Below are 56,915 nucleotides of genomic sequence, written 5' to 3'. Positions count from 1 at the left end.
CTTCGTCGGAACACCCCTGGATGGACCCATCGTTCTCTGCTGTCATGGTGCCTGCGCCACAAGGTGTGGCTCCCGTCGAACATCCCGTTCTGATCCTCCGAAACTCAGGTGGAACAGGCAGACATTCAGGCGGCCGGCCGACATCCGCTTTCTAAGAGCACTCCCATAAAACGATCACGAAACGGCAACGCCCCGCATTCGGGGCGCAGAGAGCCGGTAGATTCGATTTCGGCACAACGCGGTGTCTTTGTACACACGCATCAGTGACACTTCGGTGAACGGAAGCGGTCGGCGCGGAAACGCACCTCCAAGATTCACTGCCGATCGGCTGTCATCCGCAAGTCACACAGTTCAACTCATGGGGGGTCGACTATGCGCACGAATGACAGGAGACGAAACGTGACCACCGCACCGCAGGTCGTGATTCTCGCGGCAGGTATGGGCAGCCGGCTCGGGCGTTCGCTCCCGAAGCCGCTGACGGAGCTCAGTGACGGCCGCACGATCATGCAGCAGCAGTTCGACAATATCCACGCCGCCTTCGGACCGAAGGTCAAGGTCACCATCGTTGTCGGCTACAAGCTCGAGCACATCGTCGAGGCCTTCCCGGACGCGTCCTTCGTCTACAACGAGCAGTACGACCAGACCAACACGTCGAAGAGCCTCATGCGTGCGCTCAAGTCGAGCAGTAACGGTGGCGTGCTCTGGATGAACGGCGACGTCGTCTTCGACCCGGGTGTGCTGGTGCGCGCTGCGGCCGCGATCGCTCGTGATCAGTCCTTCGTCACGGTGAACACCGCCAAGGTCTCCGACGAAGAGGTCAAGTACACCACCGGCGCCGAGGGCTACATCGAAAAGCTCTCGAAGACCGTCAAGGGCGGACTCGGCGAGGCCGTCGGCATCAACTACGTCTCCAGTCACGACAAGGCCGCACTGCTGCATCACCTGCAGCGCGTCGACGACCAGGACTACTTCGAGCGCGGCCTCGAGCTGGCCATCCAGCACGACGGAATGCTCGTGGAGCCCATCGACATCTCCGACCTGTACGCGGTCGAGATCGACTTCGCAGAAGACCTGGAGCGCGCGAACCTCTTCGTCTGAACCAACCGCTCCACAATGTGACGGATGCCGTCGGCCCGCTGGGTCGGCGGCATCCGTCTTCTGCTCAGCCGGTCATCGCTACGATCGTGGAGTGACGATCTCTGCCGCCGCGCGACCGACCGAGCGCATTCAGCGGTCGCCGGTCGGGCGCTACCGGCATTCACTGTGGTTGCTGACCAAGCGCGACCTGCACGTGCGCTACGCGACGAACGCGCTCGGTTACGTGTGGTCGATTCTCGACCCACTGCTCATGGCGGGCATCTACTTCCTCGTCTTCACCGTGATCTTCCACCGCGGTGGCATCACCGAGGAGCCGTACATCGTCTTCCTGCTCTCCGGGATGCTGCCGTGGACGTGGTTCAACGGGGCCGTCTCCGACTTCACCCGGGCGTACAGCCGAGACGCCAAGCTCATCCGTTCCGTAGCGATTCCGCGCACGATCTGGATCAACCGCATCGTGCTCAGCAAGGGCATCGAGTATCTCTTCTCGCTTCCCGTGCTGGCGTTCTTCGTCATCGTCACCGGGGCACAGGTGCACTGGCAGCTCGCGCTCATGCCCCTTGCGCTCCTCATCCAAGCTGTGCTGCTCATCGGCCTGGGGCTGCTGGTCGCCCCACTCGTGATGTTCTTCCGCGACCTCGAGCGCGTCGTCAGGCTGCTGCTACGTCTGCTCTTCTACGTCTCCGCCGTGCTCTATCCGGCGACCGCGGTGCCCAAAGACTTCCCGATCTTCAAGGTGTTCTCGGATCTGAATCCGCTGGTGGGCCTGTTCGGCATCTACCATTCGGCGTTCTTCCCGAACGACTTGCACTGGGACCTGGTGCTCAGTTCGGCGATCGGCAGCGTGATCTTTCTCATCATCGGCTGGCTGGTCTACTCCCGCACGATCCGCAGCGTGCTGAAGGAGATGTGATGACGACTTCGACCACCACCGGCACGATGATCGAGGCGACGGATGTCGGCATCCGCTTCAAGAGGAACCGTTCATCGCGTCGTAGCTTCAAGGATCTGTTCTCGTCGCGTCAGCGCCGGTCGAAGCCCGACGAGTTCTGGGCTCTGCGCAACGTGTCGTTCGCCGTGCCCGCGGGTGAGGCCGTCGGTGTTGTCGGACGCAACGGGCAGGGCAAGTCCACGCTGCTGAAGTTGGTGGCCGGCGTCATCCTGCCCGACGAGGGCACGGTCGAGGTGAAGGCGGGAACCGCCCCGCTCATCGAGATCACCGGCGGCTTCGTCGACGACCTGAGCGTGCGCGACAACGTCTACCTGACCGCAGGACTCCACGGCATGTCCAAGGCGGAAATCGACGAGCGATTCGACGACATCACCGGCTTCGCCGACATCGGCAACTTCCTGGACACGCCGTACAAGCACCTCTCCAGCGGCATGAAGGTGCGCATTGCGTTCGCAGTGATCACGCAGCTCGACGAGCCGATCCTCATCGTGGACGAGGTGCTCGCAGTGGGTGACCGCATGTTCCGGGAGAAGTGCTACAAGCGCATAGAGGAGATGCTCAGCCAGGGTCGGACGATGTTCTTCGTCTCGCACAACGAGAAGGAGATCCGTCGCTTCTGCACCCGCGGCCTCTATCTCAACGACCACGGGCTCGCGCTCGACTCCGACATCGATTCCGTTCTGGCGCGCTACAACAGCGATTACGGCGCCTGAGGCGTCCCAGTTCAGACCGGCTCTCTCCGTGCACAGAAGACCGGTCGAAGAGGGCATCCACAGCGGATGCCGGCTCGTCGGATGCCCCGCCTAGCCTCCCTGCATGACCACGACTCGACCCGACGAGCCCACCGAGGACTCGACCCTCGCGTACCCGGTTCCGTTCGCCTTCGACCGCAGCTCTCCCCCGCGCTATCGACTGCGCAACGCAAGTCTGGAGACACTGACCGGCGTGAGGTTCTCCCTCCTCGGTGCGGGCAGCATGCCCGTGCAGGCACCGATCACGCTCGAACCGGGCGCGGTCGCCGAGATCCCGATCTACGGGCAGGATCTCGCGCGGTCGACAGTTCTCGTCGTGCGATGGCACCGGGCCAACGGCGACGAGTACCTGTGGCGAGCGAGCTTCTGACGCGCGCTAACGCATCCGTTGGCGCGCCTCGAGCCATTCCTTGGCAGTGACGTTGTGCTGATGGCCCGGGTAGTCCGCCGTCGTCAGCCCCTGCAGCAACTCCCCCGGTTCGACTCCGAGCACGGTGGAGATTCGGATGATCGTCTCCATGTTCGGGTTCGCGCGACCGCGTTCGAGCTTGCCGTAATTGGTCGGGTGGATCTCCGCGAGGTGCGCCACCTCTTCCTGGCTCAGCGCCAGCCCGGTGCGGATGGCGCGCAGCCGCTTCCCGAAGACGCCAGCGGCGTTGGAGAACGGCTCGACCACGCCTTCTTGTCTACGAATCAGGCAGCGTTCGTATCCAGAGTGTTCGTGCCCTATTGGGTGAGGTTCGTAGAGAATCTAGCGAGCAGAGGCTCGCAGGACGAACTCGCCCGGCGACCGCTACGCTCCTTCGTCTTCGCGGAAGACCAGGGGGTTCGGGCTCTCCCAGCCACGAGCGGCCGCGACGCGCTCGGCCTCCTGATCCATCGCATCCTGCGGCTTTCCGGCGCGACGACGCGTCGCCCAGCGGAACGTCAGCGCACGAGCGGCAGCCAGGTCGCCGACATCTGTGCGTTCGGAAACGCGCACGCACATCGCGAACCAGCGCTCGGCGTCATCCAGCCTTCCGAAGTAGGCCAGCTCCTCACCCACCCGCTCGAGCACCGTCCACGGAAGCGCACTCGCATCCTCACGAACGAGAGCACGTGCTTCCTTCACAACGTCTGTCACCTCGTCACCTCGGTCGAGTGTGAGAAGCGCCGTCACGAGGTCGGGGACGGCATCGAATGAGTCGGGGTCGCCGCTGGCCTTTGCGGCGCGCGCCAGTTCGAGGGCCCGCGGCGCATCGCCCAGGGTCAAGGAGTGCTCCGCCGCGATGCAGAGCAGGTGAGCGCGCGTGATGCCATCCAGCTCGATGTCCGCGCTGTAGGTCCATTCGATCAGCGTCTCGATACGCTGCCGCAGCATGTCGTCGCGTGATTGACCCTTCGCGGGCCGGGAGACCTCGAGGGCGCGGACGTCGTCTTCGGTGATCGTGCGAGGCACCCGTCTCACTCCTCGTCGGACTCGAGCTCGGCCGCGTAGCGCTCGATGATGATCGCGGCCGCGTCGTCGAGGGTGTCGCGCGGCATCCCGAGCTCGGAGCGAACACGTGCTCGGCCGATCAGCATCGACTCGTACTGCGACTCCGAGCCCGCGACGTTGCCGCTGTCCATCGCGCGGATGCCCATCGAGTACCAGCGCTGCGCCTGCTTGAACTCATCGACGAGTTCGAAGAAACCACCCAGCACCAGGAACGTATTGAGCTGCCGCGGGGACTCCTTGCGCAAGGCGTCCGCGAGCTCGAGTGCGGCATCCGTCTGACCGCCCTGGTACAGCGCCTGCACGATCAGGGCACGCGGATCGACGTAGGCGGGACCGCCGTCGTCCCGGGCCGCCTCGTACATGCGCAGCGCCTCGGCGTGGTCGCCCGCATAGCCGAAGTCCTCGCCGGCCTCGATCAGCACGGCTGCGCGCGAGACGTCGTCTGCCAGGCGATAACGGTCGGTCTCCATCGCCCACGCACGCAAGGTCTCGGCGATGGAGCCGTCCGCTCGGTCGGCGCGGAGGCGCACGTCGTCGAAGTCGTTCTGCGTGATCAGGCGAGGCACCCGGCCAGCTTAGGAGAAACCACCCAAGGTGCAGTCCCGCGGTCGCCTATGCGGCGTGCGGAATAGGTCCCGTCCGTAGACTCGGAAGCATGGCTCGCTCCAAGAAGGTCAAGCCGTTCGTCGGCGTCACCGGCACGAGCACAGCTCGCGGTGTCGCCATCCCGACCCGGCTGAACCGCGGGGTCGACCGCTTTCTCGCCGTGCAGCGACCCGTCGTGCTGGCGCATCTGAGGAGCATCAGACGCAGGCATCCGGATGCCGCACCCGGCGAAGTCGCGTACATCCTGGGCCGGCGCTACCTTGCGGCCGTCACCACGAGTGGTGCAGCGGTAGGTACGACGGCCGTAATCCCGGCGGTCGGCACCGTCACGACGCTGGCGCTCTCGGCGGTCGAGACCGCGGCGTTCCTCGAGGCGACGGCGCTGTTCGCTCAGTCGATCGCCGAACTGCACGGCCTGCCTGTGGACGACCCGGAACGCGCCCGCGCGCTGGTGCTGGCTCTCATGCTCGGCAAAGAGGGATCCGACCTCGTGCGTCAGTGGGGCGTGGAGCTGACCCAGCGTGAGGTCACCCGCGAGGTGTACTGGCGGCAGGTGGTCTCCAGCAGCATCCCGCGCGTCGTCATCGGCCCGCTCGTGCAACGCCTTCAGTCCGCTGCGGCGAAGCGGCTTGCAACGAAGGGGACGGCGAGCATCCTCGGCAAAGCGCTTCCGTTCGGCATCGGCGCCGTCGTCGGCGGAGCGGGAAACCGCATCACGGGATCCCGGGTCGTGCGATCCGCGCACGTCGCGTTCGGGTCGCTGCCCGAGGTCTTTCCTGCGGCACTGGACGTTGCGGCGGCAGAGGAACCTGTCGACGGAGCCGAGCTGGTTGTCGTCGAGTAACGGCGGTTTCGGTACGCCCGCTTCGCAGCGCGCGACGCAATCGACTACTGCAGTTCAGACGACGGGCGGGCGCCCGGCCAGGGTCATGCGCCACACGGTGCGCCAGCGGATCGGGCGTCGTTCGCCGGGGTCGTCTCTCCAGCCCGCCGCCCAGCCGGCGAACCAGGGGCGCAGCGTCTTCGGGTTGCGGCCGCCACGCAGGAGTTGCACGCCCGTCCACGTCGCCACATACACGGGCGCGAGCACGGCAGGAAGGTTGCGCCTTGCGACCCACACCCGGTTGCGCGCGTTGCGCCAGTAGAAGTCCCTGTGCCGGGTCGTCGGCACGTTCGGATGCCGTGCCTCCAAGTCGCCCGCGTACCAGGCACGTTTGCCCTGGTCCCAGACACGCCACGCGAGCTCGATGCCCTCGTGGGCGTAGAAGAACGGCCCGGCCCAGCCGCCCACCGCCTCGAACACGCTGCGTGGCATCACGATCGCGCCCTCGACGAGCGAGAAGACAGCGCTCGGCCGTGCAGGATCCCCCTTCCGCATGCGCGGGACCCAGCGGCGCGGTGGGATCGAGTCGTCGATCGTGCGCACCCGCGGCTGCAGCACCCCGATCGTGCGGTCGGCACGGAAGCGGGCGATGGCATCGATAAGGAACGTCTCGGATTCGACGTATTCGTCGTCGTCCAGAAAGAACAGGAACTCCCCCGTCGTCTCCGGCACACCGGCATTGCGGCCGGCAGGGATGCCGAGGTTCTCGGGCAGCCCGAGCGCTTTCACCCGCGCCGGCAGGCCGGTCGGCCTCCAGCCGTTGCCCACGCAGACGATGTCGACCTCGACGTCGCGCTGTGCGAGAACGGATGCCAGTGCCTGCGCGAGTTCCCGCGGCCGTGTTCCCTGCGTGAGCACCACGACGCCGACCGTGGGCACGCCGGAGCTCATGACTTGAGCCGCTTCGAACTCATGATCGCCAGGAAGTGACCGATCAGCCCCAGGATCGCGAATGCGAGCAGTACGACGAGGTAGACACGTTCAGTGACCGGCGACCCGGTGAACAGGGCGATGATGGCGACGACGAACGTGAGCAGCGTCAGCTCGACGGAGTGGAACATCCGGTGGAATGGGAAGAACTTCACCGCGCGACGAGCCAAGGCGATGAGGCGGTGCTGCGGGGCGGCATCCGCTTCGGCATTGCCGAGCCGGGGCAGGCCGGCATAGGCACGTGCGACCCGGGTGAGATCGTTCAGCGCCTTGTTGAGCACGAGCACGAGGGCGAGCGCGAAGCCGAGCGTGGTCCACAGGTAGTCGTCCGGTGCCTCGAACGGCCACGCCGCGGCGCGCAGGCCGAGGACGATGGCGATGAACGTCTCCGTGGAGTAATGGCCGACGGCATCCAGGAAGTGCCCCGCCGGCGACGAACTGTTGCGCCATCTGGCGACCTCGCCGTCGCAGCAGTCGAACAGCATCTGCAGCTGGCCGAGCACGACGGCGATCAGTGCACCCCAGAAACCGGGGATGAGCAGGGCGGCCGCGGTGAGCCATCCGGTCAGGATCATGAAGCCCGTCACGCCGTTCGCGCTGATGCGGGTCTTCAAGAGCGTCCAGGTGAGATACGGCGAGATGTCGCGCAGGTAGAGGTGCGCCGTCCAGTGCTCGGCGTTGCGCCGCTGCCGCACCTCAGGCGGTTGCGTCACTTCGCGCAATTGGGCGATGGACGCCGGCCGGCGGTAGGAATCCGAAGCCGACACGCTACCTCCCGGATCGGCTGTGCAGGTCGTGCGACAGCTCGAAGAATCCGCCGATGAAACCGATGCCCCAGCTCAGGTGGATCGTCGGCACGACGATGACGAAACGCAGCATAGCGGGGGCCCCGTCTCGGGAGCCGATGGTGAACGAGGCTGCGAGAACGAACAGAAGATAGAGCACGGGAATGACGAAGGCCAGGGTCAGCCAGCCGAGCGGCGCTCCGATGATCAGACCGGCGATGCCCAGCAGGCCGACGATGACCGCTGCCGCGAGCAGGAGGACGAGCACGGGCGGCGCCAAGTAGCGCAATGAGTTCGCGGACGGGAAACGTCGCACGAGCTCGCCACGCCACATGCCGGTGGCGAAGAACTGGTTGACAAGCGAGCGGATGCTCGACCGCGGCTGATACGTCACCACAAGTCGCGGAGTGAACCAGACGGTGCCCCCGGCGGCTCGCAGGCGGCGGTTGAGCTCCCAGTCCTGGCCGCGACGCACGCCCTCGTCGAACAGACCCGCCGCCTCGAGGCGGTCACGCCGGAACGAGCCGAGATACGCGGTCTGCGCAGGGCCCTCCTTGCCGCCGACGTGGTGCTGCGTGCCGCCAAGGCCGGTCCGGGAACGGTAGGCACGGGCGACCGCCTTCTCGAAGGGGGTCGTGCCGCGGGCATCCATCAGTCCCCCGACGTTGTCGGCGCCTGTGAGCTGCAGCGTCTCGACGGCGATGCGGGTGTACTCGGGTGGCAGCAGCGAGTGCGCGTCGACACGCACCACGATCGGGTACGAGGATGCCCTGATCGCGGCGTTCAGTCCGGCGGAGGTGGACGCGACCGGGTTGGGCACGACGCGAACGTTCGGATGCTCGCGCGCGAGCTCGTCGAGCACGTCCTCGGTGCCGTCGGTGCTGGGTCCGACCGCGAGCGTGATGTCGTAGGGGCCCTGGTAGTCCTGAGCGAGAAGACGCTCCACCGCTGCGCGCACGTACGGCGCTTCGTTCAGCACCGGCATCACGTACGAGACACCTGGAAGTGCACCCGCCCTGTCGAGGGCGCTTTCGGCGCCTGAACTGCTGGCCTCGCCCATCACATCCGCTCGTCGAATCGTCGGCTCAGCCTATCAGCGCGATGAGAGCCGGCTCAGCGCCCTAGGGGGCAGAAACGATCGCGGGTTGAGTCCGATTGTTCGAACTCAACCCGCGGTGCCGTGCTCCGATTCAGTCGCTCGACAGCGTGCCCAGCGTGACGTCGACCTGCTTCGTCTGCCCGCCTCGGTCGTAGGTGAGCGTGGCCTTGCTGCCGCCGGCCAGTGCCCGAACCTGGGCCGTGAGATCGGTGGAGTCGGTGATCGGCTTGCCGTTGAAGTTGGTGACGATGTCACCGGCCTGCAGGCCCGCGTTCGCCGCCGCGCCGCCAGAGCTGACCGACTTGATCAGCGCACCCACCGTCGTCGCGTTCTTGTCCGACGTCGAGTCGGTGACCGTCGCGCCAAGCAGACCGCTCGTCGCTTTGCCGTTCTTGATGATGTCGTTCGCGACGCGCTGAGCCACGTTCGACGGGATGGCGAAGCCCACTCCGATGCTTCCGGACTGGCCGCTGGAGTCGCTCGACGAGTTCGCACTCGCGATCGCGACGTTGATGCCCATGACCTGGCCCTTGCCGTTGAGCAGGGGGCCGCCGGAGTTGCCCGGGTTGATCGCGGCATCCGTCTGGATGACAGGGAGCGAGATGGTGCTCTGTGCCGACGACTGGCCCTGGCTGTTGCCGTTCTGCCCGAAGTTCCAGAAGTTGAACGGGCTGTTGCCACCCTGGTCGTTCTGGTCCTGCTTGGGAGCCGCGGACGAGGCGATCGAGATGCTGCGGTTCAGCGAGCTGACGATGCCGTTGGTCACGGTGCCGGACAGGCCGAGCGGGGCGCCGATCGCGATGGTCTGGTCGCCGACGTTGACCTTGTCGGAGTTCGCGAACGTCACCGGCGTGAGGCCGCTGGCGTTCTGCAGCTTGATCACCGCGAGGTCGAGGATGGGATCGGTGCCGACCACCTTGGCCTGGTAGATCTTGCCGTCGTTCGTCGTCACGCTCACAGTCGGGTTGCCGGTGGACCCGTCGAGGGTCACCACGTGCGTATTCGTCAGGATGTAACCGTCGGAGCTGAGGATGACGCCCGACCCGGTGCCCGCTTCCTGGCCGCCCGTGACGTTGATCGTGACGACGCTCGGGCTGACCTTCGACGCCACCGCGGTGACGTTGGTGGCGGTCTGCGGGTCGTTCACCGTGACATTGGTCGCGCCCGTAGATGCCACAGGCCTACCCGTGTTCGAGTTCGCCGCATAGATACCGACCACGCCGGCACCGACGCCGCCGCCGAGGAGACCCGCGAGCACGAATCCGGTGATGAGCAGTCCGGCTCGGTTGCCCTTGCCGTCCTTCTGCCTGGCGGGCTTCGGTGCTTCACCCGGCTGCTGCTGCGCGTAGGGCTGCTGGCCCGCGTAGGTGGGCTGGCCGAATGCTCCGTGCTGAGGAGCCTGCTGGCCCGTCGGCTGACCCGCCTGCTGCGATGCGTACTGGTAGTGACCGGGCTGCTGCGGGTAGCCGGGCTGCTGGCCGTAGTGGTAGCCCTCCTGCGCGTACGGGTTCTGCGAGCCCTGCTCGGGCTGCGCCGGTGCCGGCGCGGCGGCAGTGTACGGCGGCAGTTGCTCCGTCGGCTGGGTCTGGTTGGCCTGGGCGTCGTGAGCGGACTGCTCGGCCGTGGGCTGATCAGCCGTCGACTGCTCCGCCGCGGACTGCGCGTCCCCAGGGTGCTGGACGGACTGCGCCGCCTCAGGGTGCTGGGCGGACTGCGCCGAGTCGGCAACCGAGTCCTGCGCGGGCGGCTGCTGCGGTGCCGTCTCCGGCGTCTCCGCGGGATCCTTCGGTGTGTCGGTCATCTGTCGTGCTCCTTCCAAGCACTCCAAGCATCCGCTGTCATGCTGGGCATCGCTTATGGGCAATCTGTGAACGGACTAGAACGATCCCATGGGACCGGAATGAGTGATTGGCTGACGCGCCGCGCCTGCGCGTAGCGATGTGCGGATATCGGTCCCCTTGCGTCAGCAGCCCGGGCCGCGCGGGTCAGCCTGACAGTTGCGCTGCACCAGCACGGTCTTCGCATCGGCTGCGATGACCGTGAACGTCGGTGCGGACAACGTCAGCGTACCCGGCACGTCTCGCCATGGACCGCCCCCGATTCGATATTGCGCGGTGTACTCCACGGTGAGGCTGACGCCGTAGCTGCCGGCCGCGGTGTAGACGTGGCTGGTGGGCGTCGGGCTGAACTCTGGGACGCCGAGTGAGCGCCATGTGGCACCGCCTGTCGCGGTCGATGCGTGTACGCCGTCGCCGTAGTCCCACTCGAAGCGCACCGGCGTGAAGCGCACGGTGGCGGGCTGTCCTGCCAGGGGTCCGGATGCCGTGTGGCGGCCGGCGCTGGACACGAAGTTCGCGTCGAGTCCGATGATCGCCCACCCGTTCGGCTCGCCGGAGACCGTCGGCTTCTGCGGATAGAACGACGCGAGAGCCGACATCGTGACGCCGCCCTGCACTTGCACGACAACGTTGCCGCCGCATGCCACCCCGGCCGGACAGGGGACGCCTGCTGGCGGGGTCGCGGCATTCGTGTCGTCTGACGCCTCGTCGTCTGACGCGTTGCCGTCGCTTGCACTCCCGTCGGAGCCGCCGTGCGCACCCACGTCGACGTGATCGCCGGCTATGGAGCCGGTGGAGCAGAGACCTGCCAGGGCTTCGCTGTAGGTGCACCCGGGCTCAGAGGCCGAGGCAGACAAGTTGCTGGATGAAGCGACGACCATGCTCATTGCGATGGCGGCTAGCAGAAGTCTTTGCCGGACCATACCTCGCTCCTTGCAACGAGCAGCTTCTGCCCCTGCGCTTGAAGAAAGACATCCATCGGCAACCGCGCAGGGCGATCGGCTGGAGTCACGTCTTGGCCATTCTGATCAAGCACCCGAGTTCCGGTCGTGTCCTGACACAAGAAAAGCTCGATCGCGCCGCGTGATCTGTCGTAGCTCCCCAACCTGGCGGAATCAAATGTCCCCGAGCCAGTGGTACGACGGTGGTTCGCACTGAAGGCTTCAAAGCCCTTCAACTCTCGTGGCAACTGGTCTGCCGTGACGTACGACCTGATCCGGTCGGGATCCTTGCCGCCGTCGTTGGCGATCGTATTGGACACGTGCTGATACGCGGCATAGGCATCCGTTGCGGCCTTCAGCGCTTCCGCGTCGGAGGCGAAGAGCGGCGTGTGTGGGGCGGTGGGCGTCGGCGAGGGGGTCGGCTGCGTGGGGCTACAGGCGGCCAGCGGCATCGCGAGGAGCGCGGCGATGGCCGCTGCGGGCATCCGTCGGCGCAGTGACATGGGGACAACCGTAGGACACGACGGTTTTCGAGGCAGGTGTTATCCACAGGCGGCACGGGCACGCATCCGTACGCAGTGGAAAACAGGCGCAGCCTCGACCGGCGCACTACCTTGAAAACACAGTCCGCGGCGAGGAGCAGCCGTGGACCACGAGGAGGCGGAGGAACGATGACGGCGTTGATTCCCGGCAACTGGCAGCGCGCGGCGCACGGTGCGGGACTCCTGAGCCCGGAGGGCACGGTGTCGGCGACGATCTTCGCTGAGATGAGCGCTCTTGCCTCGCGAACCGGAGCGCTCAACCTCGGGCAGGGGTTCCCCGACGAAGACGGACCGGCCGAGGTGCTCGACATGGCAGTGCGGAGCATCCGTGACGGTGTCAACCAGTATCCGCCGGGCATCGGGATGCCCGTTCTGCGCGAGGCGATCGCCGAACACCAGCAGCGCTTCTACGGGCTCACCATCGATCCGGATCGCGAAGTGCTGGTCACCGCGGGCGCGACCGAGGCGATCGCCGCAACGCTGCTCGCACTGCTGCAGGACGGCGACGAGGTCGTGACGTTCGAGCCGTTCTACGACTCGTACGGAGCGATCATCGCGTTGGCGGGCGGCATCCATCGCACGGTGGCCCTGCGGGCGCCGGACTTCGAGCCGGATCTCGACGAGTTGCGATCGGCAGTGACCGACAGGACCAGGGTCATCCTGGTGAACGATCCGCACAACCCGACGGGCACCGTATTCGGACGCGAGACGCTCGAGACCATCGTGGAGCTCGCGCACGCGCACGACGCCGTCATCGTGACGGACGAGGTGTACGAGCACCTCACGTTCGATCGGCCGCACATTCCGATCGCCACACTTCCCGGCGGCCGGGATCGCACGGTGACGATCTCCTCGGGCGGCAAAACGTTCAACACCACGGGCTGGAAGATCGGCTGGCTGACCGCTCCCCCAGCGCTCGTGACGGCGATCACCGCGGTGAAGCAGTTCCTCACCTACGTGAACGGCGCGCCATTCCAGCCCGCTATCGCGGCAGGGCTGAGGATGCCCGATTCCTTCTTCACCGAGATCGCCGCGACACTCGCCGCGAAGCGCGACCTGCTCTCGGCCGGCCTGGAAAGCGCCGGGTTCCGGGTCTTCCCGTCGCACGGCTCGTACTTCGTCGTGGCGGATGCCGCACCCCTCGGCTACGCGGATGCCGTCGCCTTCTGCCGCGAACTCCCCTCACTCGCCGGAGTGGTCGGTGTTCCGATCAGCGCGTTCTGCGGACCGCGTACGCGCGAAGAAGCGGCATCGCTCGTGCGCTTCGCGTTCTGCAAACGCGTCGACGTGCTCGAGCGAGCTGCAGCGCAACTTGCTCGCCTCGGTCAGGCCCTCGGCACGACGGCGTAACGGCGCAGGGACAGCGCAGGATTCAGGGTTCGCACCTGACCGAGTCGCTCGCGATCGATCAAGGCGAGGGCGAGCCCGGGCTGCTCACCGGCATCCGCCAGCACGACACCCATCGGGTCCACGATCAGGCTCGAGCCGATACTGACGCCCCCTACTTGGTCGGCTGCGGCGACGAACACGGTGTTCTCGATCGCCCGCGCCGTGATCAGCGTGCGCCAATGATGCTCCTTGAGCGGGCCGCGCACCCACTCGCTCGGCACGACGACGATATCGGCACCGGCATCCACGATGGTGCGCGTGATCTCCGGGAAGCGCAGGTCGTAACAGGTCTGGAGTCCGACAGTCAGACCTTCGACGCTGAACACCTGCGGCGCCTCGAGCGGTCCGGGTTGCACAACATCGGACTCGCGGACGCCGAAAGCGTCGTACAGGTGCTGCTTGCGGTACACCGCGCGGATGCCCGAGCCCGGCGCTACGGCCGCGAGCGTGTTGGAGAAGCGGTGCGGATCATCCGTGCGCTCGGCGAAGCCCGCGACGATCGTGAGCCCGAGTTCATCCGCCAACCGTGCGAGGGAACTCGTAAAAGGGCCGTCGAGCGGCTCGGCATGGTCGAGGAACCGGGCGTCGACCGGATCGACGAAGTACGACGAGTACTCCGGGAAGACGACAAGCCGGGCGCCGCGCTGAGCAGCCTGCGATGCAAGGCCGGCGATCGCGTCGAGGTTCGCCCCCGTGTCGGGACCGGGTGCGAACTGCGCGACCGCGACCGGAACGAGCGTCTCTGAATTCGACACGATGCCACCATCCGCTCGAGCGCCTCGCGCGAGGCGATACGAAGAAGGCGCCCCTCGCGGGACGCCTTCTCATTTGGTTGCGGGGGCAGGATTTGAACCTACGACCTCTGGGTTATGAGCCCAGCGAGCTACCGAGCTGCTCCACCCCGCGGCACGATCAATGAGCCTAGCACGGTGGACCGACACCCGAAAATCGAGGCACTTCCGGCAGCATAAATCGCACGCTCTCGGGCGGAAGAAGACGCACCCTCGCAGGGAAGAACGCGCACCCTCGCAGGGAAGAACGCGCACCCTCGCGGAGAAGCAGACGCACCCTCGCGCGGGAGAACGCGCACCCTCGCGATGGGGCTAGTGGGACGGCGGGGTGACCGGCTCCGCGCCGCGCTCGATCTTGACGCCGGTGAACTCCACGTCGACGGGTTCGGTGAACCGACGGCCGTTGACCTCGTCGTGACGCATGAAAGTCGGCGGGTCGACGTGCACGCGCAGCACGTACTCGCCGTCTTCGGGCAGCGTCCAGTTGCGGGCGTAGTGGTAGATCATCGGATGCCACACCAGAACCTGGTCGTGCGGTCCCAGCTCTTCGCCGCTCGGCGTGATCAGGGTCGCCGTGACGGAGACACCGGGAATGAAGCGGCCGTCCGATCCGTCGCAAACGACGATCTCCAGGTGCTGGTTCTCCTCCTGCGGGTTGTTCCACGTCAGCGTGCCGTCGTCGAAGCTGTACATGCCCTCGGCATCCTCAACCGCGTAGCCGATCAGGTAGTCGCCCTTCTTCTGCATGCCGCCGCCCTTGGCGATGTCGCCGACCATGTACTCCACGGCCTTGTGATAGGCGTCGCCCTGCCCGATGGCGAGCTCCAGTTGCCGCTTCGTGGCCTCTGACGTGTTCGGGTCCATGGGCGGCCTCTCGGCACCCGACAGATGGACATTCGCGCTCATCCGCCTCTCCTCTCTACTCTGCTTTGCGAGAGCAACGCTAGGAAGGACGGCATCGGGCGTCACCCGCTTTCCTTCAACCGCGAAGGGGTGGTACAGCGGCGCCGCCTACGATGTGAGGAGTCTTTGAGCCGCATGCAAAGACTCATCGCGGCCACGTATTGCCAGGAGTCGTTAGTGAAGTCACCGCTCGCACGCATCCGCCGACAAGCGCGAAAGCTCAAGCGCGCTGCCGAGTACGACAGGCACGCATACTGGCGCAAGCAGCCGGTTCGACCGGGCACGGTGCTGTACGAGTCGTTCTCCGGCAACGGCGCCCTGTGCAACCCGGAGGCGATCTTCCGCGGCCTGATCGCCGATCCCGAATTCGCCGGGTTCGAACACGTATGGGCGCTGGCCGAACGCGACTCCGCCCCCGAACTGGTGCGCGAGTTCGCGAACGATCCCCGCGTCACCTTCGTGCGATACCGCAGCGGGGCTTACTACAAGGCGCTCGCGACCAGCCAGTATCTCGTGAACAACGCGACGTTCCCCGCAGAGTTCAGCAAGCGACCTGGCCAGGTGTACCTCAACACCTGGCACGGCACTCCCCTGAAGCAGATGGGCTTCGACATGCCGGGCGGGGCGCTCGACTCGGCGAACACGCTGCGCAACTTCCTGGCCGCTGACTTCCTGCTCGCAGCGAACGACTTCATGGCCGAGCGCATGTACGAGGATGCCTACCGCCTGCGGAACGTGTACACCGGGCGCATCATCACCGAGGGCTACCCCCGCATCGACCGGCAGCGGCTGGACAGCCCGGCCATCGGGCGGGTGCGGGCTGCCCTGGAGCGGTCAGGGGCCGAACTCGGCGGGCGCGGCATCGTGCTCTACGCGCCGACCTGGCACGGCGAGACGTTCGGACGACCAGAGGATGACGTCGACCAGCTGATCGTGGACGTGCAGCGACTGCAACGCGAGCTGGGTCCCGACCACGTCGTGCTGCTGAAGACTCACCAGATCGTGCACGGATTCGCGGCATCCAGACCCGAGCTGCGGCGCATACTCGCCCCGAACTCCTTGCCGACGAACGTGATCCTCGGGGTGTGCGATGGGCTCATCACCGACTACTCGTCGATCTTCTTCGACTACCTCGCCACCGGAAAGCCGATCGTCTTCTACACGCCGGATGCCGATGAGTACACGGAGACGCGCGGAACGTACTTTCCGCCGGAGGAACTTCCGGGACCGGTCGTCGACGACGCCGCGCTGGCCGGCCAGGCGATGGCGCGACTGTTGAAGGACGATCCGCTCACCGAGCGCTACGAACAGTGGCGCGACCGCTTCGCCTCGCACGAGGACGGCCACGCGACTCAGCGCGTCATCGACATCGTGTTCAAGGGCATCGTGGACGGCCACCACGTGCGGGCCGCCGGCAACGACGGACGCCGCCGTCTGCTTCTCTACCTCGGCGGGATGCGCTCAAACGGCATCACGACCGCCGCCATGAATCTTCTGGCCGGCATCGACCACGAGCACTACGACGTGACCGCTCTGATGTCGTATTCGCGGCGCGGATGGGCGCGCGCGAATCAGGCGCTGATCCCACCGCAGGTGCGGCAGATCTACCGTGTCGGAGGAATGAACGGCAGCAAGCTGGCTCACGTGCGCCGCAAGCTCGACGAGCGGCGTGGCGAGGTGCTCCAGCACGACGATCCGCTGCGGTACAAGGCACTGTGGGACGACGAGTGGAAGCGCGTCTTCGGCGACGCGAAGTTCGACTGGGTCGCCGACTTCAGCGGATACAGCCCGTTCTGGGCCACGCTCCTGCTGCACTCCCCCGATGCCCCGCGGGCGATCTGGCTGCACAACGAGATGGCGGCCGACCGGCACCGCGAGGTGAATGGCAAGAAGCGCATGCTGCGCAGCCTCGGCCACGTGTTCGCGCTGTATCGCTCCTACGATCAGCTGGTCTCGGTCTCTCCGCGGCTGACCGACCTGAACCGCAGCGAACTGGCGGAGTTCGCGCCGGCCGAGCGCTTCGTGACCGTGCGGAACCTCCCGAATGTGGAACGCGTGCTCTCCGGAATGCAGCAGCCGCTGGCCGAGCTCGCCGGGCATCCGATCGACCCGGAGACCGAGGAAGTGCTCGTGCCGGACTGGGTGCGGCAGCTCGAACAGCACGAGGGCCGCTGGTTCGTGACGGTGGGGCGGTTGTCGCCGGAGAAGAACCACGCGCGACTCATCCGAGCGTTCTCGACGGTGCACGAGCGGCGCCCGGATGCCCGCCTGCTGATCGTGGGCGGCGGACCGCTCCGCGACGAGCTGCAGTCCCTGATCGACGAGCTCGGGCTCACAGACGTCGTGACGCTGACCGGCGCCTATCAGAACCCGTTCGCGATCCTCGCCGCGTGCGATTGCTTCGTGCTCTCCAGCGTCTACGAGGGGCAGCCGATGGTGCTGCTGGAGGCGGCCGTGTGCCGTCTCCCGATCGTCTCCACCGCGTTCGCGTCCGTGCACGACGCGCTGCCGGACGACGCGATCCACGTCGTCGGTCAGACCGATTCCGCTCTGGCCGACGGCTTGCTCGCGTACCTGAACGGCGAGGTTCCGCCCAGCTCGCTCGACGCCGACGCCTATCGCGCGGAGGTGGCCGAGGAGTTCACCGGCATCGCGGATGCCGCGAGGCTGAGCGCCGGATGACCGCAAGCGATCCGCTGCGCCCGGTGCGGCATCCGATTCCCCTCCTCGTACTGGGGATCTGCGGCATCGTGTTCACCGGAGCGCTCGGATTCGCCGTCACGCACGCGCCGCAGTGGACGGCGTGGGAGACGGACGCGCTGAACGCCATCGCGACCACCCACACGCCGGCAGGGCTGGCGCTCGCCGGGTTCATCGCGTGGTTCTTCTCCCCGCCGGTCGCGGCCCCGCTCACGTTCCTGATCGCGGTAGCGGTCTGGGCGCTGACCCGCTCATTCACGCGCGCGCTCGTGTTCGCCGTCACGGTCGGAGTGTGCTGGGGCGCCACGGAGAGCATGAAGTTCCTGGTGCAGAGGCCGCGGCCCCGCCTCTCCGCACCGGTGTTCGAGACGCCCGCCAGCTTCAGCTTTCCGAGCGGGCACACCGCGTTCGCGTGCGCAATCGTGCTCGCGCTGCTGCTGACTCTGCGCGACTGGCGATACGAGTGGGTCGTCATCGTGCTCGGCTCCGGCCTCGTGGTGCTCGTGGCGTGGTCGCGGATGTATCTGGGAGTGCACTTTCCGACGGATGTCACGGCATCCGTTCTGCTGACGGTCTCTGTCGCCGGCGTCGTGATACCCCTGATCCTGAACGTTGCGATGCCCGCGGTGCGCGGACGGTGGGGTACCGGTGTGGAACGAACCGGAGCAGAGGGTGCCATTCATGGGAAATAGCGCGAACGGCGAGACACGCCCCTTCCTCCTGCTCGTCGAGGACGACCCGAAGCTGGGGCCGCTCATGGCGAAGGTGCTGCAGTCATCGTTCGAGGTCGAGCTGATAGCCGACGGGCAGCAGGGCTGCGAACGCGCCCTCAGCGGAGACCACGACGTCATGGTCATCGACCGACGGCTGCCATCGATGGACGGACTGAGCATCGTGCAGAACGTCAGGCACGAACGCGTGGCGACGCCGATCATGCTGCTGACGGCGCTCGGCACCACTGCCGACAAGGTCGACGGGCTCGATGCGGGCGCGAACGACTACCTCGTGAAGCCGTTCGAATTCGACGAGCTGCTGGCCAGGCTGCGTGCGCTCACGAGACGTTTCGATCCCCAGGGCGCCGGCCTACCCGTGGGCGAATGGACCTTCTATCCCGACGACGGATGCATCTACTCGCCGCACATCGGACGCATCCTTCTGACTCCTCGCGAATGCGCACTGCTTCGCCTGCTCGCCGAGAACCCCGAGCGCACGTTCACCAGGGAGCAGATCCTGCGCACCGTGTTCAGCGCCGACGACCAGCCAGGAACCGTCGACACGTACGTGCATTACCTGCGCCGCAAGACCGATCGCGACATCGTGCTGACCGTGCGGCGCAAGGGCTACCGACTGGGACAGCTGTGAGCCGGCGGCGGCCGGGCGACGGAACGGATGCCGCCGCGATCTCCCACGCCTCCCGGGTCGTGACCGCGCAGATCACGGTGGCTGCCGCCGCCATAGTCGTTCTCGTTGTCGCGCTGTCGGTGGCGTTCATCAAGAAGCAGTCCGAGCCGAGGGAGCTCCTCGAGAAGCCTGCACCCGGGCAGACGAAGATCTACGTCGACGCGAACGAGATGCTCGTCGCGCTCATCGTGGTCGGCATCATCGCGATCGCGCTGGCCGGTCTGATGAGCTGGGTGATCGCCCGCCGCGCGGTGCGTCCGCTCGGCGAGGCGCTGCGCATCCAGCGCACGTTCGTCGCGGATGCCAGCCACGAGCTGCGCACGCCCGTGGCGGTCGTCGCCGCGCGCGTCGAACTGCTCGGGCAGGAGATCGACGCGGGGACTGACACGGCTGAGAACCTCGCAGGGCTGCGGGATGACGTGCGCGTGCTCGGCGACGTGATCACCGACCTGCTGCTCACCGCCGCACCCCCCGCTGATGCCGAACCGGAGCGGCTCACCTCCGTGGCAGCGCTGTCCCGCGCGGCGATCGCCGATCTGCGGATGATCGCCGGCCGGCGCGACATCACGCTCTCCCTGATCGCCGACGACGACCTGGAGGGCGCCAGGCTCGAGGAGACACAGACGCGTGTGCCGGCCAGCACCCTGCGCCGCTGCATCGTGGCGCTCGTCGACAACGCGATCGCGCACTCGCCGGATGGCGGCTCAGTGGAGGTCGTGCTCGCGTCGGCCAGAGACCGCGGATACTTCACTCTCTCGGTGCGCGACCACGGAGGGGGCATCATCGGCATCGACCCGAAGCGCCTCTTCGAGCGGTTCGCTCACGGAGACGGCGCCGCCCAGGACGGTGCCCGGTCGGGATTCGGGATCGGGCTCGCGCTCGTGCGAGACATTGCCGAACGGTACGGCGGACGCATCGAGATCGCCGACACCTCCGCGGCAGGCACCACCTTCACGCTCACGCTGCCACGAGCGTGAACGTCGCGATGCAAACACCCGTGAGGCACTCGACCAGCCATCTTCTGAGACGAAACTGGGATGACGAATGGCACACTCGGCAGGAGATTCGGGAGGACCTGTGGGCGTCAAATGGATGGCCGCGACCGCGACGCTGGGTGCGACGCTGCTTGCCGGTGCGGCCTTCTTCGCGCTGGCGCTGCTCGGCAACGAGAGGCGTCTCCGGAACGAGGAGGCGACTGCCGACGACGCCGACGAGGCAGACGAGTGACGCGCCGGACGCGTTCGGCGGGTTCGGTGCTCAGCGCGACGGATTCCTGCGGCGCATCGCCGGCAGCACCAGATCGAGCATGACCGGATAGTAGATCGCTGCGACCGCGCCGCCGACCAGGACGCCGGCGACCACATCCGTAGGGTAGCCGGCTCCGAGGTAGAGCCTGGCCCAGAGCGAGACGGCCAGGGCGATGCCTCCGGCGAGCGCCACGAGCCAGCGCCAGTTGCTTCCGCGCGCGGCGAGCAGCAGCCCGATGACGGTCGCTGTGCCGAACGCCGTGGGCGTGCTCGGGTAGCTGAGCGCTCCCGGTGAGACGACGGTGTGTCCGGCGGACGACTCGAGGAGCGGCCGGTTCACCGCCAGTGACACGGCGGTCGAGGCCAGCCACGCCAGGCACACGCCGCCGACGAAGACGACGGCTGTCGCCCCGTCCGCCATCAGGTACACCATGAGCGCGGCGATGAGCAGCAGAACGACCCCTGCCGCCGTGCTGACCGTGATGTCGAAGACGAGGGCGACGACGCCGATGAGCGCCGGCGACCCGACTCCGGCCCACTCGTCGACGGCGAGCTCGGCCGCGGACCACGACGGATGTCCGTCGAGCACGAGCCCGGTCACGAGTACGAGGACCATCGCGGCGATGCCGGCTGCGACCCAGAGCGCAGGATGCCGCAACGGCGCCAGCGCGCGCCGGGCGCGCCGCGTCTCCTGGGCGCCGGCCTCCGGCGAAAGCGGAGGCGCGGTGCGCGTTCGGGCATCCACGGCACCATGTTCGTCTCGGCGTCCTCATGGTGGTCTAAGAAACCTCATGTGCAGGTCTTCGGGCCGGCCGGTGAGCTCCTCTCTGAATGCTGACAGGAAGCGCGCCGAACGGCGCGGTCTTAGCCGGTTCTTGGACTCGCGCGATTTGACTGCCAGCATGGTCGACACTGCCACCGCACCGGTCGTCAGCGCCGTCCGCATGAGCGAGAGACGCCGTCTCGGCGTGATCGCCGTGGCGGCGGGCGCGGCTGCCATGGTGGTCAGCCTGGTCGGCTCATGGATTCCCTCGCTGTGGGGCGACGAGGCTGCCAGCCTGCTGTCGGCGCAGCGCTCGTTCGGCAGCCTCTTCACGATGCTCGGACACGTGGATGCCGTGCACGGCCTCTACTACGTGCTGTTGCACTTCTGGGTGCACCTCGCGGGCACATCGCCGTTCGCCATCCGGCTGCCGAGCGCGGTCGGCGTGGGCATCGGCGCGGCCGCCGTGGCCTGGATGTGCGGCAGGATGCGCGGCGCACGGTTCGCCGTGATCGCCGGCATCGTCGTCGCCGTGCTTCCCCGCCTGACCTATGCGGGCGAGGAGGCGCGGTCGTACGCCACGGATGCCGCCCTCTGCGCCGTGCTGTGCGCGATCGTCGTCGAGATCGTCCTCAGCCGCCGGCGGAGCCTGGGTCTGTGGACGGCGTACGGCATCGTGCTCGTCTTCGCCACCTACCTGTTCCTCTACAACCTGCTCATCGTGATCGCGATCGGTGTGTTCCTCGCCATGACGCCGATGGCGCGCAGGCACCTCCGCGCGTTCGTGACGGCGACCGGCACCGCCGTGCTCGCCTCGGCGCCGCTGCTCGTGTTCGCCTATCTGGAACGCGCCCAGGTGGCGTACCTGGCCGATCAGGCGGAGGTGACGTCGTCGGCCGTCTTCGTGCAGATGTGGTTCAGCGCCGTGCCGTTCGCCATCGTGGCATGGCTCCTCATCCTCGTGGCCGTCGGCGACCTGGTGCTGCGCACCGAGCGCAGCCGCCGGCGGTCGCGCTCCATGCCGGCCGGCACCGCCGCGGTGCGCAGCTTCGCGGGTGGCAAGGCCGACCTCGTCGTGCTCGGGCTGTGCTGGCTCGTGCTGCCCATGGGCATCTTGATCGCTACGAGCGCCGTCTTCAACGACTTCACCGCCAGATACGGCACCATGGCGGCACCCGCTGCGGCCATCCTCATCGCCGCCGGCATCGATCGCCTCGTGAGCCTGACCGCACGCCGGTGGGGTCTGACCGCCCACCGATGGGTGGGCATCGCCGGCATCGCCGCCGTGCTGATCGCCGCTGCGCCGGTCTGGGTGAGCCAGCGGGGGCCCTACTCGATGAACGAGTCGGATTGGAACGAGATCGCCGCGACCGTGCACGCGAACGCCCATCAGGGTGACGGCATCGTGTTCGACGAGGGCGTTCGTCCGTCCCGCCGCACCCGGCTCGCGATGAGTACGGACCCGGCGGCATTCTCGGCCGTGAAAGATGTCACACTGCGGGTGCCATACGCGCAGAACGACACTTGGTACGACTCGGCGTATTCGGTGCAGCAGGCTGCCGAGCTCGGCCGCTTTCACGGAATCGACCGGGTGTGGGTCGTGGAGTACTCCATGCCGGGCCAGGTGTACCTGTGGGGCACCGAGTCGCTCGAGCGGCTGGGCTACCACGAGACCGCGCACTACTCGCTGCATCGAAGCGTGATCTACCTGTTCACCCGCTGACAGGCATCCAAGACCCCCAGCACCCCATCGACAGAGACAACGGATGACACCACCCGCCACCGCCCGCCACAGCAGCCCCCGACTCCCCCGCGTTCCCGACCCGACGCCGGTCTTCTGGATCACGAAGGCCGTCTCGACCGCCATGGGCGAGGCCGTCTCGGACTACTCCATCCACGTGCTCCCTCCGGTGGTGGCGGTGCTGTGCGGTTTCGCCCTGTTCGTGATCGCACTGATCGTGCAGCTCACCCGCGGCAGGTACACCCCCTGGTCGTACTGGCTCACCGTCGGCATGGTCGGCGTGTTCGGCACGATGGCGGCGGACGTCATGCATGTCGCGCTCGGCGTTCCCTACGTGGTGAGTACGACGTTCTACGCCGTGGTCCTGGCCGCCGTCTTCGTGCTCTGGCGACGGCTCGAGCACACGCTGTCGGTGCACGACATCGTCACGCCGCGGCGCGAACTGCTGTACTGGGCGGCCGTCGTCGCCACCTTCGCGATGGGCACCGCACTCGGCGACCTCACCGCGATCGGCTTCGGCATGGGCTATCTGGCGTCCATCGTCGTCTTCGCCGTGGTCATCCTCATTCCGGCACTCGGATTCCGGTTCGCCCGCTGGAATGGTGTGTTCTGCTTCTGGTTCGCCTACGTGGTCACCCGCCCGCTCGGCGCTTCGATCGCCGACTGGCTCGGCAAGCCGCGAGCAGACGGCGGACTCGGTGCGGGAGAAGGCCCGGTGGCGCTTGCTCTCGTGCTCTTGATGGCGGCTCTCGTCGGGTTCATCTACGTTCGGGCGCCTCGACGGGAGCGGGCACTCGCCGGCGGATCGTTCACGGGAGTCGAATCGTAGGCGGGATCGGTTCGGCCGTGCGAGCGAACTCGCCCGGCTCTCATCTCAATCGCCCATAGGCTCCTGTCATGACCACTGTGCTGGTGAACAGCCTCGTCGGCATCGCCGTTCTCATCGCCCTCGCCACCGGAGTTCTGTGGTACTACGGCGCCCCGCACCACTGGGCGCCGGCGCTGGCGGTGCTGCGCGGCGTCCTGCAGCTGGCGGTCGTGAGCATCATTCTCACCGGCGTCATCACCAACGGGTGGTGGGTGGCGCTCGCGCTGCTCGTCATGTTCGGGGTGGCGTGCGCGACCGCGATCCGGCGCATCGGCTGGAACCTTCAGCACGCGATCATGATCGTTTCGGCGATGGCGGCCGGTATCGCCCTGACGCTCACGATCGTGTTCGTCACCGGCACCATCGAATTCTCAGCGCGCTATGTGCTCGCGATCGGCGGCATCGTCATCGGCAACACGATGACGATCGCCACGCTGGCCGGACGACGGTTCGTGGAGCTCGTGCGCGACCGCTGGGACCAGGTCGAGGCGTGGATGTCGCTTGGCGCGACTCCGCGCCAGTCCACGCATGAGCTCGCGCGAGACGCGGTCTACGCGGCGCTCATCCCATCGACCGACCAGACCAAGACGACGGGGCTGGTCACACTGCCCGGCGCATTCGTTGGTGCGATCTTCGGCGGCGTCTCACCGCTGGAGGCGGGCCGGTTCCAGATCGTGGTGCTGGCATCCATCATGGCGACCGGCGCCATCACGGCAGTGATCGTCGCGCTCTGGATGTCGCCTGTACGGGTGAAGCCCGCGGCGCTGGTGTGAGCATGCGCCGGCTTCTCGTCGGGCCCGAGCCGGCCGGAGGGCCCAAGCGGGCCGGAAGGCTCACTCCCGCCCGAAGATTCAGGCTGGTCGCCGCTGCAGCGGTTCTCTGCGTCGCGGGCGCCGCGCTGACGGCGTGCTCACCGGCATCCGTCGCCCCGGATGTCGCCACGCCGCCGATGGGCTGGAACAGCTGGAATCATTTCGGATGCTCCGTCACCGAGGCCGACGTGAAGGCGGCAGCCGACGCGATCGTCGCCGACGGACTGCGGTCGGCCGGCTACCGCTACGTGAACGTCGACGACTGCTGGCAGGCGCCGACCCGTGGCCGGGAGGGCGCACTGCGTGCGGATCCGAAGCGGTTTCCCGACGGCATCGCCGCGCTGGCCGCCTACGTGCACTCGAAGGGTCTGAGGTTCGGCATCTACGCCTCGCCCGGCGCGCAGACGTGCGCAGAGCGCTACCAGGGATACCCCGGACGGCTCGGCAGCCTGGGGCACGAGCAGCAGGATGCCGACACGTTCGCGGACTGGGGCGTCGACTACCTGAAGTACGACTGGTGCGCCGCCGATCGCGAGGGCGTCGGCCACGAGCAGGCGTTCGCGCGCATGCGGGCCGCGCTGAACGCGACCGGCCGTTCTATCGTGCTCAGCATCCACGACAAGCCGGAGCAGCCGGTGCCTGCCTGGCGCCACTGGGTGTCCGACCTCTCCCGCACCACGCCCGACATCCAGGACTCGTGGGCCTCTGTAGTCTCGATCGTGCGCTCGACGCTGAAGGTCTCGCACCTGGCCGGGCCGGGATTCTGGAACGACCCGGACATGCTCGAGGTAGACAACGGAGGGATGAGCGCCGACGAGCAGCGCAGCCACTTCGAGCTCTGGGCGCAGCTGTCCGCGCCGCTTCTCATCGGGTGCGACCTGCGCACGGCATCGCCATCTGCGCTGCGCATCCTCGGAAGCCGCGGCGTGATCAGGGTCGATCAGGACCGGCTCGGGGCCGCGCCAACGGTCATCCGATCGTCTCCGTCCGAGCTCGTGCTGCTCAAACGCCTTGCCGACGGTTCGTCGTCTCTCACGATCACGAACCTCGCGTCACACCCGCAGCGGCTGAAGGTGACGGCGGAGTCGCTCGGCATCGGTGCAGACTTCACCGCCCGGGACCTGTGGACCACGACGAAGGTCACCATGGGCCGCGGCTCGACCGGCGCCGAACAGGTCAGCGCTCGCTTAGCGTCGCATGCGACCGCGATGTATCTGCTTTCGCCGCGGTCGTAGCCGCGCTCGTCTCGCTGCGGGCTCGCTGCTCCCGCGCGGAGACGACCGCCGCAGCCAGGAAGAGCGCGCCGAGCCCCATCGCTGCAACGACGAACCCCACGGTCACCCACGCCCAGATCATCATCGGCACCCCCTTCGAGGTCAGGAATACTCCCCGCTGGAACCGGTCCGCACCGGGAGACGCACCTTGGCGTCAGCCTTTCCATAGCGCTCTCAGAATTCGCCCAGGCGCCGGATGCCCTAGGGTGTTCAGGTCCTTCGTCCCCATGGAAGCCCTCGACACCATGGACGAATCCGTAACCAACAGGAGACGACACGTAACAGTGACGGCGCATTCGGCTCGACGCAAGCTCTACGAACTCGAGGTCGTACGCGTACTCACTTTCGCCTGCGTCATCGCGGTGCACGTGATCAGCCACACCTCCCGCGGAAGCGTGCCGATCGTCGCCTCTCTGACGCTGCTGCACTTCACGCGTGAAGTGTTCTTCGCGTTGACCGGCTTCGTTCTGACGTTCAGCTACCTGCGCAAACCGAAGCCGATGCGCCAGTTCTGGCCGAAGCGGTTCCTCCTGGTCGGCGTGCCCTACGTGGTGTGGTCGTTCGTCTACTGCGTCATCAGCGCGATCGGCAAACCGTTCGACCTCGGCGGATTCGTGCTGCACTTCCTCTATGCCACGCTGACCGGGACGGCGTACTACCACCTGTACTTCCTGCTCGTCACGATGCAGATCTATCTGCTGTTCCCGCTGCTCATCGCGCTGGTGAAGGCGACGCGCAGGTGGCACTGGCAGCTCGTCGCACTCGCGTTCGCGGTGCAACTGACGATCAGCGCTCTGGATGCCTACAAGCCCGGCTCGCTGCACTGGATCAATCTGTTCAGCAACGTGATCAACTACCAGGCGTTCATCATCGGGGGCGCCGTCGCGGCCTACCACTCGGATGCCGCGCTGCAGTGGGTGCGCGACCACCTGCGCCTCATCGCCATCGTGACGCCGATCGCCGCGGCCGCCGCGATCGGCGTGTACCTGCTGCAGCTTCAGTGGGGCTACTCCGCCTACCGGGCGGCGACCGCCTACCAGCCGGTCGTCATCGCCTGGTCTGTCGTCGCGGGCATTGCGCTGCTGGCGATCGGCGCCTGGTGGGTGGATCGCAATCCCGGCGCCCCGCACCGCGCTCTCGACTACCTCTCGGACCGGTCGTTCGGTGTCTTCCTCGCGCATCCGCTCGTGCTGTGGGCGCTGCTCGGCCTCGCCGGCGCACTGCTGGGTTCCTGGCCGCCGCTCGTATCCACCCTCGTGGCGTACCCGATCGTGGCCCTCGGTGCGCTGGGCATCGCCGACGGCGCGCGGCGCAGCATCCTGAGCCTGCCGCTGGCCGGGCGCCCACGGACAAGCCGCCGCAAGAACAACCCCTGAATCCCGCGCAACGCCAGGGCGAGCTACCACACCTGTACATGCCTATGCATGTACTTTGACCTGCCTGGGAGAGGTCGATTCTTGCGCTCGTCTCAAAACGGCACCAGGACCATCGCAGTATGACCACGTATCGACAGGAACCTTCCCGGCTCTCGTCCGACGCCCCGAGCACCGGCGTCGGCTGGGCCGTTCCCGGCGAGCGTGGCCGCACCGTCACCGACTGGTGGCGGGTCGGCGCGGTCTCGGTGGTGTGGATGACGAGCCTCTTCGTCGTGGCGCTCTGGGTGGGCGGCGGCGCGGTGGAGGATCTGCTGCGCTGGAACGCCGACACCATCGATACGCTCGGCCGCATCACCGGCCTCGTCGCAGCCAACCTGCTGCTGTACCAGGTGCTGCTCATGGCGCGCATCCCGCTCTTCGAGCGCGGCTTCGGCCGCGACGGCATGACGAGGATGCACCGGCTGGTCGGATTCTGGTCGTTCTGGCTCATGCTCGCCCACATCGTGCTGATCACGATCGGCTACGCCGCGGAGAGCGGCACGAACCTCGTGGTGCAGGCGTGGCAGTTCGTGTGGGACTACCCGGGCATGCTGCTGGCGACCGCCGGCACGGCGCTGCTGATCCTCGTGGTCGTGACGTCGATGCGGCGAGCGCGGCGGCGCATCCGCTACGAGTCGTGGCACCTGCTGCACCTGTACGCCTACCTCGGCGTCGGATTCTCCATCCCCCACATGCTCTGGACCGGCGCGGACTTCCTGTCGTCGGCGCCAGCCACCGTCTACTGGTGGACGCTGTGGGCGCTCGCGGCCGGAAGCGTCGTCGTGTATCGCGTAGTGGTGCCTGTGGTGCGATCGATGCGGCACAGCCTTCGGGTGGCGTCGGTGGAGCGCGACGGCGACCGTGGTGTTCTGGTGCGCATGCAGGGCCGCGGGCTCAGCAGGCTGCGCGCCGAGTCGGGTCAGTTCTTCGTCTGGCGCTTCCTCGACGGACCCGGCTGGATGCGCGGACATCCGTTCTCGCTGACCGCGGCTCCCAGCGGGGATGAGCTAGCGATCTCCGCACGGGTGCTGGGCGACGGCACCCGTCGGCTGGCGGGCATGCGACCTGGCACGCGGGTCGTCTTCGAGGGACCGTTCGGCCGGCTGACCGGCCGCGACCGGCAGGGTCGCAAGCTGATCATGCTGGGCGCCGGAGCAGGAGTCGCGCCGCTCGTGTCCCTTCTCGAGTCGGAGCCGTACGCGCCCGGTGAGGCCACGCTCGTCGTGCGCGACCGCGCGCCGGGCGACGGCCTGCGCGGAGAAGCGATCGGCGAGCTGGTGCGTGGGCGGGGCCTTCGGTACGCGCGGCTGGACGGCCGCCGCTCGAGGGGAGCATCCGTCTGGCTCCCGGAATCCCATGCGGACTGGCCGGGTGCCGAGCTGATCCGTTACCTGGCGCCGGATCTCGAGGAGTACGACGCGTACGTGTGCGGGCCCGAGCCGTGGATGCGCAGTGTCACGCACGATCTGCGGGCGGCGGGCATGCCGGCGGCGCGCATCCACACGGAACGGTTCTCGGTGTGACCGGGCGAGGAATGGAGTTCACGCGATGAAGAAGATCATCTACGGGCTGCTGGCCACCGTGACCGGCACCGTGCTGCTGCTGAGCTACCGCACGTCGCTCGAGGCGGTGAATCCGACGTCGGCGACGAGCACGACCGGCTCCGGTTCCTTCACGAGCGGCTCCGGTTCGTCGTCGGCGTCCTCGTCGAGTTCGAACTCGAGCTCGAGTTCCACGAAGAGTGGGTCGACCTCCTCCGCGTCTCCCTCGGCCTCCGCCTCCGCCTCCTCGAGCGGCCTCAAGGACGGCACGTTCACGGGGCAGTCCGTTGACACCCGGTACGGTCCCGTGCAGGTGCGCGTGACCGTGTCGGGCGGGAAGATCACGCAGGTGGATGTGCCCACCTACCCCACGGAGAGCTTCCGCGACCAGGAGATCAACCAGCAGGCGGTCCCGCAGCTGGTCTCCGAGACGCTGAGCGCGCAGAGCGCGAAGATCGACATGGTCTCCGGCGCGACGTTCACGAGCGACGGATACGAGCAGTCGCTGCAGAGCGCTCTCGACCAGGCGAAATCATGACCTCTATTGACCGACGACGTCACGTGCTAACCGATCAGGTGATGGGCACCGTGGCGAGCATCCATCTCATCGTCGACGGCCCCGCTTCGTCCGAGGATGCCGCGCTCTCCGAGAGGCTCGAGGTCGCCGTTCGCGCTTGCTTCGAGGAGCTGCACGACCTGGATCGGGTGTTCTCGACATATCGGCCGGACTCCGACGTCTCGCGTCTGCGCACCGGCGAGCTCGGCCTCGGCGCCGCTGATCCGCGCGTTGCGGTCGTCCATGGCGCCTGCGTGGAGGCGAAGGAGGCGACGGGTGGCCTCTTCGATGCCTGGCATCAGGGCTGGTTCGATCCCACCGGGTACGTCAAGGGCTGGGCGATCGAGACAGCGGCAGAGCGAGCGTTGCGCCCGCTGCTCGGTCACGGGGGCGTGCAGGCTGTCGGCCTCGGTGTGGGCGGCGACATGCAGCTGTACACAGCACCCGGCTCGGACTGGTCGTGGCACGTCGGCATCGCCGATCCACACGGAGCAGGTCAGGTCGTCGCGACCGTGGAAGTGGGAACGGGAGCGGTCGCCACGTCCGGCACGGCCGAGCGCGGATCCCACATCGTCGATCCGCGAACCGGTTCGCCTGCGCTCTCTGTCGCCTCCGCGACCGTTGTAGCCGATGGTGTCACGGACGCGGACCTGTGGGCGACGACGGCCGTGATCGCCGGATTCCATGACCTCTCGTGGATCACTGCGCCACGAGTGCAGTCGGGCCTCGTCGTCTCCCCCACCGGCGGTGTACGGCGGTTCGCGCGCGGAGTCGAGCTCACGACGTGGGACGGGTCCGCATCGGTTCCCGGCTTGCCGCCGGCAGCCTGAGCAGGAAGACCGTTCCTTCGGGAGAGGTCAACTCGACCGCCACGCTGCCTCCATAGCGCGCGGCGACCTGCCGCACAAGGGCGAGGCCGATGCCGAAGCCGCGTCGCCTGCCCGTCTCGCCGGAGCGGGCGAACCTGTCGAACACGCGGTCAGGGTCGATGCCCCGGATGCCGCCGCCCTCGTCCCGAACCCGCACGGTCGCGAACGCGTCCTGCCTGCCGACCTGCACGGTCACGGCGGTCTGCGCCGGCGCGTGCTGTACCGCATTGTCGATGAGGGCGATGACCACCCTGGCGATGGTCGTCGCAGGGACCTCCACCGCGACATCCGATTCGATGTCGGCGGCGAGCCGCACGTCGGCATCCTCAGCCAAGGGCCCCATCGCGTCGATCGCCTGCCGGACGGCGTCCGCCACGAGCACCGGTCGTTCTGGCACGACGGCCGTTCCCTCAGCGGTAAGCAGCAGATCGGTGAGGAGCGCCGTCATGGCGCCGACGTCGCGGCGCAGTTCCACGAGCGTTTCATCGATCGGCTGTCCGCGGTCGTGGCGGCGCTGCAGCAGCTGGATGCGGCTGCTCAGGGCGGTCAGCGGGGTGCGCAGCTCGTGGCTCGCGTCAGCGACGAAATGACGTTGCAGCGTCAGTGCATCCGACAGCGGCCGCGAGGCGCGTCGCGCGGCCAGCCAGCCGACGACGGCGAGCAGTGCGACGCCGACGATCCCGAGGCCGATCACCCAGGGCAGCACGCGGTCCACGTCGACGACGAAGCTGTCGCCCACGAAACGTCGTCCATCCGGAGGTCCACCCGGCCCACCCGGGCCGCCCTCGTGCCGGCCGGTGGCGAGGATGACTGCGAGCAGGATGCCGACGCCCGCCGCGATGATCACCGCGGACGCCACGCCGACGAAGAGCCCCACGGAGAGCGAGGCTCTCCGTGCGCGCCGTTGATCATCGCTCATATCGAACCCGCCCGGTATCCGCGCGCGCGAACGGTCTCGATGACCTCTCTTGCCGTCTTGCGCCTGATGAAGTGCACGTACGTGTCGACGGAACCGGGACTCTCGCCGCCCGGAAAGACGGACGCGAGGATCTCCTCACGGGTGAACACGTGCTCCGGACTGTCGGTGAGCAGCTTCAGCAGGGCGTTCTCGGTGGTGGTCAACGCGACGCGCGAGCCGCCCTGCGAGTACATCGCCTGCGAGTCGGGCACGTACAGCCAGTCCGCCACGTAGCGTCGTTGTCCCTCCGCTCGGAATCCGCGGCGGAGCGCTCGCAGCCGTGCCAGGAGTTCGTCGAAGTCGAACGGTTTGACGAGGTAGTCGTTGGCTCCGGCATCCAGCCCCTCGACGCGATCCCGCGCGGCATCCAGGGCGGTCAGCAGCAGGATCGGGGTGGTGATCTGCGCCTTGCGCACCGCGCGCACGAGTTCGATGCCATCGGACCCGGGGAGCCTCCGATCGACGATCAGCGCGTCATAGTTCTCCAGCAGTGCGTGGCGTAGCGCCGTCTCGCCGTCGGTGACGTGGTCGACGTCGTACGTCTCGGAAAGCACCTCGATGACCATGCCCGCGATCTCGCGGTCGTCCTCGACGTACAGGATGCCAGGGCGCGGATCGTGGGACATGTCAGAAGCACACCACACCGCGTCGGGGCAGCGCACGCGGCGCGGCTGCCTCCTACCGCATTCCGAGGCAAGTGGATGCCTGTCTGAGGCGTGTCGGTCAAGCGCCCTCGTCGCCTTCCTCGTGCAGCCCGCGTTCCCCTCTGCGCATCACGTCGTCGATGTCGCCGACCTCGTCGGGCGGCGCCTCCACGTCGCCCACGTCGTCGGGACCGCCCTCGCCAGGGCCCGCCTTCACGGCGGCCTTGTCGATGTCCGGGTCGTTCAGCGCCTCGTCGCCCTTCGGCGACTCGTGCTGCCGCACCTCCGTCTCGCGCTCGCTCGACGGGCTGTACGAGGTCTGCCGCTCGATGTTCCTCTCGTCGCGCATGCCGCGTCCTTCCCCTTTGCGATCGGCGCAAGGCTCCCGCGAACGCCAAGCGGCATCAAGGGGTTGCGCGGAACTGCACCTCTTCGATGTACTCGGTCCGTCACACCGCGATCTGCAGCGGTGGTTCGGTAGCGGCAGTGACCTGCTCGACGGTGACGTCGGGGGCGAGTTCCCTGAGCACGAGCCCGGCCTCGGTGACGTCGATCACGGCGAGGTCGGTGATGATCCGGTCCACCACGCCCTTGCCGGTCAACGGCAGCGTGCACTGGTCGACGATCTTCGGGGAGCCGTCCTTCGCCACGTGCTCCATCAGCACGATCACCTTGCGGGCACCGTGCACCAGGTCCATCGCACCGCCCGGGCCCTTGACCATCTTCCCCGGGATCATCCAGTTCGCCAGATCGCCCGTGACGGACACCTGCATCGCGCCCAGGATCGCGGCATCGATCTTGCCGCCACGGATCATCCCGAAGCTCAGACCCGAGTCGAAGAACGCCGCGCCCGGGTTCAACGTCACCGTCTCCTTGCCGGCGTTGATCAGATCCGGGTCCACGTTCTCGTCCGTGGGATACGGTCCGACGCCGAGGATGCCGTTCTCGGACTGCAGCACCACCGTCACGCCGTCTGGCACGTAGTTCGGCACCAGGGTGGGCAGCCCGATCCCCAGGTTCACGTACGCGCCATCCGGCAGCTCCAGTGCCGCACGGGCGGCCATCTGCTCCCTGCTCAGGCCCATGCTCAGGCCTCCTTCCGCACCGTGCGTCGCTCAACGCGCTTCTCGACATCCGGACCGACCACCACGACCCGGTCGACGTAGATCCCAGGCAGGTGCACCGCATCGGGATCGATCGCACCGGCATCCACCACCCGCTCCACCTGCGCGACACACACCCGGCCGGCCATGGCCGCCAGCGGGGAGAAGTTGCGGGCGGACTCGTGGAACACCAGATTCCCGTGCCGATCCGCCACCCTGGCATGCACCAGCGAGAAGTCGGTGCTGATCGCCTCTTCCAGCACGAAGTCCTTCTCCACCCCGTCCACGGTGAAGGACTGCACCGGCTTCGCCGGAGACGCCACCGCCACACTGCCATCCGCGTTGTACCGGCGCGGAAGGCCGCCCTCGGCGACCTGCGTCCCCACACCGGTCTGCGTGAAGAATGCGGCGATGCCGCTGCCACCGGCGCGCAACTTCTCCGCCAGCGTGCCCTGCGGCGTCAACTCCAACTCCAGCTCACCGGAGAGGAACTGCCGCTCGAACTCCTTGTTCTCGCCCACATACGACGACGTCATCTTGCGGATGCGGTGCGCGGCGAGCAGTACGCCGAGACCCCAGTCGTCCACGCCGCAGTTGTTCGAGACGACGCTCAGCTCGTCGACACCCGCCTCCAGAAGCGCGCCGATCAGCACCATCGGAATACCGCACAGGCCGAATCCACCGACGGCCACGCTGGCACCGCTCGGGATGTCGGCGACCGCCTCAGCCGCTGAACCCACCACCTTGTCGATCACGGCGCGGTCACCCCCGCGGCTCGATTCGAGAACGTCCGATGGTTGTACATGCCGGCCTCCTTGCCTGCTCGGGGGTCGCGCGGTCCCTTATGAGGATGCGTCGAGCCCGCGGATTCACGCGTGCCCGCGATCCGCGTGGTGGCGGGCCGCAGGCGCTCACTTCCACCATGGCACGACCGGCAGCGGTTCAGCGGCCGAAGCTCAGAGCTTGAAGTCGAAGATCGACGAGTCGAATCTGTTGTAGCCCTCGTAATCGATGAGATCGTAGAGCTCGGAACGGTGCTGCATGTCGCCGAGCTTGCCCGTCAGAGAGCCGTTGTCGACCAGCTCGTCGAGGCCGCTCATCGCGGCGCCCATCGCCAGACGCAGGAGTGACACCGGCCAGATCACGATGTTCATGCCCACATCGGCGAGCTGCTGCACGGTGAACAGCTCGCTCTTGCCGAACTCCGTCATGTTCGCCAGCAGCGGCACGTCGACAGCGGCTCGCACCGCAGAGAACTCCTCCAAAGTCGTCATCGCTTCGGGGAAGATCGCGTCCGCACCGGCATCTTCAAGCGCCTTCGCCCGGTCGATTGCAGCCTCGAGGCCATCGACAGCACGGATGTCCGTGCGCGCCATCACCAGGAAGTTCGAGTCGCGACGCGCATCCACCGCCGCACGGATCCGCTGCAGCGCCGTCTGCTCGTCGACCACCTGCTTGCCGTCGAGATGGCCGCACCGCTTGGGATTCACCTGGTCTTCGATGTGCAGCCCGGCGAGTCCGGCATCCTCCAGCTCCTGCACGGTGCGTGCGACGTTCATCGGCTCGCCGAAACCGGTGTCCGCGTCGACGAGGGCCGGCAGATCCGTCATGCGAGCGATCTGACGCGCCCGCCCGGCGACCTCGGTGAGAGTCGTGAGGCCGATGTCCGGAAGGCCGAGATCGGCGGAGAGAACGGCGCCGGAGATGTAGACCCCGTCGAAGCCCTTGCGCTCGATCAGTCGTGCGCTGAGCGGGTTGAAGGCGCCCGGGAACCGCAGGAGACCGCCGGCGGCGAGCGCGGCTCGCAGGTCGGCTCGCTTGTCGGCGGGGCTCTTGGCTGAGTACAGCATCGATGCGGCCTTTCGCGTGATACGTGCGTCGCGCTGCGGTGGTTGCGCCGAGCGCTGTGCGCTTCTGATGCCGGATGCTCCATGGCGGCGGATCTTTCGACGTGAAGCTCCCGGCGATGCGCTCCCTCGAACGTAACAGCGCGCGCTGTCAACGTCTCGCACGCGCGATCCCGGGCTGGCTAGCATCGCCCGCATGACGGCGGAGAGCAGGGCACTCGACACGGGCGACGAAAGGACATCCGCCATCGCATCCGTCACCGACACGGCCGCCGTTGTGCGGCGGGCACGGCTGAAGCGCAGCGATCCGAACGGGCCGGGCATCCATCGCGTGAACGCTGATCCGCCCAGGTTCGTGGATGCCCGAGGGCGGCACCTCACCGATCGGCACCAGCTGGATCGGATCCTCGCGCTCGCGATCCCGCCCGCGTGGCAGGAGGTCTGGATCAGCGCGGACGAACGCGGGCACATCCAGGCCGTGGGCACCGACGACGCGGGGCGGCGGCAATACCTCTATCACGAGGACTGGCGCAAGCAACGGGATGCCGCCAAGTTCGACCGCGCGCTTCTGCTGGCCCGTGCGCTCCCCGCCGCGCGACGCGCCGTCACCCGTGACCTGAAGCGAGACGGGTTCACTCACGAGCGTGCACTGGCGGCCGCGTTCAGGATCATCGACCGTGTCTCGCTGCGCATCGGCAGCGAGGAGTATCTGCGACGCTACGGCAGCCGTGGCCTCACCACGCTGCAGTGCCGCGACGTGGTGGTCGACGGCGACGAGCTCACGCTCCACTTCCCCGCCAAGAGCGGTCAGCGGTTCGAGTCGCGGGTCGCGGACGCCGAACTCGCGCGCTTCCTCGGCGAGGTGATCGGCACTCGCCGCCCCACCGGTCGGGCGATCGCGTGGCGCACCTCCGCCTGGCACGCGCTCACCACCGGCGAGGTCAACGGCTACATCCGGCTTCGAACGGGAGTGGATGCCACAGCCAAGGACTTCCGCACGCTTCGGGGCACGATCGTGGCGGCCTCGGCGCTCGCCGAGATCGGTCCGCAACGCACCAAGCGCGAACGGGACTCGGCCGCCCGCGCTGCCGTCGACGCCGCAGCCGAGGCGCTCGGCAACACACCTGCTGTCGCCCGGGCCAGCTACATCGACCCGCGTGTGCTCGATCGGTATCGCGCCGGCGAACTGCTGTCGCTCAAGGGGGCACCCGAGGCTGCACTGTGCACTCTGCTGGGGTGAGGATGCTGTTGCCTGCATGTGCCCGGCAGCGCATCCTGAAACGTAGGAGAGGCGGTCGACGATGTCCGAACCTGCTGCACGAGAACACGTGCTGGTCGTGGGCGTCATGGCCGGTGAATCGGGCAACGTGACCTCCGACGCCGTGCTGATCGAGGCCATCCGCTTCGCCCGGATGCTGGGCGCCGAACTCGTACTGGCGAACGTCGACACGACCAGGTACACGACCCGACGCAACGCAGACGGGACGGTGTCCGCCTTCCCGATCGATCCGGACTCCGCCGACTCCGTCACGGAAGTCGTCGATCCGCGTCTGACCGAACACGTCACGCCGATGCTGGAGCGCTCGGGCATCCGATGGAGCTTTCGTGCACTGGCCGGAGACCCTGCCCACGAACTGGCTAGGCTTGCGCACGAGGTGAACGCCTTGGCCATCGTCGTCGGCACACGCAAGCGCGGCCTGCGAACGACGGCGCACGAGTTCTTCAACGGATCCGTAGCCGTTCACCTCGCCCACCGACAGCACCACCCGGTGATCGTCATCCCGCTCGACCCCGTCGCCCACGACGAACCGCTTCCCTGGGAGGTATAGCCACCGGTGCACACCGCCGTCCTCGCCGCATCGCACGGAACCTCCTCCATTGCCGGACGCACGGCGGTACGGATGCTCGTGGAGCGCGTTGCCACCTCGCTCGACATTCCGGTGATCGGATGCCACGTGGACGTTGAGCAACCGGATGCCGACACCGCGCTCGCCGGTATCGCGGACAATGCCGAGCGAGCCGTCATCGTACCGTTGCTGCTCTCCGCCGGGTATCACGTGTACGTCGACCTCGCGGAGAGTGCGGAGCGGGCGCCGCTTCCGGCGACGGTCGCTGCCGCGCTCGGCCCGGATGACCGGCTGGTCGCAGTGCTGGCCCGGCGTCTTCGCGAAGCGGGATATGCACCCGGCACATCCGTGGTGCTCGGCGCTGCAGGCTCCAGCGATGAACGAGCCGTCGCGGACTGCCGGCGCACAGCCGGCATGCTCGCCGATGAACTCGGCATTCCGGTCGAGGCCGGGTTCATCTCCGCGTCCCAGCCGCCACTTGCCGAGGCCGTCTCGTCAGCGCGGCGTCGGAATCCAGGGGCGCCCGTCGCGATCGCTACCTATCTCCTGGCTCCGGGGTACTTCGCGGATCTCACGCATCAGGCGGGAGCGGACCTCGTGTCCGAGCCTCTGCTCACACCGCGTTCGACGCCTCAGGAGCTGGTCGGTATCGTGCTGGATCGGGCCACCGCACTCGTCTGACGCATCGGCAGGCGCTCATATGAGCAACGCCTCCCCAACGCAAGCACGTCACGAACTATGACGCTCCGTGTACCGCTGTTGCGGCGGCGGTCGCGCATCCAGACGGGCGCACGTAGCGTGAACGCCGGTCCGGACATACAGCACCGTCATTCCAAGCGCAGCAGCACTGCGCAACCGTCGCCGGACCGACTCCAGCGAGGTGAGCATGACGTCAGTGGAATCACGACCGGCACGGCGGGTGCGCCCGCCGCGAGCTGGCACCCCGAACGGGCAGTGGAAGGTCGACGGCGCCGAGCCGCTGAACCCGACCGAAGTGCTCAAACGCGACGACGACGGACTCAACGTGCGCGAGCGCATCGAGACCATCTACGCGAAGAACGGCTTCGACAGCATCGAGTCGACCGACCTGCACGGCAGGTTCCGGTGGTGGGGCCTCTACACACAGCGCCGGCAGGGCATCGATGGCGGCAAGACCGCGACGCTCGAGCCTGAAGAGCTCGAAGACCGCTACTTCATGATGCGCATCCGCACCGACGGGGGTGTGCTGAACACCAGGCAGGTGCGGACGATCGGCGAGCTCTCCCGCGATTTCGCCCGCAACACAGCCGACATCAGCGACCGGCAGAACGTGCAGCTGCACTGGGTCGAGATCGAGAACGTGCCCGAGATCTGGCGCCGGCTCGAAGAAGTCGGCATGCGCACCACCGAGGCGTGCGGTGACGTGCCGCGCACCATGCTCGGCAGCCCGGTGGCCGGTATCGCGGCGGACGAGATCATCGACCCGACCGCCGCGCTCCGCGTGCTGAGCGAACGGTACATCGGAGACCCCAGGTACTCGAACCTGCCGCGCAAGTACAAGACCGCGATCACCGGGCATCCGAGTCTCGACGTCGCCCACGAGATCAACGACGTGTCGTTCGTCGGCGTCGTGCATCCCGAGCTCGGCCCAGGCTTCGACCTCTGGGTCGGCGGGGCGCTCGCTGCGACTCCGAGATTCGCCGAGCGACTCGGAGCGTTCGTCTCCGAGGAGCGCGTGCCGGAGGTGTGGGAGGGTGTCACCGGCATCTTCCGGGACTACGGATACCGCCGGTTGCGCAACAAGGCCAGGCTGAAGTTCCTGCTCGCCGACTGGGGACCTGAGCGGTTCCGGCACGTTCTGGAGACCGAATACCTCGGCTACTCGTTGCCCGACGGCCCCGCCCCGCGGCGGGCGACCGGCCCAGGCGACCACGTCGGCGTGCACAAGCAGAAGGATGGCCGGTACTACATCGGCGCAGCGACCACGGTCGGCCGTACCTCCGGTACCGAGCTCATCCAGCTGGCGGATGCCGTCGAGCGGCACGGGTCCGAGCGCCTGCGGTTCACCGCATTCCAGAAGGTGCTCGTACTCGACGTCGCCGAGGAGCTCGTTCCCTCCATGGTCGCTGACCTGGACGCCCTCGGCCTCTCCAGCAGACCGAGTCCGTTCCGCCGCAGTACCATGGCGTGCACCGGGCTGGAGTACTGCAAGCTCGCCATCGTCGACACGAAGGACACGGCGCGCGACACGATCGCGGAGCTCGAGCGACGGCTCGCCGACGTCGAGCTGCCGGAGGCCATCAGCCTTCACGTGAACGGATGCCCGAACTCGTGCGCGCGCATCCAGGCTGCCGACATCGGGCTGAAGGGCCAGATCGTCACCGACGAGCACGGCGTGCAGCATCCGGGGTTCCAGGTGCACCTCGGCGGGGGTCTCGCCTCGCACACGCGGGCAGAGGCAGCGCTCGGCCGCACCGTGCGCGGGCTCAAGGTCATCGCATCCGATCTGCCCGACTACGTCGAGCGGCTCGTGCGCCGGTACCTCGCCGACCGCAGCGACGGCCAGACGTTCGCCGAGTGGGCGAATGCGGCAGACGAGGAGGCGCTGCGATGAGCGGAACGCGAACCGGCACCCGCTCGACGGAGGAGCTGCGGAAGCTGGCCGAGGCGGGTGCCGCAGCGGTCGGTTCGGGGACGGATGTCGAGGCATCCGCCGCCGAGGTCGTCGCGTGGGTCGCGGAGAACTTCGGCGTGCGTGCTGCAGCCGTCGCCTGCTCCATGGCGGATGCCGTGCTGCCGCACCTCGTCTCGCAGCAGCTGCCCGGTGTCGATGTGCTGTTCCTCGACACGGGCTATCACTTTCTGGAGACGAGGATCACGCGCGACGAGGTGGCGCGGTCGCTCGATGTCACCGTGGTCGACGTGCTGCCCGAACAGACCGTCGCGCAGCAGGACGCCGAGTACGGCGCCGAGCTCTTCTCCCGCGATCCTGGCCTCTGCTGCGCCCTGCGCAAGGTAGCACCGTTGAAGAAGGCGCTGGCCGGCTACGAGGTGTGGTTCACCGGGGTGCGTCGCGATGAGGCACCCACCCGCACCGGGACCCCGCTGATCCAGTGGGACGAGCGCCACGGGCTGGTCAAGGTGAACCCGCTTGCCGCGTGGAGCTTCGACGAGCTGCTCGACTACGCCGCCGAGCACGCCGTGCCGCTGAACCTGCTGCTGAGCAACGGGTATCCGTCAATCGGGTGCGAACCGTGCACGCGGCAGGTGGCGCCCGGAGAGGATCCGCGGTCCGGTCGCTGGGCCGGGCTCGCCAAGACGGAATGCGGGATACATCTATGAGCGACGCGACGCTGACCGCGACGGCGGGTTTCGATACCCGCGCTGTCGTGCCCGGCGAGGCCGGCGGGCGTACGGGCTCCGGCAATGCAGGCACCGCCTTGGACGCGCTCGAGAACGAGGCGATCCACATCATCCGCGAGGTCGTCGCCGAGTTCGAGCGGCCGGTGATGCTGTTCTCCGGCGGCAAGGACTCCGTCGTCATGCTGCACCTGGCGGCAAAGGCGTTCTGGCCAGCGCGCATACCGTTCCCCGTGCTGCACGTGGACACCGGGCACAACTTCCCCGAGGTGATCGCGTTCCGAGACGCGACGGTCGAACGGCTGGGGCTACGGCTGCACGTCGCGCGCGTGCAGGACTACATCGACGACGGACGCCTGTCCGAGCGTCCCGACGGCACCCGCAACCCGTTGCAGACGCTGCCCCTGCTCGACGCCATCCGCGAAGGAAGGCACGATGCCGTCTTCGGCGGCGGACGGCGAGACGAGGACAAGGCCAGGGCCAAGGAACGCATCATCTCGCTGCGCGACGAGTTCGGCCAATGGGATCCGCGCAACCAGCGCCCCGAGCTCTGGAACCTCTACAACGGCCGGCACACGCCCGGACAGCATGTGCGTGCGTTCCCGATCAGCAACTGGGCAGAGCTCGACGTGTGGCGATACATCCAGCGCGAGGGAATCGAGCTGCCGCCTCTGTACTACGCGCACGAACGCGACGTGTACCGGCGCGACGGCATGTGGCGCGCGGTCGGCCCGGTCTCCCCACCCCGTCCGGACGAGCACGTCGAACGACGCTCGGTGCGCTATCGAACGGTGGGCGACATGTCGTGCACGGGAGCCGTTGAGTCGGATGCCGCCGACGTCGCCGCCGTCGTGCGCGAGGTGGCGGCATCCACCATCACCGAGCGCGGTGCGACCCGAGCCGACGACCGCATCTCAGAGGCCGGGATGGAAGATCGCAAAAAGGACGGGTACTTCTGATGCGCGGTGGAGCTGAAAGCGAAGGTCCAGTGAACCTTCGCCGCGACCCCAGCGCCGAGACAGCTGTGCTGTCGCGGGCCGATAACACGCTGTTCCGGTTCGCCACGGCCGGATCCGTCGATGACGGCAAGTCCACCCTCGTCGGACGCCTGCTGCACGACAGCAAAGCCATCCTCGTCGACCAGCTGGATGCCCTCACCCGGGCCAGCGCCGCCCGCGGATTCGGCGGCGGCGATCGTCTCGACTTCGCGCTGCTCACCGACGGGCTCCGGGCCGAGCGCGAGCAAGGCATCACGATCGACGTCGCCTACCGGTACTTCGCGACCGACCGGCGCAGCTTCATCCTCGCCGACTGCCCCGGTCACGTGCAGTACACCCGCAACATGGTCACCGGAGCGACCACGGCGGACGCGGTCGTCGTGCTGGTCGACGTGCGCAAGGGCGTTCTCGAGCAGACCCGCCGCCACCTGTCGGTCGTGCGGCTGCTGCGCGTTCCGCACCTCGTCGTGGCCGTCAACAAGGTCGACCTCGTCGGCTACGAGGAGGCGGTCTTCCGGGCAGTCGAGTCGGAGGTGATCGCCGTCGCGACCGAACTCGGCATCGACGACCCACGGGTCATCCCGGTGTCCGCGCTGGAGGGAGACAACGTCGTCGAGCCGTCCGCGAACACGCCGTGGTACGAGGGTCCCGCCCTGCTCGAGCTGCTGGAGACCCTCAGCGTCGTCGACGAGGTGGAGTCCGCGACGGCGCCCTTCCGATTTCCGGTGCAATCGGTCATCCGTCCGCAGGGTGCTCTCGCGCCTGGACTGGATGCCGATGACTACCGGGACTATCGCGGGTATGCCGGCCAGGTCGCATCCGGCTCCGTACGGGTGGGCGACCGCGTCACCGTGATCCCCGGCGGCGCAACGACCACCGTCACCGCGATAGACCGTGCCGGCGAGGCGAGAGAGACCGCGTTCGCCACGCAGTCGCTCGCGCTGCGGTTGGCGGACGACCTCGACGTGGCGCGTGGGCACGTGATCGTGGCGGAGGGCACGCATCCGCTCCCCTCGTCCGACCTCACGGCGTCGCTGTTCTGGCTTGACCCGCGCCCGCTCACGCCCGGAGCGCGCATTCTCGTCAAATACGGCACCGCGACCGTGCAGGCGCTCGTGCGGGAACTGCAGGGCAGGTTCGACCTCGACACGCTCGGGCTGCATCCGGCCGAGCGGCTCGAGATCAACGACATCGGACGGGCGACCCTGCGCCTGGCGTCGGCGCTGCCGCTGCAGCCGTACGCCGAGCACCGCAGGGCCGGAGCGTTCGTCGTCATCCACCCGCAAGACGGCGCCACACTCGCGGCCGGCACGGTCATCGACACCGCCGCCTGAACCTGCATCCGCAACGAATCTCCGACACGAAAGGAGCACCACCATGGCGTTACGCACCAGTAAGCCCATCCTCCGACTCCTGAGCGTGCTGGCGATGTGCGCCGGCGTGGCGATCATGGCATCCGGATGCTCCTCCCCCGCCGCCGACGCAGCGGCGACCACGAGCGCTAGGCAACTCAGGCTCGGGTACTTCGACAACGTCACCCACGCGCCCGCGTTGATCGGCGTGCAGGAGGGCATCTTCAGCAAGTCGCTTGGCTCCGTGGCGCTCAAGACCGAGCGATTCAATGCCGGCCCTGCCACCATTGAGGCGCTGAGCGCCGGCGCTATCGATGCCGCCTTCCTCGGTCCGTCTCCCGCGATCAACTCGTTCACGGCCAGCGGCGGCGCATCGCTCCGGGTGGTCGCCGGGGCGACCAACGGCGGTGCCGCGCTCGTCGTGCGCAAGGGCATCGACAATGTGTCACAGCTGAAGGGCACCACGCTCGCGACGCCCCAGCTCGGCAACACGCAAGACGTCGCTCTGCGCACCTACCTGGCGAAGAACGGCCTGAAGACCTCGGTCAGCGGCGGCGGCGACGTCACCATCACCCCGACGGACAACGCCCAGACCCTGCAGCTCTTCAAGCAGGGCAAGGTGGATGGCGCGTGGCTGCCGGAGCCGTGGGCGTCCCGCCTGGTTCTGGATGCCGGTGCTCACGTTCTCGTCGACGAGCACACGCAGTGGAAGGGCGGCGCGTTCCCCACGACGGTGCTCGTGGTGCGCACCGACTTCTTGCAACAGCATCCGCAGACCGTCGCCGCCCTGATCGCCGGCGAGCGGGATGCCATCTCCTGGCTGAACCACCACGACTCCGCAGAGTCCGTGAAGGCGATCAACGCCCGGCTGACCGCGGACGGTGGATCCGCAATCCCCGACGCCGTCGTCGCGCGTGCGCTGAAGAACGTGTCGTTCAGCGTCGACCCTCTCGCCTCGACTTTCCCCCTGCAGCTGAAGCATGCCGTCGACGCGGGGCTGGCGAAGAACGCGAAGCTGAACGGCCTCTTCGATCTGCGCATAGTGAACACGGCGCTGAAGAAGAGCGGGGCTGCACCGGTCTCCGCGGCAGGGCTGGGCCGACAATGAGCGCCGTGTCCACGGGTGCCGGCACGCCGCCTCGCGGCCACGCGGCCGGCGGGGAGAGTGCCGCCGTCGACATCCGGGCGCTAACGAAACGCTATGCCGCCCGCGGGCCCGTCGTGCTGGACGATGTCTCACTCTCCATCGCGAAGGGTGAGTTCGCGTGTCTGGTCGGGGCATCCGGATGCGGCAAGTCGACACTCTTGAACATCATCGCGGGCCTGGAAGCCCCTACCTCGGGCACCGTCGACGTGCCCAGCGGCCGCGCCGCCGTGATGTTCCAGGAGCCTGCGCTGTTTCCCTGGCTGAGTGCATCCCGCAACGTCGAACTCGCTCTGAAGCTCGCGGGCACGCCCAAATCCCGCCGCCGCCCTCGGGCGCTCGAGCTGCTCGACCTCGTGAACCTGGCAGACGCCGCGGACCGACGGCCGCACGAGCTCTCCGGAGGCATGCGGCAACGCGTCGCACTGGCCAGGGCACTTGCCCAGGATCGCGACGTGCTCCTGATGGACGAACCGTTCGCCGCCCTGGATGCCATCACCCGCGACCTCCTGCACGACGAGCTCGTGCGGGTCTGGCGGGAAACGGGTCGCACGATCGTCTTCGTCACGCACAACGTGCGCGAGGCCGTGCGCCTCGGTGAGCGGGTCGTGCTGCTGTCGTCGCGGCCGGGACGCATCGCGGCGCAGTGGCAGGTCGGATCCGCCTTCGACGAGGCCGACGACCGCCGCATCGAATCGCCGGAGGTCTCGCGCCTGGCGATCGAGATCACCGACCACCTCCGAACGGAGATCCGCCGTGCCGCTTGAAGCCCCGGTCACCACAGCTCGCCTTCCGGCAAGCTCAGGATCCGTCGCGCGCGACGTCCGGAAGGACGCGTATCGAGACGACGCCGATGCACCGTCATCCGTCGGCGGTCCCCTCGACTCCGACCTGCGGTCCCTCGAGTCCGGGCTCGACTCCCTGCAAGCGGAGAACGCGGGGTCGGGCCGCTCGTGGCGCCGCGTGCTGGGCAGCGTGCTGCTGCCCGTCGCACTCCTCGTCGTGCTGGTCGTGGCGTGGCAGTTGTACGTGACGGTCGCGCATCCGCGTCCGGACATCGTGCCGAGCCCCGGAGACGTGGTGGGCTCATTCGGCCAGCTCTGGTCCGCGGGGCGCCTGCAGCAGGCCGTGCTCACGAGCCTCGAGCGCGGTGTGATCGGGTTTCTCGTCGCCGCGGCCGTCGCGACACCGTTCGGGCTGCTGCTGGCCGAGGTGCGGGTGCTGCGACGTGCGTTCGGCCCGCTGATCACCGGGCTGCAGGTGCTTCCGTCGGTCGCGTGGGTTCCCGCCGCGATCCTCTGGTTCGGACTCACGGATGCCACCGCATACTTCGTCGTGCTGATGGGGGCGATCCCGTCGATCGTGAACGGTCTGCTGAACGGCGTCGACCAGGTGCCGCCGCTGTTCCGGCGCGTCGGAACCGTGCTCGGTGCCGGGCGTGTGCAGCAGGGCACGCTGATCGTGCTCCCGGCCGCCTTGCCCGGGTATCTCGGCGGGCTCAAGCAGGGGTGGGCGTTCAGCTGGCGCTCGCTCATGGCGGCCGAGATCATCACGACCGGCGGCACCATGGGTTTCGGGCTGGGCACCCTGCTCGACCAGAGCAGGCAGCTCGCCGACATCTCGGGGGTCTTCGTCGCGATCCTGTCGATCCTCGCGATCGGCATCGTCGTCGAACTGCTCGTTTTCGCCCCGATCGAACGCAGGCTGGCTCGCTCCCGCGGCCTTGCGCGCGGTGGTGAGCGGTGAGCGAGTCCGCCGCATCCGCCGTGGTCACCGCGGGGATCGGCAGTGTCGCGCTGATCGGCGGCGGCCCCGGCGACGCGGGACTGATCACCGTACGCGGGCTCGAGCTGCTGCACGCCGCCGACGTCGTCGTCGCCGACCGGCTCGGCCCCCGCTCTCTGCTCGGCGAGCTCGCTGACGACGTGCTCGTGATCGACGTGGGCAAGCATCCAGGCCATCATCCGGTGCCGCAGCACGAGATCGACCGCATCATCGTCGAGCACGCCCTCGCCGGCCGGGCCGTCGTGCGGTTGAAGGGCGGCGACCCGTTCGTGTTCGGCAGAGGTCCGGAAGAGGTCGCCGCGTGCCGCGCGGCGGGGGTGCCCGTCGAGGTCGTACCCGGAGTCTCCAGCGCGATCGCCGTGCCGGCAGCCGTGGGCATTCCCGTGACGGCGCGCGGTATCGCGAACGGCTTCACGGTGCTCACCGGACACGAGGACATCGCCGACATCCCCGGCGGATCGAACCACACCGTCGTGCTGCTGATGGGCGTAGGCGGTCTCGCCGCAAGCGCGGCCGCCCTGGTGCGAGCCGGCCGACGCCCCGAAACCCCGGTCGCAGTGATCGAAGACGGCTTCGGACCGCGGCAGCGCGTGACGACCGGCACGCTTGGCACCATCGCGGCGATCGCTGCGATCGCAGACATCCGTCCGCCCGCCGTCACCGTGGTGGGCGACGTCGTGAACCTGTACGAGAGGAACCAACAGCAATGACCCGGCACTTACGCGTCGCGATCGTCGGCGCCGGCCCGGCCGGCATCTACGCCGGCGACATCCTGAGCCGAACCGGACTGGACGTCTCGATCGACCTGTTCGAGGCGCTGCCGGCGCCATATGGTCTGATCCGCTACGGCGTCGCCCCCGATCACCCGCGCATCAAGGGCATCGTGAACTCCCTGCACGAGATGCTCGACGGCGGCAGCATCAGGCTGCTCGGCAACGTCACGTTCGGTCGCGACCTCACTCTGGCCGACGCACGCCGGCTGTACGACGCGGTCATCATCGCGACCGGGGCGTCCCGCGATGCCGAGCTCGACATCCCGGGCATCGACCTGCCCGGATCGTTCGGTGCGGCGGATGTCGTGAGCTGGTACGACGGGCATCCGGATGTCCCGCGCGAGTGGCCCTTGAACGCCCGCGAGATCGCGGTGATCGGCAACGGCAATGTGGCGCTCGACGTGGCACGCGTGCTCGCGAAGCTGCCACAGGACATGCTGCGCACCGACATCCCGGCCAATGTGCACGCCGGTCTGGCCGCGTCGCCCGTCACCGACGTGCACGTGTTCGGCCGGCGCGGCCCTGCGCACGTGCGGTTCACGCCCATCGAGCTGCGCGAGCTCGGTGAGATCCCGGGCGTCGACACGATCGTGTACGAGGAGGACTTCGCCGACGTCGCGGGCATCGACGAGGTCGTCGCGGCGGCGGGCACGAACCAGGTCAAGGTGATGACGCGCACCATGCGCGGCTGGCTCGAGCGTGCGCGAACGGATGCGGCGCGCAGGCTGCACCTGCACTTCTGGCACCGGCCGGTGCAGGTGCTCGGCACGGATGCGGTCGAGGGCGTGCGGTTCGAGCGCACGGTTCTGCGCGGCGGCGCGGCCGTCGGCACGGGCGAGTTCCGTGACCACTCCGTGCAGGCGCTCTACCGCGCGGTCGGCTACGTCGGGTCGCCGGTGCCCGACGTGCCGTTCGACGCCGAGCACGGGGTCGTGCGCAACGAGGAGGGGCGGGTTCTGGGCCAGGACGGCGCCCCGATTCCCGGCCTGTACACGACCGGCTGGATCAAGCGCGGCCCGGTCGGCCTGATCGGCCACACCAAAGGCGACGCAATGGAGACGATCGAACACCTGGTCAGCGACTTCGACGACCTGCCCCGGGCAGCCGAGGCCGAGCCGGACGCGGTGCTCGCGCTGCTGGAGGAGCGTGGCATCCAGTACACGACGTGGCAGGGCTGGCTGGCCCTCGATGCCCATGAGCGCGCACTCGGCGCGGCCGACACGTCACCCGTGGAGCGCGAGCGGGTCAAGGTCGTCTCACGCGACGAGCAGGTCGCCGTCTCGAACGCCGCGGTGTCGGTCGGGTGAGCCGGCCCCGACGACCAGTCCACCGGGTGAGCCGGCCGCGCCACGTCCGCGCGGCGCAGCCTCCCACTCGCATGAGTTACGGTGAACCCCGATGACAACGCAGGAGCAGGCCGCGGTCGGAACGCGCAGCAGGTGGCGTCCGCTCACGTGGATCATCCCGCTCGTCGTCGTGGGCGCCGTGGTCGTGGTGCTCGTCGCACGCTGGTTCGTGGCGCTTCCGGCCGTCGCCGACTTCATCCGTACGTACCCCGGGCAGAGCGAGCTGCCGTCGTGGGCGCCGGTCGGCTTTCCGCTGTGGCTGGCGGTCCTGCACTTCCTGAGCGGCGCGTTCCTGCTGTTCATCGTGCTCTCCGGCTGGACCGTGCGGCGCACCCGGCGCTCAGGCACCCGGCCGCGCGAGTTCTGGATCCGCGACAACGACCGCCTCGTCCGCACGCCCAACCCGCCGGTGCGCATCACGCTCACGTCGTGGTGGCACCTCACGGTGGACGCCCTCTGGGTGCTTACCGGTCTGCTGTTCGTCGTGCTGCTGTTCAGCACGGGGCAGTGGGTGCGCATCGTTCCGACCAGGTGGGATGCGATCCCGAACGCCGTCTCCGCCGCGCTGCAGTACGTCTCGTTCCACTGGCCGCACACCGACGGCTGGGTGAATTACAACGCACTGCAGCTGCTGACCTACTTCGTCACCGTGTTCGTCGCGGCGCCGCTCGCGGTGCTCACGGGCATCCGTCTCGCACCGGGTCTCTCCGTTCGGTGGCGGCGGTTCGACAAGCGGTTCCCGCTGCCGGTGGCCCGGGTCATCCATTTCGCGACGATGATCTGGTTCGTGGCGTTCACCGTGGTGCACGTCGCGCTCGTTCTGCTCACCGAGCCGCTGCGCAACCTCAACCACCTGTACGGGCTGCGAGATGACGACACCTGGGTCGGCCTCGTCGTGTTCGTCGTCTCGCTCATCGTGATCGCCGTCGCGTGGGCCGTGCTGCGGCCGCCGCGACTGGATGCCGTCGCCGAGCTGACCGGCAGCGTCAAGCGGCGCTGAGCGCTCGCCTCGGCCCCGGGCTCAGCGTGCGGTCCACCCGCCGTCTACGGCCAGCGTCTGACCCGTGATCAGCGATGCGGCCGGTGAGGCGAGGAACACGGCCGCGCCGGACACTTCGCGCGGGGTGCCGATGCGATGGAGGCCGGCGATGCGCTCCACCGTGTCCGCTCGGAACGCAGGGTCGGAGAGTGCCGCCTCGGTGCCGTCGGTCTCGATGAAGGTCGGGGCGAGCGCGTTCACCCGGATGCCGTATTCGCCCCACTCGACCGCGTGGCATCGCGTCATGTGCACGACGGCCGCCTTCGCGATGCAGTACGACGACTCCCCTGGCAGTGCCACGAGCCCGGCCTGGGAGGCAATGTTCACGATGGCACCGCCGCCCGCGTTTCGCATGTGCCGGGCGGCGTGCTGCGACAGGAAGTACGTCGACTTCGTGTTGAGCGCCCACACCCGGTCGAAGTCCTGCTCCGTCACGTCGATGGCCGGTGCCACGATTCCACCGCCGGCGTTGTTGACCAGGGTATGAAGCCGGCCGAACTCGTCGACCGTGCGGTCGATGGCCGCCCTGGCTGCGTCGAGGTCAGTGACATCCATGCGCACGGGCAGTGCGCGACGACCGAGAGCCTCGATCTCGGATGCCAGTCCTGCGTCGTCCGTCTCGTCGCGCAGTCCGATGGCGACGTCGGCGCCTGAGCGGGCGAACTCGAGGGCGACGGCGCGGCCGAGTCCGCGCCGGGCGCCCGTGACGAGCACGGCGCTGCCGGAGAGGTCGAACGGCGAGTCTGGGATGAAGGGTTCCGTCATGTCAGCCACGCTAGGCCGTGCGCCGCCGGGTCTGCTCGACTACGCCGGTGCCGTCAGCACCCGCACCGGCGTGCCGCCGAGGTACGCCAGAACGTCGTCGACGGCGTCGCCGTAGAACGCCCGGTAGTTGTCGGTGGAGACGTAGCCGATGTGTGGGAGCAGCAGCGTGTTCGGCGCGGAACGCAACGGGTGGTCGGCCGGCATCGGCTCGCGGTCGTACACGTCGAGCGCCGCGCCCGCGATGCTGCCGTTGCGCAGGGCATCCAACAGCGCCGCCTCATCGACGATGGGGCCGCGGGAGGTGTTGATCAGGTAGGCGTCCTCACGCATCAGTGCGAGCTCTGCTGCACCCACGAGACCCCGCGTTCCCGGTGTAAGCGGCAGATGGATCGTCAGGATGTCCGGCACCGAGAACAGTTCGTCGCGTGTCACAGCCGTCACACCGTGCTCTGAGGCACGATCCTGCGTGAGCGAACGGCTCCACGCGATCACACGCATGCCGAACGCCTGTGCCAGCCGCGCGACTGGGACGCCGAGACGTCCGAGCCCGAGCACGCCCAGCGTGCGCCCGGCGAGCCCTGGCCCGATCGTGTGCTGCCATCCGCCCGAGCGGACGGCAGCGTCCTCCTCCACGAAGTGCCGCATCAATGCGATCATCATGCCGATCGTCAGCTCTGCGACGCCGTTGCCCCCCGACCCCGTGCCGCACACGACGATGCCCGCCCGTCTCGCGGCATCCAGATCGATCGACGCGTTGCGCATGCCCGTCGTGACGAGCAGCCGCAACGACGGCAAACTCTCAAGCACCTCGGCCGGGAACGCGGTGCGTTCTCGCATGGCCACGATCGCCTCACTGGAGCGGATGCGCTCCAGCAGCTCTGCCCCCTCGAGATGCCGCTCCACGACGTCGATGTCGAACACGTCGAGGAGGGATGACCAGTCCGCGGAGCGCAGCGCGATCCGCTGGTAGTCGTCGAGGATCGTCAGAACGCGACGCTTGCCCGACGACCACACCCCTCCGCCCACGCCGATTCTCGCTACTTCGAGCCGGACGACGAACTCGAACCCGACGAACCCGAGCCGGAGAGCGCCTGCTGTGCGGCGAGCGCGTCGGCGAGGTCTTTCTGCAGCCGGGCATCCTGTGCGCCATATGTTGTCCAGTCGCCCGCCTTCAGCGCGGCGTCACGGTCGGCGAGTGCCTGCTTGGCGTCGGTCAGCGCAGCCTGCAGCTTCTGCTCCTCTGAGGCGTTCTGCGACGATGCGCCGGAACCGCCCGTGCCGGTGGACGGGCTGGTCGTCGGCTCGCTCGTGGAGCCCGCCCCTGTGTCGCCGGCCGTCGCACCGGAGTCGCCTCCGAACAGCACGTCGAGCGCGCCGTCGAGGGTGTTCTCGAACGCGATCTTGTCACCGAACGAGACCAGCACCTTCTGCAGAAGCGGGTAGCTCGTGGAACCGCTGGACTGCACGTACACCGGTTCGACGTAGAGAAGGCCGCCGCCGACGGGCAACGTCAGCAGGTTGCCGTTGATCACCTTCGTCGACCCCTGTCTCAGCAGGTTCAACGCCGTGGACACTCCCGGATCGGAGTCGAAATTGTTCTGCACCTGGCCCGGCCCGGGGATCGTGTCCTGCGACGGCAGACGCAGTAGTCGCAGCGTTCCGTAGTCGGATGCCTTCGTGCCCGGCTTGTTCCCGGCGTTGGAGTCGACCGCCAGGTATCCCTTGAGGATGCTGCGGTTCGATGCGCTCGTCGACTGCGGAATGTAGGTGGTGTAGAGCGAGAACTGCGGCGACTTCTGGCCGGGCATCTGCATCGTCAGGTAGTACGGCGGCTGCAGCGACGTGGCATCCGAGCTCGAGGGATCGTCGGGAACCTGCCACGCGTCGGTGCGCGAGAAGAACGACCCGGGATCGGTCACGTGGTACTGAGCGAGGATCTCGCGCTGCACCTTGAACAGGTCGGCCGGGTAGCGCACGTGGCTCATCAGAGCACCGCTCATGTCGCTGAGCGGCTTCACCGTGCCGGGGAAGATCTTCTCCCACGTCTTCAGCACGGGGTCCGACGCGTCCCACGCGTACAGCGTCACCTTGCCCGAATACGCGTCGACCGTGGCCTTCACCGAGTTGCGGATGTAGTTCACGTTGTCCATACCGAACCCGGTGGTCGAGGAGTTCTGCGAGTCGGAGATGGCGTCGCCGTACGAGACCTCCTGAGAGTACGGGTACTGGTCGCTGGTCGTGTATCCGTCGATGATCCATACGATGCGGCCGTTCACCACCGAAGGGTACGGGTCGCTGTCCAACGTGAGATACGGCGCCACCTGTCGCACGCGCGAGAGCGGGTCTCGGTTGTAGAGGATCTGCGAGTCGTTGTTGACGGCATCCGACAGCACGATCTGCTCATCCTGGAACTTGATCGCGTAGGCGAGACGCGTGAAGAGGTTGTCGAGCTTCGGGCCGCCGTTGCCGGAGTACGTGGTGTACGTCGCCTGCTCGCTGCCCGAGCCGGCCGGGTAGTCCAGCTCGACCGGTTTCGAGCCCTTCGGGGCACCCACGATCGAGTACCGCGGCGAGTCCTCGCCGAAGTACACCCGCGGCTGGTATTCGCCGAGCGCGCCTGAGGTCGGAATGCCGGATTCGAAGAAGTCCGGCTGTCCGTCGGCTTGCCGCTTGTTGCCGTACGCAGCGACGAGGCCGTAACCGTGCGTGTACACGAAGGTGTCGTTGTACTTGCCGGAATCGCCCAGGCCGGACTGGTGCAGCTCGCGCACCGCCACCACGCTGTCCTGCTCCTTGCCGTCGATCGTGTAGCGATCCACGTCGAGGTCCTGACTGAACCCGTAGTACTGCCGGAACTGCTGCAGCTGGGCGAACGCCCCCGACACGACGGACGGGTCGAGGATGCGGATGCTCGCCGTGGTGTCGGCATCCTTGCGCAGCGCGCCCTGCTTGGCATCCGTCTTCGCGTCGTACGTGCTCACCTTCACGTTGTCGACGCCGAACGCCTGCTGCGTCGACTTGATCGATCTGGCGATGTACGTGGACTCGATCGTCTTCTCGCTCGGCGCGACGATGAGCTTCTGCACACCCCACGGATAGATGACCCCGACGATGATGGCCGAGACGATGAGCAGCGCCGTGCCGACCAGCGGGTAGCGCCACCTGCCGATGAACGCGGTCAGCACGAAGAGCAGGGCCACGAGCGCGGCGATGCCGGCGAGGATGGCCCGGCCGGGAATCGTGGCCGTCACGTCCGTGTACGCTGCGCCGTTGACCCGGCCGCCGACGGTGGAGTCCGTGAGCGAGGCGTACCGGTCGAGCCAGATGCTGACTGCCTGCAGCAGCAGGTAGAAGGCGGCGATCACGGCGATCTGTACTCTCGCTGCCCGGGAGATGCGCACCTCGCGGCCGTTCACCCGAACCAAGCCGTAGAGGTAGCAGGTGGCGATCGTCGCCAGCAGCACGATGATCGTGACGGCCGACATGTACGCGAGCACGCTGCGGTAGAACGGCAGCGCGAACATGTAGAACGACACGTCGAGATGGAACTGCGGGTCGGTTTTGCCCGTAGACACGCCGTTCAGCCACAGGGCGGCGGTCTGCCATCTGCTCGAGGCGGCTGCTCCGGCGAAGAGGCCGAAGATGATCGGGATGCCGTAGGTCGCCACCCGACGGAGAGGCTCCACGACCTGCTGGTAGCGCCCGACGCCGGAGTCGAGCTTCGCGTACACGGGGCGCAGGCGGTAGGCGAGGAACATGCACAGCCAGAGCGGGATCGCCATGGCGAAGAAGCCGACGAAGAACATCGCCCACCCCGCGAACCACTGCGTGGTGAGCACCTCGAGGTAGCCGAGCTGCTGGAACCACAGCACGTCGGTGTACAGGCTCGTGAAGATGAAGAACGCGATGACGAGCACGGCGACGATACCGAGCGTGATCCAGATCGCCGCTCGGCGACGTCGACCGGGGCGGCCTACTGCTGCGGATGTCACGAATGATCCTCTTGGTGGGGGCGCGCGAGCCTCACGGTTCGCTGTCGGGCGTCAGGATGCGCGTGCCGTGTGCCCGCTCGCGCGCCCTGAAACACCCATCCTAGGGTGGGCATCCCGCGCGCCGGTCGGATGTGACCTGGGAACGCGCTGGATGCGCGGTGCGACCCCTATGACGCCTTGCAGGTGGGAAGGTGCGCGGTGCTCGAGCCCGTACGCACGGCATCCAGCACCTTGAGCGAGTCGTTCAGGGTCTTGACCGCGTAGACGTGCAGGCCGGCCGGGATGTGCCCGGTCACCTCGTCGCAGTTGGAAGCCGGTGCGAGGAACACGGTCGCCCCCGCCGAGCGGGCGCCGAACATCTTCTGCCGAATGCCGCCGATCGGCCCTACGTTGCCCTCGTTGTCGATCGTGCCCGTGCCGGCGACGTGAGCTCCGCCGTTCAGCGAGCCGGGTGTGAGCTTGTCCATGATGCCGAGCGCGAACATCTGGCCGGCGCTCGGTCCGCCGACGTTGTTCAGCTGGATCGTGACGTCGAACGGGAAGGTGTAATCCATGGTCGCGCCGATGCCGATCACGACGGAGCCGGCGGTCTTCTCCGGCGTCACCGTGACGTTCTGCTTCGTGCCGTCCCGCACGATCGTGATGGTCGCCGGCGTTCCGGCCCCGTTCTTGGCCAGCTGGTCGCGCAGGGACTGCACGCCTTTCACTGTGGCCCCGTTGACGGCGGTGATCTCGTCGCCGACGTCGATGACCCCCTTCGCCGGGCCGTTCGCCACCTGTTTCACCATGATGCGCTGGGAAAAGTGGTAGCCGAGCTCGTTCAGCGCAGCGGCGACCGCATCCTTCTGCGAGTCCGTCATCAGCTGCGCGTTCTCGGCGTTCTGCTGCTGCACGTTCTGGCCGGGCGGGAACGCGATGCCGACCGGAATCACGGCGCGTGACGGCGAGAGCCACGCCTGGATGACCTCGCCCCAGTTGGGCAGCTGGCCCGGCGCGCCGATCTCGGAGACCGTGAGCAGGTCGAGCGACCCCTTCGTCGGGTAGGTCTTGTGCCCGTCCACCACGATGAGCGGCTTCTTCGCGTCAGCGTTCGACGGCGTCTGCCCGACCGGATGGTCGTCGCCGAGCGTGTTGAATACCGGCCCGGGCGCTTCGATCACGTACGGCGCTGGTGAGAGCGCCATCACGAGAAGCAGCACGAACGCCACGACGACAAGTGCAGCGCCGACGCGGCGGGAACGGGGAACGCGAGCGTCGCCGGATGCCTCGTCGCCGGCATCCGCTGCCTCTCCGGTGCTTTCCGCCTGCGCGTCATCGGAGAACAGCGACACGGATGGCTCCTGTTCGCGACGGGCGGACGGCGGACCAGCCCAGCGTAGGCGATTTCCCACCTGCGGCTGCTGTGCAGCGGTCTAGCGTTGTTTCAGACGGTGATTCGCAACACACGGCGACGACGGGAAGAGGCATCGCATGTCCGATGACGACCGGAACGACCCCGACGACGAGCTGCGCGACATGCTGCGGCAGTTCCTGTCGGGAAACGCGTCGTTCGATCCCAGCCAGCTCGCCGGCGCGGCGGGACTGCCTGGCGATGCTGCGAGCATCCAGGCCCTGATGAGCCAGCTGCAGGGCGCGTTGCGCTCCTCCTCCGACGGTATCGACTGGAACATCGCGCTCGAGCAGGGCACGACGATCGCCTCGAAGGATGCCGTGGAGGCGACGCCGGCGGAGCGCGCGTCGCTCGACCAGGCATTCACCGTCGCGGCGCTCTGGCTCGACGAGGTGACGAGCATCTCCGAGCTGATGACCACACCGGTGCTGATGAGCCGCCGGCAGTGGGTGAACGACACCATGCCGGTGTGGACGCAGCTGGCCGAGCCGGTGGCGACGAGCATCTCGGATGCCCTCACGACCGTCATGCAGGAGCAGGCACCCGAAGAGATGCGCGGCATGCTGCAGAACGCGAGCCACATCGTACGTGCCGTCGGCGGCACGCTGTTCGCCGTGCAGCTCGGCCAGGTGGTCGGGCAGCTGTCTGCCGAGGTGGTGTCCGGGGGTGACGTGGGCATCCCGCTGCTGGGCGGCGGTACGGCCGCGCTTCTGCCACAGAACGTCGCCGCGTTCGGCGAGGGGCTCGACATCCCCACCGACCAGGTAGCGATCTATCTCGCGGTGCGCGAACTGGCGCATGCCAGGCTCTTCCGGCACGCGAAGTGGCTGCGGTTGCGGCTGATCACCGCGATCACCGAGTTCGCCCGTGGGGTCACCATCGATGCCGACCGCATGCAGGAGCTCGCGGAGGGCTTCGATCCGTCCAACCCGGAGGAGTTGCGCGAGGCGATGGTGAGCGGTGCCCTGATCCCGCCCAGGACGGAGGCGCAGGAAGCGGCGCTCGCCCGGCTGGAGACTCTGCTCGCCCTCATCGAGGGCTGGGTGGACGTTGTTACGGCACGTGCCACGTCGCGTCTGCCGAAGTCGGACGCCGTCGCCGAGACCGTGCGACGCAGGCGAGCCGCGGGAGGTCCGGCGGAGTCCGCGTTCGCGACACTCGTCGGGCTCGAGTTGCGTCCCCGCCGTCTGCGCGAGGCCGCGGCGATGTGGTCGCAGGTGACGGATGCTGCAGGTGACGACGAGCGGGACCGCCTGTGGTCGCACCCCGATCTGCTTCCGAGTTCCGAGGACATCGACGACCCGAGCCGTCTCGTCGCGCGGCTGACGGCATCCGCTTCCGGTGCGGAGCCGGAGTACGACGAGATGGACGAGGCCATTGCGGCGCTGCTGAACGGTGTGGACATGGGCGAGGCGCCCGCCGGGGGCGACGGACGGCCGAGCGTCGATGGGTCGCAGAGTGGCGGCGGATCGCCAAGTGGTGACGACGAGAAGCCGGATGACGCCGGCGAGGGGCCGAAGCCCGTCTGATCCGGCCGTCGGACTCTGGCTCGGCGGTGGACGCAGTCGAGGCTCGGGTCAGACGCGGAGCCATTCGTGGGCGAGTGCCGACAGGATGACCTGATCCTGGTACTCGCCATCGTGGGCTTGCCGCCGAACGCCCCCTTCGACGTACCCGCAGAGGGTGAACGGGCGCTCACCTGAGAGCCCTCGTCTTTCCGTCCACAGGGTTCGGGTTGGGTGGTTATCCACAGTCAAAAGGCCAGGTCAGAGACGCGTTCGGATTGTCGGTGGTCGGATTTAGCGTCGAAGACATGAACGATGAAGGACTGCCGGATGCTGGGCTGGAGGCCCAGCTGTGGTGGGTGGATGCCATCGACGAGTCCTCGCTCGTCGACGACTGCGACCGGTGCTCGTTCCAGAACGCGTCCGGGGCTTCCTCGCCTGCGGATCGGTTCGTGTCCTCGGCGGTCACGGTGTCGGGTGAGGAGGCGATCCGGTTCGCTCTGGATGCTGCGGTCGGCTCGCAGACGATGGTGAACATCGAGGCGGCTCGGCAGATGTTCGCGATCCGGGAAGCGTTCCAGTTTGCACGTGAGGATCCGCGGATCTACGTGCCGGTGGGGATCACGGAGCGTGACCCGAAAGCGGATGAGGTGGACTTCGCTCTTCGGTCGGTCGCGTTCGATCTCGCGCACCGGTTGCATGTCAGTGAGAACACGGTGCGGAGCATGGCGTGGGAAGGAGAGGTCCTCACGACGTCGTTGCCGCGGTTGCGTGATCTGTTCTGCTCGGGTCGGATCAGCCCGCAGCATGTCCGTGCCGCGGTCGACTCGTCCAGCGGCCTCCCGGATGCTGTGCTGGGCACGTACGACGAACGCCTGGCCGGGATCGCCGAACGGGTGACCCCCGGCGCGTTGG

At 67.9% G+C, this 56,915-nt stretch carries 55 protein-coding genes, 1 tRNA gene and 1 pseudogene; 34 read left to right on the top strand and 23 right to left on the bottom strand.

The window, feature by feature from the left end; genetic code table 11:
• The first annotated feature begins 399 nt into the window (after positions 1–399).
• From ACYVII_RS13335 to ACYVII_RS13320, 4 genes are all read left to right on the top strand, one after another.
• Positions 400–1,098: a phosphocholine cytidylyltransferase family protein gene (locus ACYVII_RS13335; RefSeq protein WP_460535830.1), complete on the top strand. Its 699-nt coding sequence runs from the start codon at positions 400–402 to the stop codon at positions 1,096–1,098.
• Positions 1,099–1,195: 97 nt separating this feature from the next.
• Positions 1,196–2,011, top strand: a complete 816-nt coding sequence (locus ACYVII_RS13330) for an ABC transporter permease (protein ID WP_460535999.1) — start codon at positions 1,196–1,198, stop codon at positions 2,009–2,011.
• The gene (locus tag ACYVII_RS13325; RefSeq protein WP_460535827.1) at positions 2,011–2,763 is read left to right on the top strand and encodes an ABC transporter ATP-binding protein; all 753 of its coding nucleotides are present in this window, start codon (positions 2,011–2,013) and stop codon (positions 2,761–2,763) included. The genes ACYVII_RS13330 and ACYVII_RS13325 overlap by 1 nt, the downstream gene beginning before the upstream one ends.
• 103 nt (positions 2,764–2,866) lie before the next feature.
• Positions 2,867–3,172 carry a hypothetical protein gene (locus ACYVII_RS13320; RefSeq protein ID WP_460535825.1) on the top strand — a complete coding sequence of 102 codons (306 nt, stop codon included), beginning with the start codon at positions 2,867–2,869 and terminating at the stop codon, positions 3,170–3,172.
• A gap of 6 nt (positions 3,173–3,178) precedes the next feature.
• Here the strand turns inward: ACYVII_RS13320 and ACYVII_RS13315 are convergent, their stop codons facing one another.
• The 3 genes from ACYVII_RS13315 to ACYVII_RS13305 form a co-directional block, all read right to left on the bottom strand.
• Positions 3,179–3,478, bottom strand: coding sequence for a helix-turn-helix domain-containing protein (locus tag ACYVII_RS13315; protein WP_460535822.1), 300 nt, complete (start codon positions 3,476–3,478; stop codon positions 3,179–3,181).
• A 117-nt stretch (positions 3,479–3,595) separates the two neighbouring features.
• Positions 3,596–4,240 carry a hypothetical protein gene (locus tag ACYVII_RS13310; RefSeq protein ID WP_460535820.1) on the bottom strand — a complete coding sequence of 215 codons (645 nt, stop codon included), beginning with the start codon at positions 4,238–4,240 and terminating at the stop codon, positions 3,596–3,598.
• 5 nt (positions 4,241–4,245) lie between these two features.
• Entirely contained in the window at positions 4,246–4,845 is a 600-nt protein-coding gene (locus tag ACYVII_RS13305; RefSeq protein WP_460535818.1) for a tetratricopeptide repeat protein, read from the bottom strand.
• A gap of 89 nt (positions 4,846–4,934) precedes the next feature.
• Here ACYVII_RS13305 and ACYVII_RS13300 point away from each other — a divergent pair, with 89 nt between their 5' ends.
• Entirely contained in the window at positions 4,935–5,729 is a 795-nt protein-coding gene (locus ACYVII_RS13300; RefSeq protein WP_460535816.1) for a hypothetical protein, read from the top strand.
• 54 nt (positions 5,730–5,783) lie between these two features.
• On the opposite strand, the gene ACYVII_RS13295 is transcribed toward ACYVII_RS13300, so the two are convergent.
• The 6 genes from ACYVII_RS13295 to ACYVII_RS13270 all read right to left on the bottom strand — a co-directional run bounded on the left by ACYVII_RS13295 (position 5,784) and on the right by ACYVII_RS13270 (position 11,864).
• On the bottom strand, positions 5,784–6,659 hold the full coding sequence (locus ACYVII_RS13295) for a glycosyltransferase family 2 protein (RefSeq protein ID WP_460535814.1): 876 nt from the start codon (positions 6,657–6,659) through the stop codon (positions 5,784–5,786).
• Entirely contained in the window at positions 6,656–7,465 is an 810-nt protein-coding gene (locus ACYVII_RS13290) for a CDP-alcohol phosphatidyltransferase family protein (protein ID WP_460535812.1), read from the bottom strand. The genes ACYVII_RS13295 and ACYVII_RS13290 overlap by 4 nt, the downstream gene beginning before the upstream one ends.
• Position 7,466: 1 nt before the next feature.
• Positions 7,467–8,543 (bottom strand): glycosyltransferase family 2 protein, encoded by a 1,077-nt coding sequence (locus ACYVII_RS13285; protein ID WP_460535810.1) that lies wholly within the window; start codon positions 8,541–8,543, stop codon positions 7,467–7,469.
• A 130-nt stretch (positions 8,544–8,673) separates the two neighbouring features.
• Complete coding sequence (locus tag ACYVII_RS13280; protein ID WP_460535808.1) at positions 8,674–10,383, bottom strand: S1C family serine protease; 1,710 nt, start codon at positions 10,381–10,383, stop codon at positions 8,674–8,676.
• A gap of 162 nt (positions 10,384–10,545) precedes the next feature.
• The gene (locus ACYVII_RS13275) at positions 10,546–11,343 is read right to left on the bottom strand and encodes a PKD domain-containing protein (RefSeq protein ID WP_460535806.1); all 798 of its coding nucleotides are present in this window, start codon (positions 11,341–11,343) and stop codon (positions 10,546–10,548) included.
• Complete coding sequence (locus tag ACYVII_RS13270; RefSeq protein WP_460535804.1) at positions 11,319–11,864, bottom strand: hypothetical protein; 546 nt, start codon at positions 11,862–11,864, stop codon at positions 11,319–11,321. The genes ACYVII_RS13275 and ACYVII_RS13270 overlap by 25 nt, the downstream gene beginning before the upstream one ends.
• A 168-nt stretch (positions 11,865–12,032) precedes the next feature.
• On the opposite strand from ACYVII_RS13270, the gene ACYVII_RS13265 reads away from it, so the two are divergent.
• Positions 12,033–13,253: a pyridoxal phosphate-dependent aminotransferase gene (locus ACYVII_RS13265; protein WP_460535802.1), complete on the top strand. Its 1,221-nt coding sequence runs from the start codon at positions 12,033–12,035 to the stop codon at positions 13,251–13,253.
• Here ACYVII_RS13265 and ACYVII_RS13260 read toward each other — a convergent pair.
• From ACYVII_RS13260 to ACYVII_RS13250, 3 genes are all read right to left on the bottom strand, one after another.
• Positions 13,229–14,047, bottom strand: a complete 819-nt coding sequence (locus tag ACYVII_RS13260; protein ID WP_460535800.1) for a carbon-nitrogen hydrolase family protein — start codon at positions 14,045–14,047, stop codon at positions 13,229–13,231. The genes ACYVII_RS13265 and ACYVII_RS13260 overlap by 25 nt on opposite strands.
• 74 nt (positions 14,048–14,121) lie before the next feature.
• Positions 14,122–14,198 (bottom strand) — tRNA-Met (locus tag ACYVII_RS13255).
• Positions 14,199–14,395: 197 nt separating this feature from the next.
• Positions 14,396–14,989, bottom strand: a complete 594-nt coding sequence (locus tag ACYVII_RS13250; RefSeq protein WP_460535798.1) for an iron transporter — start codon at positions 14,987–14,989, stop codon at positions 14,396–14,398.
• A 174-nt stretch (positions 14,990–15,163) separates the two neighbouring features.
• Here ACYVII_RS13250 and ACYVII_RS13245 point away from each other — a divergent pair, with 174 nt between their 5' ends.
• The 5 genes from ACYVII_RS13245 to ACYVII_RS13225 all read left to right on the top strand — a co-directional run bounded on the left by ACYVII_RS13245 (position 15,164) and on the right by ACYVII_RS13225 (position 20,314).
• Positions 15,164–17,668, top strand: a complete 2,505-nt coding sequence (locus ACYVII_RS13245) for a CDP-glycerol glycerophosphotransferase family protein (RefSeq protein WP_460535796.1) — start codon at positions 15,164–15,166, stop codon at positions 17,666–17,668.
• Positions 17,665–18,378 carry a phosphatase PAP2 family protein gene (locus tag ACYVII_RS13240; protein WP_460535794.1) on the top strand — a complete coding sequence of 238 codons (714 nt, stop codon included), beginning with the start codon at positions 17,665–17,667 and terminating at the stop codon, positions 18,376–18,378. The genes ACYVII_RS13245 and ACYVII_RS13240 overlap by 4 nt, the downstream gene beginning before the upstream one ends.
• The gene (locus ACYVII_RS13235; protein WP_460535792.1) at positions 18,368–19,048 is read left to right on the top strand and encodes a response regulator transcription factor; all 681 of its coding nucleotides are present in this window, start codon (positions 18,368–18,370) and stop codon (positions 19,046–19,048) included. The genes ACYVII_RS13240 and ACYVII_RS13235 overlap by 11 nt, the downstream gene beginning before the upstream one ends.
• Complete coding sequence (locus ACYVII_RS13230; protein WP_460535790.1) at positions 19,045–20,064, top strand: sensor histidine kinase; 1,020 nt, start codon at positions 19,045–19,047, stop codon at positions 20,062–20,064. The genes ACYVII_RS13235 and ACYVII_RS13230 overlap by 4 nt, the downstream gene beginning before the upstream one ends.
• 100 nt (positions 20,065–20,164) lie before the next feature.
• Complete coding sequence (locus ACYVII_RS13225; RefSeq protein ID WP_460535788.1) at positions 20,165–20,314, top strand: hypothetical protein; 150 nt, start codon at positions 20,165–20,167, stop codon at positions 20,312–20,314.
• A 30-nt stretch (positions 20,315–20,344) separates the two neighbouring features.
• On the opposite strand, the gene ACYVII_RS13220 is transcribed toward ACYVII_RS13225, so the two are convergent.
• Entirely contained in the window at positions 20,345–21,079 is a 735-nt protein-coding gene (locus ACYVII_RS13220; RefSeq protein WP_460535786.1) for a phosphatase PAP2 family protein, read from the bottom strand.
• A 157-nt stretch (positions 21,080–21,236) separates the two neighbouring features.
• Between ACYVII_RS13220 and ACYVII_RS13215 the strand changes: the two genes are divergently transcribed.
• The 8 genes from ACYVII_RS13215 to ACYVII_RS13180 all read left to right on the top strand — a co-directional run bounded on the left by ACYVII_RS13215 (position 21,237) and on the right by ACYVII_RS13180 (position 30,134).
• Positions 21,237–22,820, top strand: coding sequence for a glycosyltransferase family 39 protein (locus ACYVII_RS13215; protein WP_460535784.1), 1,584 nt, complete (start codon positions 21,237–21,239; stop codon positions 22,818–22,820).
• 43 nt (positions 22,821–22,863) lie between these two features.
• Positions 22,864–23,667 (top strand): COG4705 family protein, encoded by an 804-nt coding sequence (locus tag ACYVII_RS13210; protein ID WP_460535782.1) that lies wholly within the window; start codon positions 22,864–22,866, stop codon positions 23,665–23,667.
• A gap of 68 nt (positions 23,668–23,735) precedes the next feature.
• The gene (locus ACYVII_RS13205; protein ID WP_460535780.1) at positions 23,736–24,479 is read left to right on the top strand and encodes an ABC transporter permease; all 744 of its coding nucleotides are present in this window, start codon (positions 23,736–23,738) and stop codon (positions 24,477–24,479) included.
• Positions 24,480–24,481: 2 nt separating this feature from the next.
• Positions 24,482–25,753, top strand: a complete 1,272-nt coding sequence (locus tag ACYVII_RS13200) for a glycoside hydrolase family 27 protein (protein ID WP_460535778.1) — start codon at positions 24,482–24,484, stop codon at positions 25,751–25,753.
• Between the two features lie 323 nt (positions 25,754–26,076).
• Complete coding sequence (locus tag ACYVII_RS13195) at positions 26,077–27,168, top strand: acyltransferase (protein ID WP_460535776.1); 1,092 nt, start codon at positions 26,077–26,079, stop codon at positions 27,166–27,168.
• A 119-nt stretch (positions 27,169–27,287) separates the two neighbouring features.
• Positions 27,288–28,730, top strand: coding sequence for a ferredoxin reductase family protein (locus ACYVII_RS13190; protein WP_460535774.1), 1,443 nt, complete (start codon positions 27,288–27,290; stop codon positions 28,728–28,730).
• A 25-nt stretch (positions 28,731–28,755) separates the two neighbouring features.
• The gene (locus ACYVII_RS13185; protein ID WP_460535772.1) at positions 28,756–29,286 is read left to right on the top strand and encodes an FMN-binding protein; all 531 of its coding nucleotides are present in this window, start codon (positions 28,756–28,758) and stop codon (positions 29,284–29,286) included.
• Positions 29,283–30,134: an FAD:protein FMN transferase gene (locus ACYVII_RS13180; protein WP_460535770.1), complete on the top strand. Its 852-nt coding sequence runs from the start codon at positions 29,283–29,285 to the stop codon at positions 30,132–30,134. The genes ACYVII_RS13185 and ACYVII_RS13180 overlap by 4 nt, the downstream gene beginning before the upstream one ends.
• Here ACYVII_RS13180 and ACYVII_RS13175 read toward each other — a convergent pair.
• From ACYVII_RS13175 to prpB, 6 genes are all read right to left on the bottom strand, one after another.
• Positions 30,082–31,050, bottom strand: coding sequence for a sensor histidine kinase (locus ACYVII_RS13175; RefSeq protein ID WP_460535768.1), 969 nt, complete (start codon positions 31,048–31,050; stop codon positions 30,082–30,084). The two genes, ACYVII_RS13180 and ACYVII_RS13175, sit on opposite strands and share 53 nt — an antisense overlap.
• Positions 31,051–31,088: 38 nt before the next feature.
• Positions 31,089–31,757: a response regulator transcription factor gene (locus tag ACYVII_RS13170; protein ID WP_460535765.1), complete on the bottom strand. Its 669-nt coding sequence runs from the start codon at positions 31,755–31,757 to the stop codon at positions 31,089–31,091.
• Between the two features lie 97 nt (positions 31,758–31,854).
• On the bottom strand, positions 31,855–32,124 hold the full coding sequence (locus ACYVII_RS13165) for a hypothetical protein (RefSeq protein ID WP_460535763.1): 270 nt from the start codon (positions 32,122–32,124) through the stop codon (positions 31,855–31,857).
• A gap of 100 nt (positions 32,125–32,224) precedes the next feature.
• Entirely contained in the window at positions 32,225–32,860 is a 636-nt protein-coding gene (locus ACYVII_RS13160) for a CoA transferase subunit B (protein WP_460535762.1), read from the bottom strand.
• Between the two features lie 2 nt (positions 32,861–32,862).
• Positions 32,863–33,633 (bottom strand): CoA transferase subunit A, encoded by a 771-nt coding sequence (locus ACYVII_RS13155; protein WP_460535760.1) that lies wholly within the window; start codon positions 33,631–33,633, stop codon positions 32,863–32,865.
• Positions 33,634–33,834: 201 nt separating this feature from the next.
• Positions 33,835–34,728 (bottom strand): isocitrate lyase/PEP mutase family protein, encoded by an 894-nt coding sequence (gene prpB, locus ACYVII_RS13150; protein ID WP_460535758.1) that lies wholly within the window; start codon positions 34,726–34,728, stop codon positions 33,835–33,837.
• Positions 34,729–34,921: 193 nt separating this feature from the next.
• On the opposite strand from prpB, the gene ACYVII_RS13145 reads away from it, so the two are divergent.
• The 13 genes and pseudogenes from ACYVII_RS13145 to ACYVII_RS13085 all read left to right on the top strand — a co-directional run bounded on the left by ACYVII_RS13145 (position 34,922) and on the right by ACYVII_RS13085 (position 48,309).
• Positions 34,922–35,965, top strand: coding sequence for a DNA topoisomerase IB (locus tag ACYVII_RS13145; protein WP_460535756.1), 1,044 nt, complete (start codon positions 34,922–34,924; stop codon positions 35,963–35,965).
• A 61-nt stretch (positions 35,966–36,026) separates the two neighbouring features.
• Positions 36,027–36,554, top strand: a complete 528-nt coding sequence (locus tag ACYVII_RS13140; protein ID WP_460535754.1) for a universal stress protein — start codon at positions 36,027–36,029, stop codon at positions 36,552–36,554.
• Positions 36,555–36,560: 6 nt separating this feature from the next.
• Positions 36,561–37,253 (top strand): sirohydrochlorin chelatase, encoded by a 693-nt coding sequence (locus tag ACYVII_RS13135; RefSeq protein ID WP_460535752.1) that lies wholly within the window; start codon positions 36,561–36,563, stop codon positions 37,251–37,253.
• Between the two features lie 205 nt (positions 37,254–37,458).
• Positions 37,459–39,165, top strand: a complete 1,707-nt coding sequence (locus ACYVII_RS13130; RefSeq protein WP_460535750.1) for a nitrite/sulfite reductase — start codon at positions 37,459–37,461, stop codon at positions 39,163–39,165.
• On the top strand, positions 39,162–39,893 hold the full coding sequence (locus ACYVII_RS13125; protein ID WP_460535748.1) for an adenylyl/phosphoadenylyl-sulfate reductase: 732 nt from the start codon (positions 39,162–39,164) through the stop codon (positions 39,891–39,893). Before ACYVII_RS13130 ends, ACYVII_RS13125 begins: the two co-directional genes overlap by 4 nt.
• Positions 39,890–40,870, top strand: coding sequence for a sulfate adenylyltransferase subunit CysD (gene cysD / locus ACYVII_RS13120; RefSeq protein WP_460535746.1), 981 nt, complete (start codon positions 39,890–39,892; stop codon positions 40,868–40,870). The genes ACYVII_RS13125 and cysD overlap by 4 nt, the downstream gene beginning before the upstream one ends.
• Positions 40,870–42,243 (top strand): sulfate adenylyltransferase subunit 1, encoded by a 1,374-nt coding sequence (locus ACYVII_RS13115; protein WP_460535744.1) that lies wholly within the window; start codon positions 40,870–40,872, stop codon positions 42,241–42,243. The genes cysD and ACYVII_RS13115 overlap by 1 nt, the downstream gene beginning before the upstream one ends.
• A 43-nt stretch (positions 42,244–42,286) precedes the next feature.
• Positions 42,287–43,369: an ABC transporter substrate-binding protein gene (locus ACYVII_RS13110; protein ID WP_460535742.1), complete on the top strand. Its 1,083-nt coding sequence runs from the start codon at positions 42,287–42,289 to the stop codon at positions 43,367–43,369.
• Between the two features lie 71 nt (positions 43,370–43,440).
• Positions 43,441–44,172 carry an ABC transporter ATP-binding protein gene (locus ACYVII_RS13105; protein WP_460535997.1) on the top strand — a complete coding sequence of 244 codons (732 nt, stop codon included), beginning with the start codon at positions 43,441–43,443 and terminating at the stop codon, positions 44,170–44,172.
• Positions 44,162–45,151 carry an ABC transporter permease gene (locus ACYVII_RS13100; RefSeq protein ID WP_460535740.1) on the top strand — a complete coding sequence of 330 codons (990 nt, stop codon included), beginning with the start codon at positions 44,162–44,164 and terminating at the stop codon, positions 45,149–45,151. The genes ACYVII_RS13105 and ACYVII_RS13100 overlap by 11 nt, the downstream gene beginning before the upstream one ends.
• A gap of 35 nt (positions 45,152–45,186) precedes the next feature.
• A pseudogene (gene cobA / locus ACYVII_RS13095) lies at positions 45,187–45,900 on the top strand (uroporphyrinogen-III C-methyltransferase); the annotation flags it as partial.
• Positions 45,897–47,270, top strand: coding sequence for a ferredoxin--NADP reductase domain-containing protein (locus tag ACYVII_RS13090; RefSeq protein ID WP_460535738.1), 1,374 nt, complete (start codon positions 45,897–45,899; stop codon positions 47,268–47,270). The pseudogene cobA and the gene ACYVII_RS13090, both read left to right, overlap by 4 nt.
• A gap of 91 nt (positions 47,271–47,361) precedes the next feature.
• Complete coding sequence (locus ACYVII_RS13085; protein ID WP_460535736.1) at positions 47,362–48,309, top strand: cytochrome b/b6 domain-containing protein; 948 nt, start codon at positions 47,362–47,364, stop codon at positions 48,307–48,309.
• A gap of 21 nt (positions 48,310–48,330) precedes the next feature.
• On the opposite strand, the gene ACYVII_RS13080 is transcribed toward ACYVII_RS13085, so the two are convergent.
• The 4 genes from ACYVII_RS13080 to ACYVII_RS13065 all read right to left on the bottom strand — a co-directional run bounded on the left by ACYVII_RS13080 (position 48,331) and on the right by ACYVII_RS13065 (position 54,436).
• Positions 48,331–49,113 (bottom strand): SDR family NAD(P)-dependent oxidoreductase, encoded by a 783-nt coding sequence (locus ACYVII_RS13080; RefSeq protein WP_460535734.1) that lies wholly within the window; start codon positions 49,111–49,113, stop codon positions 48,331–48,333.
• A gap of 39 nt (positions 49,114–49,152) precedes the next feature.
• Positions 49,153–50,139 carry a D-2-hydroxyacid dehydrogenase family protein gene (locus tag ACYVII_RS13075; RefSeq protein ID WP_460535732.1) on the bottom strand — a complete coding sequence of 329 codons (987 nt, stop codon included), beginning with the start codon at positions 50,137–50,139 and terminating at the stop codon, positions 49,153–49,155.
• A gap of 11 nt (positions 50,140–50,150) precedes the next feature.
• Positions 50,151–53,105: a UPF0182 family membrane protein gene (locus ACYVII_RS13070; protein WP_460535731.1), complete on the bottom strand. Its 2,955-nt coding sequence runs from the start codon at positions 53,103–53,105 to the stop codon at positions 50,151–50,153.
• 167 nt (positions 53,106–53,272) lie between these two features.
• Entirely contained in the window at positions 53,273–54,436 is a 1,164-nt protein-coding gene (locus ACYVII_RS13065) for a YlbL family protein (RefSeq protein WP_460535729.1), read from the bottom strand.
• Positions 54,437–54,575: 139 nt separating this feature from the next.
• On the opposite strand from ACYVII_RS13065, the gene ACYVII_RS13060 reads away from it, so the two are divergent.
• Complete coding sequence (locus ACYVII_RS13060; protein WP_460535727.1) at positions 54,576–56,024, top strand: zinc-dependent metalloprotease; 1,449 nt, start codon at positions 54,576–54,578, stop codon at positions 56,022–56,024.
• A gap of 284 nt (positions 56,025–56,308) precedes the next feature.
• Positions 56,309–56,915 (top strand): hypothetical protein (locus tag ACYVII_RS13055; RefSeq protein WP_460535725.1); only part of this gene is annotated, 607 nt, incomplete at its 3' end.

It is taken from the genome of Humibacter ginsengiterrae, assembly GCF_054780115.1.
This window is presented reverse-complemented; position numbering and strand designations above follow the sequence as displayed.

What these genes read in the sequence shown, in the direction of transcription:
- ACYVII_RS13325 (WP_460535827.1), top strand. Translation starts at nt 2,011, where the DNA reads ATGACGACTTCGACCACCACCGGCACGATGATCGAGGCGACGGATGTC.
- ACYVII_RS13320 (WP_460535825.1), top strand. Translation starts at nt 2,867, where the DNA reads ATGACCACGACTCGACCCGACGAGCCCACCGAGGACTCGACCCTCGCG.
- ACYVII_RS13300 (WP_460535816.1), top strand. Translation starts at nt 4,935, where the DNA reads ATGGCTCGCTCCAAGAAGGTCAAGCCGTTCGTCGGCGTCACCGGCACG.
- ACYVII_RS13295 (WP_460535814.1), bottom strand. Translation starts at nt 6,659, where the DNA reads ATGAGCTCCGGCGTGCCCACGGTCGGCGTCGTGGTGCTCACGCAGGGA.
- ACYVII_RS13285 (WP_460535810.1), bottom strand. Translation starts at nt 8,543, where the DNA reads ATGGGCGAGGCCAGCAGTTCAGGCGCCGAAAGCGCCCTCGACAGGGCG.
- ACYVII_RS13280 (WP_460535808.1), bottom strand. Translation starts at nt 10,383, where the DNA reads ATGACCGACACACCGAAGGATCCCGCGGAGACGCCGGAGACGGCACCG.
- ACYVII_RS13275 (WP_460535806.1), bottom strand. Translation starts at nt 11,343, where the DNA reads ATGGTCCGGCAAAGACTTCTGCTAGCCGCCATCGCAATGAGCATGGTC.
- ACYVII_RS13270 (WP_460535804.1), bottom strand. Translation starts at nt 11,864, where the DNA reads ATGTCACTGCGCCGACGGATGCCCGCAGCGGCCATCGCCGCGCTCCTC.
- ACYVII_RS13265 (WP_460535802.1), top strand. Translation starts at nt 12,033, where the DNA reads ATGACGGCGTTGATTCCCGGCAACTGGCAGCGCGCGGCGCACGGTGCG.
- ACYVII_RS13250 (WP_460535798.1), bottom strand. Translation starts at nt 14,989, where the DNA reads ATGAGCGCGAATGTCCATCTGTCGGGTGCCGAGAGGCCGCCCATGGAC.
- ACYVII_RS13240 (WP_460535794.1), top strand. Translation starts at nt 17,665, where the DNA reads ATGACCGCAAGCGATCCGCTGCGCCCGGTGCGGCATCCGATTCCCCTC.
- ACYVII_RS13235 (WP_460535792.1), top strand. Translation starts at nt 18,368, where the DNA reads ATGGGAAATAGCGCGAACGGCGAGACACGCCCCTTCCTCCTGCTCGTC.
- ACYVII_RS13215 (WP_460535784.1), top strand. Translation starts at nt 21,237, where the DNA reads ATGGTCGACACTGCCACCGCACCGGTCGTCAGCGCCGTCCGCATGAGC.
- ACYVII_RS13210 (WP_460535782.1), top strand. Translation starts at nt 22,864, where the DNA reads ATGACACCACCCGCCACCGCCCGCCACAGCAGCCCCCGACTCCCCCGC.
- ACYVII_RS13205 (WP_460535780.1), top strand. Translation starts at nt 23,736, where the DNA reads ATGACCACTGTGCTGGTGAACAGCCTCGTCGGCATCGCCGTTCTCATC.
- ACYVII_RS13200 (WP_460535778.1), top strand. Translation starts at nt 24,482, where the DNA reads ATGCGCCGGCTTCTCGTCGGGCCCGAGCCGGCCGGAGGGCCCAAGCGG.
- ACYVII_RS13190 (WP_460535774.1), top strand. Translation starts at nt 27,288, where the DNA reads ATGACCACGTATCGACAGGAACCTTCCCGGCTCTCGTCCGACGCCCCG.
- ACYVII_RS13185 (WP_460535772.1), top strand. Translation starts at nt 28,756, where the DNA reads ATGAAGAAGATCATCTACGGGCTGCTGGCCACCGTGACCGGCACCGTG.
- ACYVII_RS13180 (WP_460535770.1), top strand. Translation starts at nt 29,283, where the DNA reads ATGACCTCTATTGACCGACGACGTCACGTGCTAACCGATCAGGTGATG.
- ACYVII_RS13170 (WP_460535765.1), bottom strand. Translation starts at nt 31,757, where the DNA reads ATGTCCCACGATCCGCGCCCTGGCATCCTGTACGTCGAGGACGACCGC.
- ACYVII_RS13165 (WP_460535763.1), bottom strand. Translation starts at nt 32,124, where the DNA reads ATGCGCGACGAGAGGAACATCGAGCGGCAGACCTCGTACAGCCCGTCG.
- ACYVII_RS13160 (WP_460535762.1), bottom strand. Translation starts at nt 32,860, where the DNA reads ATGGGCCTGAGCAGGGAGCAGATGGCCGCCCGTGCGGCACTGGAGCTG.
- prpB (WP_460535758.1), bottom strand. Translation starts at nt 34,728, where the DNA reads ATGCTGTACTCAGCCAAGAGCCCCGCCGACAAGCGAGCCGACCTGCGA.
- ACYVII_RS13145 (WP_460535756.1), top strand. Translation starts at nt 34,922, where the DNA reads ATGACGGCGGAGAGCAGGGCACTCGACACGGGCGACGAAAGGACATCC.
- ACYVII_RS13140 (WP_460535754.1), top strand. Translation starts at nt 36,027, where the DNA reads ATGTCCGAACCTGCTGCACGAGAACACGTGCTGGTCGTGGGCGTCATG.
- ACYVII_RS13130 (WP_460535750.1), top strand. Translation starts at nt 37,459, where the DNA reads ATGACGTCAGTGGAATCACGACCGGCACGGCGGGTGCGCCCGCCGCGA.
- ACYVII_RS13125 (WP_460535748.1), top strand. Translation starts at nt 39,162, where the DNA reads ATGAGCGGAACGCGAACCGGCACCCGCTCGACGGAGGAGCTGCGGAAG.
- cysD (WP_460535746.1), top strand. Translation starts at nt 39,890, where the DNA reads ATGAGCGACGCGACGCTGACCGCGACGGCGGGTTTCGATACCCGCGCT.
- ACYVII_RS13115 (WP_460535744.1), top strand. Translation starts at nt 40,870, where the DNA reads ATGCGCGGTGGAGCTGAAAGCGAAGGTCCAGTGAACCTTCGCCGCGAC.
- ACYVII_RS13110 (WP_460535742.1), top strand. Translation starts at nt 42,287, where the DNA reads ATGGCGTTACGCACCAGTAAGCCCATCCTCCGACTCCTGAGCGTGCTG.
- ACYVII_RS13090 (WP_460535738.1), top strand. Translation starts at nt 45,897, where the DNA reads ATGACCCGGCACTTACGCGTCGCGATCGTCGGCGCCGGCCCGGCCGGC.
- ACYVII_RS13085 (WP_460535736.1), top strand. Translation starts at nt 47,362, where the DNA reads ATGACAACGCAGGAGCAGGCCGCGGTCGGAACGCGCAGCAGGTGGCGT.
- ACYVII_RS13080 (WP_460535734.1), bottom strand. Translation starts at nt 49,113, where the DNA reads ATGACGGAACCCTTCATCCCAGACTCGCCGTTCGACCTCTCCGGCAGC.
- ACYVII_RS13060 (WP_460535727.1), top strand. Translation starts at nt 54,576, where the DNA reads ATGTCCGATGACGACCGGAACGACCCCGACGACGAGCTGCGCGACATG.